The following is a 53,704-nucleotide window of genomic DNA, read 5'->3' on the forward strand; positions in this document are numbered from 1 at the left end:
GAAAAACGGTCAATGCCCCGATTCCGATACCCGTATAGATCATCTGTCTGCCGCCCAAAATTTTGAGCCCAATCAGAAAGAGGGGAACATTAAGAATCAAGGTTGTAAGTGAAGGTGAGATGCCGAAAGCGTAATTGATCAGCACCGTAACCCCGGTAAGGCCACCTTCCATAAGCTGGTTGGGGATAATGAAATAGAGAAGCCCAAAGGCATATAAGGCTGTACCCAGCACGATGGGAAGAACCAGTTTAAATTGAATCCAGGCTTTGGCAGTGCGCATAAGATCCCTCGCTGTAGATAAATTAGAATGAAGAAGCAATCATTCCCATCTAGTATACCTGTTTATTGATTCTTTAAAAATGATTTGTCGTTGATGATGGTGGAAGTGAATCTAAATAACTGATATTATTAGGAACAAATACGACATCATTTCAAAAGGAGAATCCGTTCTCATGGAGAAAAGCATCGCAGAAATGCAGCGTGAGGTTGATCAGTATATCTCCCAGTTCAAGGAGGGGTATTTCAGTCCTCTGGCCATGTTGGCCCGGATGTCTGAAGAGGTTGGGGAGCTCGCCAGGGAAGTGAATCATGAATTCGGCGAGAAGCCGAAGAAATCTTCCGAAGCAGCCAATTCCATTGAACTTGAGCTTGGAGATATTTTATTTATCACGATTTGTTTTGCGAACTCACTGGGAATTGATCTGGCTGAGGCGCACGATAAAGTCATGCATAAATTTAACACCCGCGATGCCAATCGGTGGACTCCCAAAAACACCGATTAGGCGTAGATTACATATGCTGTACCATCACCCGATCGGGGAGGGTCAGCTTAATGATGAAACCGGAAGAATATATGCAGCAGGCTTACCGCTGTATATTGCAAAATGATTTTGAGCAGGCGATTCGTTGGTTCGAGTCAGCCATTCACGCTCATCCAAAACATGCGGAGTTATATTATCGCTGTTCCATTACACACGCCCGCAGCAAACATCTGGTTCCAGCGCTTGAATATGCGCGCAAGTCGGTTGAATTGTCGCCAGGAACAGAAGAGTATATTTTACATCTGCAGACGTTGGAAGCAAAACAATTGACCTCCAGAGCGAAGTTGCTGTTGGAGCAGGCGGGTATTGCAACACAGGAGCGCTATGTGGAAGCGTCTACGCTTCTGCAAGAAGCGGTCAAACTTGATCCGCTCTCAGTGGAAGCTCATGTTATGCTTGCGCTGGCTTACAGTGATTTGAATGAATTTGACTATGCAATTCAGGCGCTGCGTGAGGCAATTTTGCTGGACCCACAGAATGGGCAACTGCATCAGATGTTACAGGAAATCAAGCAACGTATGAAATCCATTCAATAAGAATTCATTTTGCAAAGATTTCTTTCGAGTTGAAATGGATTCTACGATATGATCCAACATAGCGAGGAGATGCAGTCAATATGAGTGAAGTAATCAGAGTTGCCGTGATCGGAGCGGCTGGCCGTATGGGCCGTGAAGTTGTGAAATTGGTACTTCAGGACCCGGAATTGGAGCTTGCAGCGGCTGTCAACCGCTCCGGAGCAGGAACGGATGCAGGAACCCTTGTTGGTTTGCCAGAGTGTGGGGTGCTGGTGACTGATGATATCGAAATGGCTTTTGCCGAGACAAAACCTCAGGTTATGGTTGATTTTACAGTGCCTCAATATGCTTTTACACATACCGAGATCGCGATCCGTCATGGAGTCAGACCTGTCATGGGTGTTACCGGCTTTACGCCGGAGCAGATTGAACAGTTGGACAAGCAATGCCAGGACAAAGGAATTGGAGGGCTTATTGCCCCTAACTTCTCGATCGGTGCCATTTTGATGATGCGATTCGCAGCACAGGCTGCCAAACATATGCCAAATGTGGAGATTATCGAATATCACGGGGATCAGAAGCTGGATGCTCCTTCCGGAACAGCGATCAAAACTGCCGAACTGATTGCTGCCAATCGTGAAGAACTTCGTCAGGGTAACCCAAATGAGGAAGAAACCATTGAAGGATCTCGCGGCGGTTATTACAACGGCTTCCGAATTCACAGTGTACGATTGCCTGGCGTATTCGCGCAGCAGGAAGTTGTTTTCGGAGACTATGGACAGTCACTCAAAATTCGGCATGACTCCTACGAGCGCGCAGGTTATATGCCTGGTGTTAAGATTGGTGTGCAAAAGGTTATGGAATATACAGGAATGATCTACGGATTTGACCACTTTATCGACTAAAGGAGATTGTCATGTTGAAAATAGCATTTATCGCCCATGATCGTAAAAAAGAAGAGATGGTTAACTTCGTGACGGCATATGAGCCTGTTTTTACGGACCATCAATTATATTCTACAGGAACAACAGGCCTTCGTATTATGGAAGGCACGTCGCTGAAGATTCATCGATTCGAATCAGGCCCACTGGGCGGAGATCAGCAGATTGGAGCTTTGGTTGCGCAAAATGAGATGGATCTGATTATTTTCCTGCGTGATCCACTGATGGCACAACCTCACGAGCCGGATATTAATGCGTTGTTGCGTCTTTGTGATGTGCAGGGAATTCCACTTGCCACCAATATCGCAACCGCTGAGATTCTGGTTAAAGCTCTGGATCGTGGTGATTTTGCCTGGAGAGAGCTGGTACATAAATACAAGCCGGAGGCTGGATTGAATTCGGGTGATTCCGAATGAGTCTGGATATTCTCATCTTTGGAGCACATGCAGACGACGCGGAGATTGGTATGGGTGGAACGATTGCCAAACATACCGCTGCTGGCTTGAAAGTAGGCGTGTGTGATCTGACTCGTGCTGAGATGTCTTCCAACGGAACAGTAGAGAGCAGAACCGAGGAAGCGGAGCAAGCCTCCCGCGTCCTCGGTCTTTCGTGTCGAACGAATCTGGGGCTTCCTGATCGTGGCTTATATCTTACTCCTGAACATGTACAGGCGGTGACGGCTGAGATACGACGTCATGCCCCTCGGATGGTGTTTGCTCCGTATTGGGAAGATCGTCATCCGGATCATGTCAATTGCAGTAAGCTTGTGCAGGAGGCTGTATTTAACGCCAAGCTTCGCAACTACATGCCGGACATGCCTGCCGTGCAGGTGAAGGAACTTTATTTTTACTTTATTAATGACATCGGGCCTACGGATTTGATTGTCGATATTACGGAACACTATGAGCAAAAAGAAGCATCATTGCTCTCTTATCGTTCCCAATTCGAAGTGGGAGACGGAGCGGTCTCGACGCCATTGAATCAAGGGTATATTGAACGTGTAAGAGCCCGTGATTCCTTGCTCGGACAACGCAGTCTCATCCCGTTTGCAGAAGGTTTTGCTACAATTACACCTTACGTGGTTCATCAATTTGGCTCAGGTGCCCAATAAACGATTTCACATTTTACGTTTAATGAAACGAAGGGTTTCATTATTCCATTGCATTATATCAACCTGCATGAAGCGGGAGATCAAAGGAGCGTCCACAGGATGGATAAAAAGCTAAAAATCGGCATCACCTGTTATCCGTCCCTCGGCGGGTCTGGCGTTGTCGCAACGGAACTGGGCAAATTACTTGCCGAACAGGGGCATCAGGTTCATTTTATTGCCAACAGTATCCCGTTCAGACTGGGTACGTTCCAGAAGAATATTTTTTATCACGAAGTTGAAGTCAATGATTATTATGTTTTTCGTTACCCTCCGTATGACCTGTCACTGGCAACAAAGATGGCTCAGGTGGCTAAGTCACAGCAGCTCGATCTACTGCATGTTCACTATGCCGTGCCACACGCAGTATGTGCCTTTCTTGCGAAACAAATGGTAGGGGATGGCCTTAAAGTAGTTACCACGTTACATGGAACGGATATTACGGTTCTGGCTCAGGATGAATCTCTGAAGGATCTGATCCGTCTAGCCATTAATGAAAGTGACGCGGTTACTGCCGTATCACAAGATTTGATTCGAGAAACAGTCGAACTGCTGGATATTCAGCGCCCAATCGATCTAACCTATAATTTTATTGACAAACGAATATATTATCCGCGGGATGCTGCCAGTCTGCGAAGAGACTTTGCTGCGCCCGACGAAAAAATATTAATGCACATCTCCAATTTCCGACCGGTGAAGAGAACTCAGGATGTGGTAGAGGTCTTCCGTCAGGTACAGGAGCAGGTTCCTGCCAAACTGTTATTTGTTGGTGAAGGACCTGATTTGCCGAAGATGCAATGGAAAATTAATGATCTCGGGTTGAATGATAAAGTTCATTTCCTTGGCAAACAGGATGACATTGCTCAGGTCATTTCCATGGCAGACGTGTTGATGCTTCCATCGGAGAAGGAAAGTTTCGGACTTGTGGCGCTCGAAGCAATGGCTTGTGGCGTACCCACAATCGGTTCACAGGCCGGAGGAATTCCGGAACTGGTCTTACATGGTAAGACGGGTTATTTATCCGCGATCGGGGATACACAATCCATGGCCGAGAACACCATCCGTTTGTTGACGGACGAACGTTTGGCGGCTGAGTTCAGGGAAGCATGTCTTCAGCGCGCGCATCACGACTTTTGCAATGATGCTATTCGGCATGAATATGAACAGATATATTACCGGGTGTTGGGAAGGGAAGTTCCGAATCTGAAGCCGGTTTGCGGTTAATCATTTCTTTGACGAAATCATACTGTGCATACCACAACTGGCAAGAAAAGAGGTGATATGTGGTGGTTCAATGGACACAGGTAGATCGTGAAATGGCAATGCAAAGTGAGAATGTACTCACAACATTAAACAAACATGGCTACAAGGCATATTGGGTGGGTGGTTGCGTTCGTGACGAATTGCTGGAACGAGTTGTAGACGATATGGATATCACGACATCTGCTTCTCCTCAGCAAGTCATGGAACGGTTTGATGATTGTATTCCTACAGGTTTGCAACACGGTACGGTTACCGTTCGTTCAGGCGGTTATTACTTTGAAGTTACCACATTTCGAACAGAATCCGAATATCAGGATAACCGCAGACCTGCTGCGGTTCAATTTGTTCAGGATATCAAGGAAGACTTACAGCGGCGCGACTTCACGATGAACGCTCTTGCTATGGACGTCACTGGGACAATCGTTGACCCGTTCGGTGGACAGGCAGATATCAAGGAAGAGCGAGTCAGATGTGTGGGTTCTGCGATGGAACGATTTGGTGAAGATGCACTGCGGATGCTCCGCTGTGTCCGGTTTGCTTCCGTATTTGATTTCAAAATTGCCCATAACACGTGGAAGGGTCTTGTAAGGCAGAAAGACCTGCTTCAACATATAGCAATGGAACGGGTACGTACCGAGATGGTAAAAATGATGTCTGGACCGCATCCTTTAAGAGGGTTGGAGCTGTTATACAGAAGTGATTCCCTTGCGCATATCAAAGCGCCGGTAAGCTCGACCCGATTTAACAAGATGTTGTTATCCAATTTGGAACAATTGTCAGGTCAGCATGTGTTGCTTCGTTGGTCACTCATCCTGATTGCTGGCGGTTATAGCAAGGATGAAGCAGATGTATTATTACGTCAGTGGACATTCTCCAATGAACATCGTTCTCGTATAACAGGGGTCCTTCAGGTGGAACAGTTGATTCATACTTCCGTGCAGGAGCCGAAGGATACGGTCAGTCTCCGTTCCGATTGGATCGTTACTGTTCTGGCTTGTGGCGTTCAGGCGGCGGATGATTGGCTTCGAATACAGTCTACACTGCCAGCAGGATGGCGGAATCAGTCCGAACAGGCAGAAATACAGGTTGTTTTGGTTCAAGAGCTTGCAGGCGAATGGAGTCAATCGATCCCTGTGCATGACTTGAAAGAGTTGGATATTACAGGGGAACAAGTGTTACAAATGGTGCAGCGCAAAGGCGGGCCTTGGCTGGGGCAACTAATGAAACATTTGTTACGAGAAACGGCGATTGGAACGATAGCGAATCAGCATGAAGCACTAAGTGCAGAAGTGAAGCGGGTGGTTCAAGATGACCAAACATGAAGATCTGTTACATATGTTATTAAATGCAGAAGGACGATTCGTATCGGGTGAAGAGATCAGCCGTAATCTGTCCATCAGTCGGACCGCTGTGTGGAAACATGTGAACAAGTTGCGAGACATGGGTTATGAGTTTGAAGCGGTATCCCGCAAAGGATACCGTCTGGTAACGAAGCCGGATAGCATTGACGCTACTGGCCTCCAATTGGCCCTGGATACAACCGTATTTGGCCGTAAGGCTGTTTTGTTGGCTTCGACCCTGTCTACGCAAGGGGATGTTCTCAAGCTAGCTGAGCAAGGGCAGGCAGAAGGCGCTGTGGTCATTTCGGAAGAACAAACAGGAGGAAGAGGACGTTTCGGTCGACAGTGGTTCTCTCCTCCGGGTAAAGGAATCTGGATGAGTGTCCTGTTGCGCCCTGCCCTACCACTTCAGCATACGCCGCAGCTAACTTTATTAACAGGAGTGGCTGTATGTCGTGCCGTTCGAGCTTGTACAGGAGCTGATGCAGGCATCAAATGGCCAAATGATCTGTTGATTGATGGACGCAAGGTATGTGGCATATTGCTTGAATCTACCGTGGAAGATCATGAAGTCAGATACTGCATTGCAGGTATAGGTGTTGACGTGAACTTTGATCCCGAGGATTATCCGGAAGATCTGACCACAATCGCTACTTCGCTCAAGATGGAGACGGGGCAATCCGTTGATCGCACCAAACTAACGGCTGCCATTTTGACGGAGCTTGAACAGTTGTATTTTTTGTATCAAAAAGAAGGATTTGGCGTGATCTCAGCTCTATGGGAGGCCCTGTCCGTATCGATGAATCGAGAGATTACAGTGACGAATCCTCATGGTGTCATTGAAGGGAAGGCAATCGGTCTTGACCCTTCTGGAGCACTTATCGTGGAGAAGCACGATGGAGAACATACACTAATCATCTCTGGTGAGATTTCCTGGAAATCATAAACAATTTGTCGAATTTTCACTGGTAAAATGAACATAAGACGTGAAGTTTGAGCAGAACTTTGGTATACTGTGTTCGTGAGGCGATATCGGCTAATGCAGACCGAATTGCACTCCCGTAACAGTAGCCTTTGTTCTGCTTTGATGTGTTTTATACAAGCAGACCGCAGTGCAAGAATGAAATACGTTTAAGTGAGTTGTTGGATTCTGCTCTGAGCCGAAGAGGACCGAGACAGAAGGGACGATCGCAAGTGACTCTTTTTTGACTTTTCGGGACTTTTTAGTGGAAAACTAAAAGGTTTTTTTGTTGCGTTTATTTGAAAAGAAGAAAGGAGCCATGACAGAAAATGGCGAACAAACAACCGATGAATATTGTGAAAATGAAAAAATACAAGCAGGATGGCGTGCCGCTCAGTATGATTACGGCTTACGATTATCCAACAGCACTTCTTGCAGAGGAAGCAGGCATCGATCTGATCCTCGTTGGCGATTCACTTGGCAATGTAGTGCTCGGTTATAACTCGACGCTTCCGGTGACCATCGACGACATGGTGTACCACACACGTTCCGTAGTACGCGGGGCTGAGAAGACGTTTATTGTGGCTGACATGCCTTTTATGACGTATCATGGCAGCGTGGATGAGACGCTTAAGGGTGTACGTCGACTGATGCAAGAAGGGCATGCCCATGCGGTTAAAATGGAAGGCGGAGTCGAAGTAGCCGACACCGTCAGAGCAGTCGTACAAGCAGGCGTGCCTGTTCTTGGACATATCGGACTGACACCTCAATCGGTTAATCAGATTGGTGGTTACCGCATTCAGGGCAAGGATGCAGCAGATGCGAAACGTCTGATGGACGAAGCCAAAGCCTTGGAAGCTGCAGGCGCGTTTGGCATTGTGCTTGAACTGGTTACGGAAGAAGTTGCACGGGCGATCTCGGAGGAACTGTCCATCCCTACCATCGGAATTGGAGCAGGACGAGGCTGTGATGGTCAGGTACTGGTATTCCACGATGTGGTTCAATACGCCTCTCCGTATACGCCCAAACGATTTGTCAAAACCTATGGAGATGTGGGTACATTAATCAGAACGAGCATCGAAGCTTACGTGAAAGAAGTGAAAGATCGTTCGTTCCCGGCCGAAGAGCATGTATTCAATGCGGCGGATGGTGTTCTGGATCAACTGTACGGCGGACAACGCAAGGAAAAGGTGGGGAGTAACTCATGAAAGTATTACGGACAATCGCAGAGTTAAGACAGGAACTAAGTTTGAAGCGTCAAGCGATTAGGTCCAGTGCATCCGTTGTAGGTCTGGTACCGACAATGGGTTATCTTCATCAAGGTCATGCAAGCTTGATGCAGGCAGCCAGACAACAGAGCGATATCGTGGTATTAAGCATATTCGTTAATCCGATTCAATTTGGCCCTAATGAAGATTTTGACAGCTATCCGCGGGATGAAGCCAGAGATGTGGAAACAGCACGCTTACAAGGAGTGGATATCGTATTTATTCCCTCTGTGGAAGAGATGTATCCACAGGCAACGCAAACGACGGTATCTGTCTCAAAACTGACGGAGCGCTTATGTGGCGCTTCCCGTCCGGGGCATTTTGACGGGGTAACGACCGTAGTCTCCAAGCTCTTCAACATCGTACAGCCACAGTGTGCATTTTTTGGTATGAAAGACGCTCAGCAGGTTGCGGTCATTCAACAGATGGTGAATGATTTGAATATGCCTGTAGAAATTGTACCCTGTCCAATTGTTCGCGAAGAGGATGGCCTTGCCCTCAGTTCACGTAATGTCTATCTTAGCACAGAACAGCGTATACAGGCGTTGGTTCTGTCGAAGGCACTGCGCGCAGCTCAGCAAGTCGCAGATTCAGGTGTAGCTATAAACGCAGCAGATATCCGTCGTATTCTGCGCGAGCAGATTGCAACCTCACCGCTTGCCGTTATCGACTACGCCGAGATTCAGGCTTTTCCAAGTCTGGAGCCGCTCGCAGATCAGGAGGAAGTTCAAGGACGTGACGATCTGCTCATCGCACTTGCGGTAAAATTCGGAAAAACAAGATTGATTGACAATATAAGGTTGCAAAAATCGGAGGTACTGTCCCATGTTTAGAACACTGATGAAATCCAAAATTCACCGGGCCACGGTAACGGAAGCCAACTTGAACTATGTGGGTAGCATTACCATAGATGAAGACTTGATGGAAACATCGGACTTGATGGAAAACGAAAAAGTGCAAATTGTGAACAACAACAATGGTGCACGTCTGGAAACTTATGTGATTCCAGGACCACGCGGAAGTGGGGTCATATGTCTTAACGGCGCAGCTGCACGTCTGGTACAGCCTGGAGATAACGTCATTATCATTTCTTACGCCATGATGTCGCAAGAAGAGGCAAATACTCACAAACCAACCGTTGTATTTGTAGATGGACAGAATAAACCTGTACAAACGATGAAACAGGAAGTCCACGCCACAATTATGTAATCGACTGGTAAGGAGAATGAAATCGGCCCTTGAAGCAAAAAATGAGTACAGGTCACTGCACTAATCCATTTTTTCAAGGGTGGGGATGCATCGATGTTCCAGCATGTTTTCGCAGAAATGAACGACATGTTAGATGAAATTATCAAGAGCTATCCTTCCGCTGAAGGCCTGAACAAACAAGAATTGCTGCAAAAGTGGAACTTGCTTAAGCGGATGAGTGACGGAATGCTGGATGAATGGCTGATGTTTGAAGAAAAGATGAGCCAGGTGAGGGAGCGGGAGATGGATAAGCCTGCTTCCCTTGAACCGGAACAGGAAGCTGTTACCGCTCTGCCTGAACTCCATCTGGAATGTTTCAGTCGAGGTCAGGGATATTTCAAGTTACAGATGTATCCGCAGGCGATCATGCAGTTCTCCCGGGTTGTGACCGACCATCCGGAGAGTGCATTGACTCGTTTTTACCTGGCGCTCGCGTATCTGAATCTGGAACAAATGGCGGAAGCCGGGACACATTTGCAGCAGATCATGTACCTTCAGGGTTCACCTCGCTTAAAAGGGCTTGTGTGTAACGCCCTGGGCTGTATTCAAGCAAAGCTTGCGAATCCCGAAGCTGCATGTTCACTCTTTGCACAGGCCCTTCAGTATGACCCGACATTGACCGAACCACTGTACAACATGGAAGCTTGCAGGTTGAACAGGGGAAAATTGCAATATGCTAATCAGCTGACGACCCTTCATTAAGCGGGAATTCGGCGACAAAAAAACGGTGTTCCCTCCTTTGGCATAGCGGCGGGGACACCGCTTTTTTGTCAGTTAATTTTCAAATCCCCTTTTTTTTGCTATGCTGTAACATAGACTGGAATGGAAGGGACCGTACATTGCAATGAAATTTGCCGTATTGGATTTCGAAACAACCGGCACGCAGTCCGACGGTGAGATTATACAGGCCGGACTTGCCATCATAGATCATGACTACAGCATAACTCAAATATATAGTTCTTATGTGAACCCTGGTGTACCGATTCCCCCGTTTATTTCGGGGTTGACGGGTATTACCGATGAAGATGTGGCGGACGCTCCTTCACTCGAAGAGATGATGATGGAGATGGTTCCGCTGCTTAATGATGTGGTGCTTGTTGGACACAACGTCGCTTTTGATTTTCACTTTTTGCAGAATGCTCTTGACCGTTGCGGTTATTTGCCGTTCACTGGCCGCATTCTGGACACGATTGATTTTCTGAAGATTACATTCCCATCATTAGGTTCTTATCAACTCGGTTATGTGTCTTCTGAATTTGGATTTCAACATGATCGCCCTCACCAGGCAGACAGTGATGCACTGGCGACAGCCTATGTGCTGCTCAAGTGTCTGGACGAGTTAAAGGAATTACCGCTCATAACGATTCAGCGCCTCAGTGACCTGTTTGCACCAGAAGACAGTGACTTGGGTTGGTTTTTGGACGGAATGCGCGGTGAGAAGGAAGCAGAGCCGATTCAGGATCTGGACGGACATACCTATTATCGTCAGCTTGCTCTTAATGTAAGTGATTGGACCGATATAGGTGCACCACGCGATGAGCGGGAGGCTAACCCCCTCGATGGTGTAAGCTTCGAACAGTTTATGGACCAGGTTCGGGAGAACCTGAAGGATACGCTGGATCATTACGAAGAGCGTGAAGCGCAGACTCAGATGTTCAGCAGTGTAAGGCAAGCCCTGGATGAAGAGAAACATCTCTTGATTGAAGCAGGAACAGGCACTGGTAAATCTCTGGGTTATCTGTTGCCTGCTATTTACGAAAGTGTGAAGCAAGAACAGAAAGTTATGGTCAGCACGCATACGATCAACCTGCAGGAGCAATTGAGAGAGCGGGACATTCCGATGCTGACTCAAGTGGTTCCATTCCCGTTTAAGGCTGCTGTATTCAAAGGACGTGGACATTACCTGTGCCTGCGCAAATTTGAACACAAAATCAATAAACGTGAATTCGCCACACCAAAAGAGGATTATTTCACAGCCGCTCAGATGATCGTCTGGCTTACGCAGACCGAAACCGGAGATGATGAGGAACTTAACCTTAGCGGACGCGGAGGGGACTTCTGGGAGACGGTACAGAGCGAATCCGAGTCATGTTTGGGAAGATCCTGTCCATGGTTCCGTAAATGTTTCTACCATCGTGCCAAACATGAGGCCGGGTTGTCTGATATCGTAATCACCAATCACTCCAAATTATTTACGGATGTAAAAGCCGCGCATCAGCTGCTGCCAGCCTATGAGAGTCTTGTGATCGATGAGGCACATCATCTGGAGGATGTCGCTGGTAAACATCTTGGAATGCATATGAAATATTTCACCTTGGTTCACACACTGACCCGCCTGTTTAAAGACAGTCGTAATGGTCAGCTGCCTATGCTTCGTTCGCAGTTATCCGGGCATGAAAATTCGGTGCAATGGGGCTCCATGGTGGATCAGATGTTTCCGCTCGCTCTTGAAGTTAAGGAGCTGTGGGATCGTATGAGCGATGCCTTGTTCGGTCTGTTGCCTGAACGAAGTGATGCTTCACCCGGAGAGACGGGGCAATTTTCACTGCGTCTGAAAGCATCTCAGAAACCTGCAAAATGGCAGGAGTTGCAGGATCTGGAGAACCAGATCTATGTGACTCTGGGCGATTTAGTTCGCAAAGGGGACAAATTGCTGCTTGAGGTGAAAGAAGATCAGGATGATTATCAATCGGATAGTCTGATCACTGACATTACAGGACTGCTGAAAGATCTGACCACATTGAAGGAGAATCTACGTTTCTTCATGCGAATGGATGATGCCAAAACGGTGTACTGGATGGAAGCCAGCGGCCAGTTCCGCAGCAAATCTCTCCAGCTGTATGCCGTACCTGTAGATGTCAGTGCACAACTTAAGGATTTGTTTTTTGACAAAAAGAAAAGTGTTGTGCTTACATCGGCGACGCTTTCGGTAGATAAGTCATTCCAGTTCATGATTGAGCAGCTTGGCTTACAGGAAGCCTCTGAGAATAATAGGTTGTTAACATCAATGCTGCCATCACCTTTCAACTATCGCGATCAGGCACTTCTGGTGATTCCGCGTGATTTCCCGAGTGTGAAGGGAAGTGTGGGTGATGCACACTTTGTTAATATGCTGGTGCAATCACTCGCAGAGACGGCAATTGCCACGCGTGGACGCATGATGGTTCTGTTTACTTCATACAAGATGCTGCGACAGGTCTATGATCCACTGAAGGAGGCACTGTCTGGTAACGACATCTCGTTGCTTGGGCAAGGCGTTGACAGTGGAAGTCGTTCCAAATTGACTCGAAGGTTCCAAGATGCCAAAGCAACGGTACTTCTGGGCACAAGCAGCTTCTGGGAGGGTGTAGATATCCCGGGAGAGGCGCTAACCTGTCTCGCTATTGTGCGACTGCCTTTCCAGCCACCGAATCATCCGTTGGTAGAAGCCAAGAGTGAGTTGCTTCAGGAACAAAAGAAAAATCCGTTCATGAAACTGTCCGTGCCACAAGCGGTCATTCGTTTCAAGCAAGGATTTGGCCGATTGGTGCGTACAGCAAAGGACAGAGGAATTGTCATTGTTTATGATACACGGGTGATTGAAGCGTATTATGGTAAATTCTTTTTATATTCATTACCTGGTCCCAAAATGGAGCATATGCTCACGGAGCAGATGGTTCCACGAATTACCGAGTGGTTGGAAAAACCTGCTAATGAACAAAAATAATGGTTGTTTTGTTCGTTATATCATTGCATGACACTATCGTTTGGCGTTAAACTTTATTAGATATTTCCATATCCGATAAAAGCAGTTGCACGTAAGAACTTATAACCTAAATTACAAGGAGCATTCTGTATAAAATGTCACGTTTATCTTTGAGTTTATACAGAATGCTCATTTTTTCATCTATTATTTTATCGTGGCCTTGGTAAGGGGGAGCAAGAATGAAATCGGATAAAATTTCGGAAGCGGTGGTACGACGTCTGCCTGTATACTTGCGTTATTTGAACGAGTTGCATCAGCGTGAGGTGGCTACTGTTTCTTCTCAGGAGCTTGGACAGAGGCTGGATCTGAATCCGGCCCAAATTCGTAAAGACCTGGCATACTTTGGTGATTTTGGTCGTAAAGGGATCGGGTATGATGTATCCTATTTGATCGAAAAAATTCGTCACATTCTCAAAATCGATCAGCAAATTAATGTAGCTCTGGTAGGCGCGGGTAACCTCGGACAGGCCTTGTCCAACTACAACGCATATCTGAAAGACAACATGAAGATTGTAGCTGTATTTGATGCATATGGACCGAAGATTGGCAGTCAAATCAACAGTTTGACGGTAAAACCAATGGATGAATTGACGGGAGCGGTTAAAACGGAAAACATCCGCATCGGAATTATCACGGTTCCGGATACGGAAGCCCAAAATGTAGCGGATCAGCTTATTGAATCCGGAATCGAAGCGATCCTTAATTTTGCACCAACCATTCTAAAAACACCGCCGCATATCCGCATTCACCATGCTGACTTTACAACGGATCTGCTTAGTTTGGCCTATTATTTGGAGACTGGAAAGGACGACGAGGAAGATGACAACAAATAGATGGGTAATTCACAACGGCAAATTTGCCGTTAATGAAGGCGCAACATGGAACGTGGTCCAAGGATACATGGTTGTCGAGAATGACAAGATTGTGCATATTGGTGAGACATTGCCGGATGGAGACGAAAATTGTACCAAAGTGGATGGAAAAGGACTGTTCTTCCTGCCGGGTCTGATCAATACGCATGGTCATGCTGCGATGTCGTTACTCAGAGGGCACGGAGACGATCTTGCATTGCAAGTATGGTTGCAGGAAAAAATGTGGCCGATGGAAGCGAAAATGACTTCAGAAGACGTATATTGGGGAACTTCGCTATCGGTGCTTGAAATGTTGAAAGGCGGAACTACAGCGTTCCTGGACATGTATGATCACATGGATCAAGTTGCCAAAGTTGTGGAGCAATCCGGCGTTAGAGCAGCACTGGCACGTGGTGTAATCGGGCTGTGCTCGGAAGAAGAGCAATTGCGGAAGCTGGAGGAGTCGGCTGCGTTTGCGCGTGAGTGGAATGGACAGGCAGATGGTCGCATTACAACCGTAATCTCGCCACATGCACCATATACATGCCCTCCTGACTACATAGAGAAGCTTGTGCAGGTCGCCAACGACCTGAACCTTCCCCTTCATACACATATGTCGGAAACGCTTCGTGAAGTGGAGCAGAACGTGGCTGATTATGGACTGCGGCCTGTGGCACATCTGGAGAAACTGGGCTTTTTCTCCCGTCCATCCCTGGTTGCACATGCGGTACATCTGAATGACGAAGAGATTGAGATTCTGGCCCGTCATGATGTGGCTGTATCCCATAACCCGGGAAGTAACCTGAAACTCGCTTCCGGTGTTGCGCGGGTACCTGCGTTGCTGAAAGCAGGAGTTACCGTGTCGCTCGGAACAGACGGACCGGCAAGCAACAACAACCTGGATATGTTTGAGGAAATGAGACTGGCTGCATTGATCCACAAAGGTGTATCTGGTGACCCGACGGCAGTGCCAGCAGGCGAAGCGTTACTACTCGGAACGTCATATGGCGCCAAATCCATCTTCTTGAACAATACCGGAGCACTCCAGGTCGGCATGAAGGCTGATTTTATCGCCTTGGACATTGAACAGGCACATTTCTATCCACACACAGACCTGATCTCACATACGATCTACTCGGCTTCTGCGAAAGATGTAGAGCACGTATGGGTGGATGGAAAACAAGTGGTTAAAAATCGCGAATGTCTGACGCTGGATGAAGAGCGCATTTTGCGTGAGTCTCAATTGGCATTTGATGGTCTGCTTGCTCGTTAATTGCAAGATAGAGCATCATAGGGAAAGGAAGTTCGGCTTTTGAAGAAAAAAAAGAAGTGGATATGGATTTCGCTGCTTGCACTGGTTCTGATTCTGTTTGGACTTCAGCGTTATTACGTCTATGTCACACAGGACCAACGCAAGGAAGAAGCGCTCGCCATACAAGCAGCACAGGAGCAACTGGGCATTACATCTTATGATGAATTGCGTAAGTACATCTGGGGAGACAAAGAAGGCTCTGACAACATCTACTGGACCCTGATCGGCAAAAATAAGGATAACCAGGATGTTATGGTCTGGGTTAAGTTCGACGCAAACAATCAACCTGCTACGGGTGCAAACGCTGTACACAGTGAGCTGCTGCAGAATGGCATGTCCGAAGCACAGATACGCAATCGCTTCAGTTCTGAAGTTCCTGCCGGTGAGATTAAACGAATCATGCCCGGAGTTGTGAATGGAATATATGTGTGGCAAGTATATTATAAAGACGGTACGCATAACCACTATCGCTTTTACCGTTTTAGCAACGGAGAACAGGTGGACCTGGTCTACACACTTCCAAACAGTTAGAACAAATAGAGTGACATAACTAGAGAATTAAAGAAATGAAAGAACCGGCAGACGGATATCCGACTGAACCGGTTCTTTGTGTTGTCTGTAAACATTTTTGATTTAAATAGTTAAAATTAATAATTTATTCATATTTTCGCCTTCGAAATTGTATATACGATGTGATATACTCAGATATGTACTCAAAGTTACATTTAAAAACAAATAAACCTGTCGAAATTATCGCAGGAGTCAATGTGCACATATTCGTATATACCAATAAGCCAGTAGGTCGGGCCAAAATCTGGGAGGGGTAATTCACTTGAAGCTAAAAGTATTGCCTATTGCTTTAACTGCCGTCATTTCAGCCGTTGTGTTGTTTGGAGGTTGGTTTGTATATCGTCAGGTGGCCGTGCAAAATCCGATTGAAAAAATGGTTACCCAGTACGATGGAGTCAATGACGTTCAATTAACTATTAACCGCAATGACGTACAATTGAAACTGGATCTGCAACCTGATGTTGATTTGGGCAGACTGGTACAATATATTCACAAAGAAGGACAGACCCTGATTGGAACACGATCACTAAAGTTGGATGTTGTGGATCATTCCAGTGAAGCACTGGAGAGTTGGTGGGGGGATGCGATGTTTACCGTAGCTCAGGCGATGGAGAACAAGCAATATACCGAGATTACACCAACGTTGTCAAAGATGGCGACGAATGGAATTAAGGTAAATACAGCGATGGATGACAACAATGTATATGTCAGTCTCAGAGACGGAGATGCCAGCAAGTTTATTATTCTGCCGCGTGTGCCCGGTCAGATAGGAGTGTGGCCTAATGCCTAAGTGGACAAAAGAAGTTGCCATCGGATTTTTTCCCGTATTGATTATTTTCCTTGCTTTTACTGGTGTTAATATTGTTCCAATTCTGATTGCAGCGGTGTTTGTCGGAGCTTTGCTGTTCATGATGCAAATGCGTGGCGGGATTACAGTAGGCGCTGCACAGGAACGTAAACGGAAGAAAAAAGGACCTTCCAAGCTTACTTTTGAAGAAATTGGCGGACAGGACAGTGCTAAGCAGGAATTGCGTGAAGCGCTTGACTTTCTCATCAAACATGAAGAAATCCGGAAGTTTGGGATTCGCCCGTTAAAAGGGATTTTGCTGACGGGCCCTCCAGGGACAGGGAAAACGTTGATGGCCAAGGCTGCTGCCCATTACACCGATTCTATTTTTGTAGCAGCATCCGGTAGTGAGTTCGTTGAAATGTATGTTGGTGTGGGTGCCAGCAGAATTCGGGATTTGTTCAAGGACGCGAGAACCCGTGCCACCAAGGAAAATAAGGAAAACGCTATTATCTTTATCGATGAAATCGATGTCATCGGGGGAAAACGTGAGGGCGGTCAACAGCGTGAATATGATCAAACCCTGAATCAGCTCCTGACGGAAATGGATGGAATCTATTCTTCTGATACGCCAAGAATCCTTGTTATCGCTGCAACAAACCGCAAAGAGATGCTGGATAGTGCCCTGACGCGACCAGGACGTTTTGACCGCCACATTCAAGTGGACTTGCCTGACAAAAAGGGCAGAAAGCATATTCTGGAACTGCATGCGGTGAACAAACCTCTGATGAAGGAAGTTAATCTGGAGAAAATAGCGGAAGAATCATATGGTTTCTCCGGTGCACAGCTCGAAAGCGTGATGAACGAAGCAGCAATATACGCCATGAGAGACGGGCTGTTAAACATTGAACAGCGGCATCTGTCCCTGGCTATTGATAAGGTCATGATGGGTGAGAAGACAGACCGTGAGTCCAGTGTGGAAGAGAAGAAAAGGGTCGCCATTCATGAATTGGGACATGCCATTATGGCAGAACTCGTTCGTCCAGGCAGTGTTAGTCAGGTGGCACTTAGTCCGCGTGGTCAGGCGCTGGGATATGTACGTCATAACCCGCAACAGGAACAGTTCCTCTATACGAAGCGCTTTCTGGAAGAGCAGATCATGATTGCACTCGGAGGAGCAGCTGCGGAGGAGATGTACTACGGTGGTCGTTCCACAGGTTCACGCAATGACTTCGATCAGGCAACCAATGTTGTGCAGACGATGATGGCTTCGGGGTTGACTTCACTTGGCATTGTGAACATAGATATGGTAACAACCGAGGAACTGATGCGAGAGAATAAATTAATTCTGCAAGAACTGATGGAACAGACGAAAGTGTTGCTTGAAGAACAACGGACAATTTTCGACAATTCACTCGACATCTTGATTCGTGAGGAAGTTTTGTCTGGCGAACAATTTCGTTGTCAATTTCGTGACAGTGCCCTTCTACCAGCATAATTTATTTATGCTGGTTATTTTTTTTTACATTTCACTCGTGCTAAGATATTATTATATGTTGGGTCGAAATTTGTAATTTTCGGCGAACAGGGTACAATAGAGAAATAGAGAACCGAAAGGATGGAGCAGAACCATGTTTTTCAAAAAAATAGGAGTTGTCGGCGGCGGTACGATGGGACAAGGTATTTCTCAGATGCTCGCAGCCAAAGGACTTGATGTGCTTCTCGTGGAGCACACAACACAAAAGCTGGATCATGCATATGACATGATCGAAACCAATCTGGATAAACAACTGGAGAAATGGGCGATTACAAAAGCGGAGAAGAAATTGATTCTTTCCCGTATTACCAAGGTAGCTCATTTAGCTGAACTTGGAACTTGCGACATGGTCATTGAGACAATTTCAGAGGATCTGGATGCGAAAAAAGCAGTATTCAGCCAACTGGACCAAGTTTGCCCAAGCAATGTCATTCTGGCAAGTAATACATCCACGCTGAGTTTGACCGAGCTTGCAAGCTCGACCAAATACCCGGAGCGTGTTATTGGTATGCACTTTATTCACCCGGTATCCCGGGTTGATCTTGTAGAGATTATTCGTGGACTGAAAACTTCAGATACAACATTCGAAGAGACTAGACGTTTTGTTGAAGAAGTAGCGGACAAAAAAGGAGTCATGATCTATGAATCACCTGGATTCGTAACTTCCCGCTTGATCTGCCTGCTGATTAACGAAGCGTTGCATGTGTTGCAAGAAGGTGTTGCATCTGCTGAAGATATCGATGATGCAATGCGTATCGGATACAACTTCCAACATGGACCACTCGAAATGGCTGACCGTTTCGGATTGGATTCTGTTGAAGCTGCACTCGAAAGAATGTTCCGTGAATTCGGAGAATTGAAATATCGTCCTTCTACAGTCCTGAAGAAAATGGTGCGTGCAGGACACCTGGGTGCCAAAACAGGCGAAGGATTCTTCAAGTACGACAAGGATGGTGACCGACTGTGAAAGTACTCGTAATTAATGCGGGGAGTTCCTCGCTCAAATATCAACTGTATAATATGACTGACGAATCTGTACTGGCTAAAGGTTTGGTAGAACGGATCGGAATGGATTCCTCCATTCTGACACACAAACCGACAGGCCGTGAGGATGTTACAGAAGTTAGTGAAATTTTGGAACACACAACAGCGATCCGTAAAGTCATTGATATTTTGACTCACAAAGAAAATGGTGTACTGGATTCTGTAAGTGAAATTCAAGCGGTTGGACATCGTGTTGTTCACGGTGGTGAAGCATTTAAAGAATCTGCATTGGTAGATGATGCTGCCAAAGCTGAAATTCGTCGTTTGTTCGACTTGGCTCCACTTCATAACCCGGCAGCAATGATGGGTATTCGTGCGGCTGAATTAAATATGCCAGGTGTGCCTCAGGTTATGGTCTTCGATACAGCTTTCCATCAAACGATGCCTGAAAAAGCTTACCTGTATGCCATTCCGCGTGTGCTTTACAAAAAATATAAAGTACGTCGCTACGGCGCACATGGTACTTCCCATGATTTCGTAAGCAAGGCTGCTGCTGAGTATTTGGATCGTCCAGTGGAAGATATGAAAATCATCACTTGTCACGTGGGTAACGGCGGCAGTGTAACAGCAGTTAAAGGTGGCGTATCCGTGGATACTTCTATGGGTATGACTCCGCTTGAAGGACTGATGATGGGAACGCGTTCTGGTGACCTTGACCCAGCTATCGTACCTTATGTGATGAACAAGGAAGAACTGAGCGTAAGCGAAGTGAACTCCATGTTGAACAAACACAGTGGATTGCTTGCAATCTCCGGAATCAGCAGTGACATGCGTGAGATTACGGAAGGTATGGAGAATGGCGATGCCAACTCCACGCTTGCTTTTGAAATGTACGAATACCGTCTGCGTAAATACATCGGCTCATATGCAGCTGCAATGAACGGTGTAGACGTGATCGTCTTTACGGCTGGTGTAGGTGAGAATTCCGTTGTTCTTCGCCAAAAAGTATGTGAGCAGCTCACTTATCTGGGTGTTGAACTGGATGAAGCGCTGAATGCCATTCGTTCTGGCGAACCGCGCCGGATCACAACAGCGAATTCCAAAGTGGAAGTTCTCGTTGTGCCAACAAACGAAGAATTGGTAATTGCACGCGATACACATCGAATCGTATTGAATTCTCAGTAATCTAACTGTAAAGTAAATATAGAATGACAAGGAAGTGCAGAGGACAGGTATAAGCCTGCCCGCTGCATTTTCAAATTCAGGAACCAAGGGGAGATATGGGCATGAATACGAATTGTGTAATTCGTAATGTGAACGAGCATGTGGGCGAAACCGTAACAATCGGTGCCTGGATTAACAACAAACGTTCCAGCGGTAAAATTCAGTTTTTGCAGCTGCGTGATGGAACCGGATATATCCAAGGGGTTGTTGTAAAAAGTGAAGTTAGTGAAGAGATCTGGAACAATGCCAAGAGCCTGACACAAGAAAGCTCTTTGTATGTTACAGGTATTATTCGTGAAGAACCTCGCAGTGCGTCTGGTTACGAGATGACTGTTACAGGGGTTGAGATCATCCACCTGACTGAAAACTATCCAATTACGCCTAAAGAGCACGGTGTTGATTTCTTGATGGACCATCGTCATCTGTGGCTTCGTTCTACGAAGCAACGTGCTGTTATGGTGATTCGTGCAGAGATTATTCGCGCTGTTCAGCAGTTCTTTGATGGTAACGGATTCACACAAGTTGATCCTCCGATTTTGACACCATCGTCTGCGGAAGGAACAACGAACCTGTTCCACATCAAATACTTTGATGAAGATGCTTATCTGACACAAAGTGGTCAATTGTATATGGAAGCCGCAGCGATGGCGCTGGGCAAAGTATATTCCTTTGGTCCAACATTCCGAGCTGAGAAGTCCAAAACACGTCGTCACTTGATTGAGTTCTGGATGATTGAGCCGGAAATGGCATTTGTAGATCACGAGGAAAGTCTGCGTGTACAAGAGAAATTTATCGCTCATGTCGTTCAGTCCGTAGTGAAAAACTGCCGTGCAGAACTGGAATCTATCGGTCGTGACGTATCCAAACTCGAAGGCATCGTAGCGCCATTCCCACGAATTACGTATGATGAAGCAATTGAATTCCTGCATGGACAAGGCTTTGATATTCCTTGGGGAGAAGACTTTGGTGCACCGCACGAAACAGCAATTGCTGAGAAGTACAATACACCCGTCTTTATCACGCATTACCCTGCAGGAATCAAGGCATTCTATATGAAACCAGATCCGAATCGTCCTGAAGTTGTTCTCTGTGCTGATATGATTGCACCAGAAGGCTACGGAGAGATTATTGGCGGTTCGCAGCGTATCGATGATCCGGAATTGATGCAACAACGTTTTGAGGAGCACAATCTCTCGGATGAAGCTTACCAATGGTATCTGGATTTGCGTAAATACGGATCGGTTCCTCACTCCGGTTTCGGTCTGGGATTGGAGCGGACGGTAGCATGGATCTGTGGATTGGATCATGTACGTGAAACAATCGCATTCCCACGTATGCTCTATCGTCTGTACCCTTAATGCTTAACCGAGGAGCGTCTATGGAAGACACCACATCCAAAGCTTGGTTGGATGGAGCAGCTTATGGCATGACTTCGGGTACAGCCCATCTGCCGTATGCCTTGTTACGTTTTTATCACCAGCTTGGTCTATCAGATGCAGAAGTGCTTCTTCTGATTCAATTGCTAGGGTTCCGTCAGGCAGAGTTCAATGAGTTTCCCACGCTTGAAGAGCTTGCGGTGCGCATGGGACTTGCACCTGAAGGCATTGCCAGAATGTTGCAACGTCTGATGAGGGATGGGTATATTTCTATTGACGAGCACCGTGACGAAGAACGGGACATCCAGTACGAGCGATATGATTTACATGGATTATATGCCAAGCTTGCAGTGTGCACTGCCGAAGAAGTAGCCGCATTCCGTGCGGAGCAGCTGAGCAGCAATACAGCACGTCAAGATTCGAACAGTGTTCAAAAAGAAGAGGAAGAACGGAACATGTTCTCCATCTTTGAAAAAGAATTCGGACGTCCGCTCTCTCCAATGGAGTGCGAGACGATATCCAGCTGGTTGGATCAGGACCGTTATCAAGAGGAACTGATTCTAATGGCTCTGAAGGAAGCAGTTTTTGCAGGCAAAGTACATTTCCGGTATATCGATCGAATACTGCTTGAGTGGAGTCGCAATCGTGTCAAGACCGTTCAAGACGCAAAGGCGTACACGCAGCGGTTTCGTAATGGTGGACGTTAATCCCAGCGTAGGCAGGGACAAGAAACAGGCCAGAAGTCATTCTGTGCCTGTTTTTTTTGGATTAAAGATTGGATGAGTGATCAGCAACATCAACCATTCAGGCAATGATTTCATTTTGTTTTACAAAAATTTGATAGATCACGCAGGGGTTAACGCACAAGCTGTCGTCTATTGTATTGGAGAGGAGGGGAGAGTTATTGATGAAGCGCGCGTAATCGAACAAATCCGTCAAGGAGATACATCCCAGATGCGTACTCTGATTGATAAGTATAGCCAGCATGTATACCATGTGGCCTATTCCGTACTCAGGAACGATCAGGAAGCACAGGATGCAGCTCAGGAGGCGTTCATACAGATGTATAAGTCTCTCCCCGACTACCGTTCTGAAGGTTTCAAAACGTGGTTAACCCGAATTGCCTTTCACAAAGCGATTGATGCCAAACGCAAGCTGGGCAGACGAACTGCTGAGGATCTGGGTGGAGAAGAAAAAATAATCAATATGCCCGGACGGGATGAAGACGTTCTTACCCGTCTCGTTCGTGAAGAACGTCAGGATAAACTTCGCGAACGAATTAATCAGTTGCCTGCTCAGCATCGTGACATTATCACTGCGTATTATCTAAGCGAAAAAAATTATGAGCAGATTGCCAGTGATGCACAGGTGGCTGTGAAGACTGTGGAATCCCGCTTGTATCGTGCCCGGCAGTGGATTCGAAAACATTGGAAGGAGGATGAATGGCGTGAGTAAACAGGAGAAGTATACCGCTGCGCAATGGACTGATTATATTGAAGGCCATATGAATGAAATTCAAGCGAACCAAATGGAACAGCTTCTGATGGAAGATCCGGATGCGATGGACATCTATCTGGAAGCGCTTGGTATCCATGGAGAACTGCCTCCGCTACATGACCCAACAGGGTTTGCGGATTCAGTCATGCATCGGATTGAGGGCATTCAATCATCCAAGGCACAACGCAAATCCCGCGCTGGACGAAACCGGCGCTGGCTTGAACATAAAGTGTTCCATTACGCGGTAGCAGCCTGTTTGACATTGATCTTCCTCTCGTCTGGACTTTTTGACAAGGTAGCACCATATCACAAGTTCCAGGATGGCGACCACAGAGGGTCTTTTACCGAAAAATGGACGGAGGCAGCCACTTCATGGCTGGATAACTTCAAGCCTAAACCATAAATAGTTTCGCATTGCCTGAAAAGAAAGGATGACGACTGTGCACTCAGATCGTAACAAATTACTCGCATTTCTATTAAACCTGATACCCGGTCTTGGTTTTATGTATTGGGGTCGAGCCGCAAGAGCCGTGATCTATCCATTGCTTTTCTTTGGAACAGGCATTGGCTTCATCATGTTGGCGTTGTTGACTGATGAAAAGGAATTGATGATTGTCGGGTTCCTGGGAGCCATATTCTTCTGGTGTATCAGCATGCTGGATATGATTATCGTTCTACTCCGTGCCCCTTCATTGCACGAAGTTCATTACCAAGGTTATGGGACACATTACGGTGGTCTCCATCAAGGCGCCGCTTACCAGAAAGCATACGCTGGTCAGGAAGGCCATCTGGGACAGATGGAGATGGACCAGGAGGAAATACATCAACGACAGGGCGACGAGTATGGCGCGCCTGCGGGTCCTTATGGTCAACCCATGTATCGAAAAGGCAGTGAGGGTGAACGTTTCTTCACCATTTTGCTCTCATTTGTTCCGGGATTGGGACATCTTCATTTGGGATTGTTACATCGCGGATTGTCGTTTCTGATGGCGTTCTTTGGTTCATTTGCCATGATGGTCTTCGTGGCTTCGATCACCAATGAATCCGTATTTCTAATGTTCTTACTCATTCTGCCTGTAATATGGGTATACTGCATGTTTGATGCGGTGCAGCACGTCCACCGTAAGCAGGCTGGTGAGATATTACAGGATCGGACATTATTCGAAGAATTGGAGATGGGCAGAGTAGCCGGACGACGTAGCAAAGTGCTTGCAACGCTTTTATCCGCGTTTCCAGGTGCGGGTCATCTCTATCTCGGATTGCAAAAAAGAGGCATGCAATTAATGTTCCTGTTCCTTGCAAGCATCTATGTTCTGGACCTGCTTCATTTATCGGTGTTTCTGTTCATGATTCCGTTGATCTGGTTCTACAGCTTCTTTGACGGGCTACAGTGCTCCAGTCGCTATGGACGCGAGCCTTTGGTTGATCAACCGATCTTCAAGGACTGGGCCCGCCATCAGCGTCTGATTGGATTCGGGATTGCCGCGCTGGGTCTATATTACTTGACGATCCGTCTTGTCATTCCACAGCTGAATGAGCTCTTCCCTAATGTATTTATGACGTATGAGATCCGTTCCTATTTGAACACCGTCATTGTATCCTTGCTGCTCATTTTTGGCGGCTTGAAACTGCTGTTTGGCAAGCAGAGGGGGACGGGTATCCATAGTGCTGCTCAACGAAATGATGAGGGAGCAGACAGCCTCTTTTTATTCAAGGATCGGGATGATCGACTGTAATTTACGATCCAAGTTGAATTAAAGATTATTTACACTGACACTACGATGACAGAGCAACCTTCCAATCGCTGTTATCCCACAACAAATATCCCACAAACAAAAAAACACGCCAAGGGCTATGTATATCAGCCTCTGGCGTGTTTTTGGTTGTGCAGCTTTGATTTCGAATAAATGATTGCTATTTTTTAGCGCCATTCAACAGAAGTTGACGGTACATCACTTCGAACAAGAACTCGAATGCTTCCAGATGACGTTTCGCTGCAAAAGCATCCTTGCCCCACGCATATATACCGTGGTTACGTAGCAAGATCCCTGGTACGTTGGCATCAAGTACACCTGGTACCAATTCAGCGATAGATGGAATATCTGCAAAGTTAGGTAGGACGGGTACACGAATCTCCGCATTTTCTTCCCAAATGTTGAAAGCCTTGATCAATTCGATTCCTTGAATCGGTACGTGTCCATCTGCTCCAAAGAATTCACTGATCAGGTTGTTAAACACGGTATGCACGTGGAATACAGCGCCACATCCCGTCAAACGATAGATTTCGCAGTGAATCAACGTTTCGGCACTTGGTTTCAACGTTGTTGTTTCAATTGCTTTGCCATGCTTGTCTACAAAAAGGAAGTCTTCCGGTGTGCGAAGAGATTTGTCTTTGCCTGAGGCAGTAACCGCAAAATAAAATTGCTCCGGATCAAAATCTCCTACACGCATCGACAGATTGCCGCTTGTTCCAGGGAACCAGTTACGACTGGCGAACAACGCTTTAATATCAGCCAGTTCTTCAAGGACCTGACGTTTGTGTTCCAATGTAATCTTTTCAAAGCCCATCGTTTACAGCACTCCTTGTGTTTGCTTCTGTTTCATATCTTCGATGATATCGTAAAAGGTAGCGAATGGCACATGGTCCACACCCAGTTCAATACATTTGTCCGTTAAAATGGAGCGGGAGTAGACGAGATCGGCAATCTTTGCACCCTCAAAATCTGTCAGACTATCTCCAATGAGGATTCGGTTATATTGTTCTTCCGGGAAGGTACGAATGACTGTTGTTTTGCACATGCCGCAGCCGTTCTCACAAGGAGGCTGGCAGGGATTCGGCCATTCAATCTTAATGGTTTCACCCGAGAAGTCAGCTCCGTTGCAATAGACATGATCCTGCGGGATATGAAATGGTGCGAGTAACGGTTCGATAAAAAAGTCCATACCGCCGCTGGTCACATTAAATTCGATCCCTTCGCTGCGAACGTAGTCAAGAAACTCGCTGAATCCTTCACGGATCCCCGCTTGTCCAAGCACGAATTCCACAATTTCATCTTTCTGCGATGCAGGCAGAAGAGCGAACATGGCTCCAACACCTTCACGCAGCGAGATTTTTTGCTCAATCGTATCTTTCATAATCGCTTCAATGCCTTCAGGCTTGAAATGTTTCATGATCGCTACGATGTTGTCCGAGAGAGTAATCGTACCGTCAAAGTCACAGAAAATGACTGTTTTCTTATCACTTCTCATCGTTCGCCACCCCACAGGTCCAATGCGCTTTTCAGCTCCGGATGCTCGGTTGCATATTGCGCGAGTGGAATGGAACGCTGTGCTGCCTCAATGGCTTGAAGGAATGCACGTCCGCCTGCCTCAGTGCCCATCGGATGTCCATGAATACCGCCACCAGCATTAACGATGACATCTGTACCAAAGTCGCGCAAAATAAGTGGTACAAGGCCTGGATGGATACCGGCTGAAGGCACTGGCATACTGGTTCGTACTGGCAGATCAGCTGTCAGTAATTGCTCCGTGATCGCCATATTTTCTTCCATCGGCATCGTTACTGATCCATAAGGAGAAGGGAAGAGCACCAGATCGGCACCCGCAAGACGCATCAACTGACCAAGTACAACCGAAGCCGACATGCCGTAATGTGGTGAAGGATACAGTGCTCCTGCAAGAGCAGGATGAGCCATAATTGGCACATTGATGTCAGGATCACTGCTGAGTTCATGCAGGACATCATATCCGTAGGACAATACGTTGAACAACAAGGCATTTGCTCCAGCGCCAATGGCACGTTCAGCTTGCTCTTTCAGACGTGATGTAGGTCCTGTGAGATTGGTTGCATACAGAAGTTTCTTGCCTGTCTCCTGGCGTGCCTGTTCGGCAGCTTTCATGCAGACCTCGACTCTTTTTTCAATAGGTGTCAATTTATTCTCGAACAGAATTTCATCGTCCTTGATCAGATCAACGCCACCAAGAGCCTGACGAATAAATTGTTCACGCAGTTCATCTGCATCCAGTCCGATAACCGATTTGAAGATACTCATTAACAGTGGACGATCATGCACACCAAGCAGATCACGAACACCATTCAGTCCAAACTTGGGTCCCGGGAATGCACTGAGGAAGCCATCCGAGAAACCAAGCTTTGTTAATTTGATCCGGCCATCCATTGAGATTTTGCCAAAGACCGTCACAAGCAGGGCTGGGATATCACGGCTGAAGTTAATATCGGGATATCCGATGGTAATATCGGCGTAACGCTCACCCGCAGCCATGCCATCAGCTTCATGTACTTCTACGCTGATTACTTCACCCAGATGTTTCTGCATCGCTTCACGCTGGGCTTGCGGCAACTCCGTCCAGCTACCCACGGTCATGCCAATCGCAATGGACTGAGCTTTCTTGCGAAAGTCTGCATGATCATCATGCAGACGATATGTGGCTGTGCACATGTTATTCATTTTAAATCCCCTTCCAAAGCAGCTCCCATCTCCCGTGAGCGCTCTGCACAGCGGTTGACGGCTGCGATTACATTTTCAAAGAAATCTCCTTCGTCCAACGTTTTCAGTGCTGCCTGGGTTGCCCCTCCCGGGGATGTCACATCACTACGAAGCTTCATCGGTTCCAAACCGGTTTGTTGTACCATTCGTGATGCGCCAAGCACCGTCTGAACAGTGAGATCACGAGATTGCTGGCTGGATAAGCCACCACGAATACCTGCGGCAATCATGGCCTCCATTAAATAGTATACATAAGCAGGGCCGCTTCCGGAAATCCCAGTGAGGACTTCGAGTTTATCTTCAGGCACTATGGTCACGATACCAACCGCTTCAAACATGGTCATCACCGTACTGCGCTGTTCATCCGTAATCTCTGGAGAGAAGGCAAGCCCTGTAGCACCAAGTCCAATGGTACTGGATGTATTCGGCATGGTTCTGGCAATTGGCTGTTTACGACCAAGCAAGGATTGCATTGTGCGGATTGATAATCCGGCGATGACAGACACGATCAGTTGATCAGGTGATAGCAACGGACCAAGCTCGCGCAGCGCTGCGGAAGCATCTTTGGGTTTCATACAGAGTACAATGACCGGAGTGGAGGCAAGATGATCCAGAGATTGTGAAGCCGTTCCGGTATGTACTGCATAACGGGTACTGAGCTCCTCCTGACGTTTCTGGTTGCTGCGGTTCAGCATCGTAATATCCTGAGGACGAACGACTAGGCGGGAGATCAGTCCGCGCACGATGGCTTCAGCCATCGCGCCTGCTCCGTGGAAAGTAATCTTCTGTTGTAGTAACGTCTGTTGCTCTTGACTCATATTTATCGTTCCTCCTATATAACTGGTGCTGGGATATTATTGACGAATCTGTCCATTGCCTGTAATCCGATATTTGGTTGATGTCAGTGCTGGTAGTCCCATCGGTCCACGAGCATGCAGTTTCTGAGTACTGATTCCGATTTCGGCTCCATAGCCAAATTCAAATCCGTCGGTGAAACGTGTGGACGCATTGTGATAGACGGCTGCTGCATCCACATCATGCATGAAGCGCTCTGCATGGGCTGTATCCCGGGTTACGATACACTCGGAATGTTTGGTTCCGTAATGTGCGATGTGCTGCATCGCTTCATCCAGGTTCTCGACCACCCGGATATTTAAAATATAGTCGTTGTACTCGGTCGCATAGTCTTCCTCGGTTGCCTCAAGGGCAGAAGGAACAAGGCGGCGCACCGTGTCGCAACCTTTTAAGACCACATTGGCCTCACGGAATTGCTCGGCAAGAGCAGGCAGATGCTCTTCCGCATATGCGGCATGCAGCAGCAACGTTTCCATGGAATTACATACGGATGGACGTTGCGCCTTGGCGTTGATGGCGATTTCGGCTGCCATGACCGGATCTGCTGACTCATCCACATAGGTATGACAGATGCCTGCCCCGGTTTCAATAACAGGTACGGTTGCATTGGCAACCACATTACGAATGAGGGAGGCCCCGCCGCGTGGAATGATGACGTCCAGCAGGCCGTTCAACTTGAGCATTTCATCCACGGAAGCACGATCTGCATCTTCAACCAGTTGCAAAGCATCAGCAGGCATGTCTGTCGTTGTGAGTGCCTGATGCAGCACCTCCACAATTTTACGATTGGAGGACAGGGCAGAGGAGCCGCCGCGCAGAAGCACTGCATTACCTGTTTTGAGACATAGTCCGGCTGCGTCTACAGTTACATTAGGACGAGCTTCGTAGATGATGCCAATCAGGCCAATCGGCACTCTTAATTTTTCAACATGCAATCCGTTTGGACGGGTAAATGTCTCTAACACTTCGCCGACTGGATCAGGCAGATCTGCAATCTGACGTAACCCTTCAGCAATGCCAGCAATGCGCTCCTTATTAAGTGCGAGCCGATCCAGCATGGATTCTGGCGTACCTTGTTCTCTGCCGCGTTCCAGATCTTCGGCGTTTGCCGTAATGATGGAATCCGTCTCCTTAATCAAAGCATCTGCCATGACACGCAGGGCCGTATTTTTCTGTTCTGTATTCAATCGGTTCAGCTGTGGAACCGTGGCTTGGGCTTTGCTGGCTTTTTCTCTGACTTCACTCATCGTAATTCCTCCTCATATATATAGTTGAGTATTCCAACCACTATATAGCTTCATATTTATTTTAACGTAATCCATTCGTCTCTATGAATAACCTCAAGTCTGTGGATGCTAGCGAGTTGTTTCATCACTTCGCCACTGGGAAGTCCGGCAATGAGTCGAAGCTGGTCATCATCATAATTGACAATACCGCGACCGAGCAAGGTTTCATCTATTCCGATGACCTCTACGACGTCTCCGGCGTGGAACGTTCCCAGTACCCGCTTGACGCCTACAGGCAGAAGGCTGTGCCCCCCATGGACAAGTGCCTCTTGAGCACCATCATCCACAACAACTGTACCCAGTGGAGTAGACATGAAGCCGAGCCACTGTTTTTTACGGGATAGCGAAGCGAGTCGTGTCTCAAAGTAAGTTCCTTTGCCTGTGCCATCAACCGCCTGCTGCATATCTCCAGGTTCTTTCACGCTTCCCACGAATACAGGTACGCCTCCACGTGTAGCAACCTTGGCTGCATCGACTTTGGATCGCATTCCGCCTGTACCAACCGATGATCCTGATCCACCGGCAAAAGCATAGATCTCAGCCGTGATTTCGGGGATACGGTCGTAACGTACGGCAGAAGGATCTTTACGCGGATCTGCGGTGTACAGCCCGTTGGTATCGGTAAGAATGATCAGATGCTGTGCCTTCACCAGATTCGCAACCAGTGCGGACAACAGATCGTTATCACCAAACTTCAATTCGTCCACCGACACTGTATCATTCTCATTAAAAATCGGAATCACTCGCTGTTTGAGCAGCTCTTCTACAGTCATGCCTGCATTCCCCATGCGTTTACGACTGTGAAAGTCTGTACGAGTTAACAGAATTTGCGCCGTAGTAACGCGGTGCGCTGCAAAAGCCTGTTGATATGCCTGCATCAATAAAGCCTGCCCAACAGCGGCTGCAGCTTGTTTCTCATGCAACTGTTTGGGACGCTGAGGGTAACCGATCTCCCGGAATCCGGCAGCTACCGCTCCAGAGGTGACCAGAAGTACTTCATGACCCTGATCAGCCAATGCTGCAATTTCTCCGGCAAAAAAAGTGATCGAACTGCGATCCAGACCGCCTTCTTCCGTTGTAAGCGAGCTGCTTCCAATCTTAACTACAATACGTGAAGTCATGGTTTCACTTCCTTAAACATGATTAATAAGTGCTTCTGGAGCAGGCTTTTGCGGGTACAAAAAAAACTCCCGCCCTTTAGTTAAAAAGGACGAAAGTTCGTTACTTCCGCGGTACCACCTTTATTGATGATTAGATCATCCGGCTTCATGCCCTGTAACAGAAGGCACTGTCCTGCACGTAACAGGCCGCTCAGGGGTAGGTTTCAGAGAAGAGCCGCGGTAAATTCTTTCAGCAGGGTGGAATTTACTCTCTGGGCGCGACTGATATTCTCTTACTGGTCCCGTCATCACGTTTCGTTCAATATTTCTTATAACATACCATGGAAACTTGGCATATGCAAAGGGGTTATCGTCCTGTAAATTACTTGAATAAATTCAGCTTACCAATCCGCTCCGCAGCTTCGCGTAATCGGTTTTCATCACTTAGCAGTCCCGCGCGCACATAGCCTTCGCCATGCGAACCAAAACCAATACCTGGGGCTACGGCCACCTTGGCTTCCCGCAGTAACAAGTCTGCAAATGAAGCTGAGGTATAACCTGCAGGTACAGGCAACCAGCTGAAGAATGAACCTGCGGGTTTCGAAGCTTGCCAGCCAATGGAGGATAGAGCGTCATAAAACGTATTGCGACGCGATTCGTAACGTGAAACCAGCGAGGTCACACATTCCTGGGAGCCAGTCAGTGCTTCCGTTGCCGCAGCTTGAATTCCACCGAAAAGACTGACATAGATATGATCCTGAAGCAGATTGATTTTAGAGACAATCTCTGCATTACCTAGAGCAAATCCAACACGCCATCCAGCCATATTGTATGTTTTGGATAACGTATAGAACTCAATGCCCACTTCTTTGGCACCAGGGGCTTGCAGGAAACTTACGGGACGATGTCCATCGAATCCAATCGCACCGTAAGCAAAATCACTGGCAATGACGATTCGATTTTGAATGGCGAATTCAACCGTATCTTCGTAGAACGAAAGTGGAGCCGTTGCCGACGTTGGATTGTTGGGATAGTTGAGGAACATCAGCTTGGCCTTCTCCCGATCTTCGGCTGTAACAGCTTCGTAATCCGGCAGGAATGCGTTGGACTCCAGCAAAGGCATAAATGACATGTTTGCTTTGGCGAGTGCAATACCAGACCAGTAATCCGGGTAGCCCGGATCTGGAACGAGTACGGTGTCGCCGGGGTTAAGCAGGACCTGAGGTAACTGAACCAACCCGGTTTTGCCTCCGAACAGAATGGCTACTTCAGTCTCGGGGTCCAGATCAACATTGTAATCTTCCTTATAACGTTTGACGACAGCTTCCTTCAGGAAAGAGTACCCTCTAAAAGGGGAGTATTTGTGGTAGAGGGGATTCTCAGCCGACTCTTGCAGTGTTTTCACAATATGAGGGGGTGTAGGTGTATCCGGGTTCCCCTGACCCAGATTGATCACGTCATGTCCACTTGCGATTTCACGATTTACATTTTGAACAAGGGTAGCAAAAAATTGCGTTGGCAGCTGTTTCATCACATCAGAGGTCGGTATCGTAAAGGCTGAACGAGCAGTTGTATGGTCTGAATAGGTCATTAGATTCATCACTCCGGTTTATTAAAAATGGCAAATAGTTCTCATTAATTTATCACGCCAATCCCGAGCTGTATAGAGGGAAATACACTTGAATATACAGTACATAGGAGCAAAGAGCGGAGTATTGTACAAAACGGAAAGTGCTCATTTAGTTTTGTCCATTGAGATGAGAGATACCTTGTTTTATGATAATATCCGATAATGATAATCAATATCATTAACTTATTGCACAACGCACATGATATAGGGGGAGAAATAGAAATGAAAAAGGGCATTCGAAATACGGCAGTATTATTTACGGTTACGTGGTTATCCATTCTGCTGCTGGCTTGTGGAAATCAGGCTGCAAAACCTGCTGCTGGCGCAGATGATTCCAAAGCAGCCACAGAAACGACAGAGACCACGACTGCAATGGAAGAAACGAATGAAGGCGAGACCCGGATATTCAAAGATTGGACCGGTCATGAGGTTGAGGTCCCTGTAAATCCGAAGCGAGTCATCTATCATGGAGAAGTTACCGGGGATCTGCTTGCCCTTGGTGTTGTTCCTGTAGGTATACTGCGTCAAGAGGGAACCGTATACGATGATCAGGTTGCTCAGGCAGAGGATATAGGGTTTCCGATCAGTGTGGAAAAGGCGCTAGCCTTGAATCCCGATCTGATCATTTTCTCGAACAGTGATGAGGCACAATACGATCAGATCGCGAAGGTTGCACCCACGGTTACATTTGATTCGTTCGGTTTAATAGAAGATCGCATGCGTATCCTTGGCGATTTGTTGAATAAGAAGCAAGAAGCGGAGGACTGGATTACGGCTCATCAAAAAGCGACTGAAGAGATGTGGACGCAACTTCATGAGAACGGATTGAAAGAAGGGGAGACCGCTTCGGTATTCACCATGTATCCCGGGAATCGTCTGTTTGTCATGGCGGGTGCAGGATTGCCACAGTTGTTATACGGAAAAGACGGGCTGAAGCCAACCGCGGAAATCCAGAAAGTATTGGATGAAGACATGGGATTTGTAGAGATTTCGACTGAAAAATTATCTGAATTTGCCGGTGATCGAATATTTATTCTGGATCCTGTGACTGACGATGCGAAGCAATCCACCAAGGAATTGCTGGATAGTACAATCTGGAAGAACCTGCCTGCGGTGAAAGAAGGAAAAGTATATCGTTTTAATATCGTAAAAGCTTCTAGTGATGCTCTTTCCAGGGAGTGGCTGTTACAAGAGCTGCCAAAACAGATGATTCAATAATGGTGACGAGCTAGTGAGGCAGCAGTAACACCTTTGAGTAATGCAGATTTAAAAAGTAAAAGGAGCCTTCAACCTTTCGTTGAGCGCTCTTTTTTGCTGATTAAAGTCATATCTGGATTATTGACAATCCCTCGCTTATAATCAGACCATAAAGAATGATTGATAATTATTCTCATTTTAGAAAAACGAGGTGAACCGACATGCAGGCTTTGGATGCCGATGGGGGAGCGTTGTTCTTTTCAGCATTCATGTTTCGGCTGGATCATCTGGTACGACGAATTGAACCACCTGAACAGGTGATGCTGGAAGTTGCTTGCGAGAAACATGCCTTCCTGATCTGCGAAGAAGGAGATGGGCGTTTATATATTGGACATGAACAGTTTCCGTTTACTACGGGATGTGTCTATCCGCTTTCTCCGGGAGAGGGGTACCAGATTGAACATCGTAATAACTCGGAATTGAAATATATCGTAATGGCTTTTGATGTTATTCATGTGCTGACGGGTGATCCTGAGCTCTTTACCCGCCCTGTATTTGAGCACAGAAACCAATTGAATGGTTTTCCCTATGCTCCGTTAAGTGGGCTACTTGAGCAAATGTATGTCATTCGGAATTATAAAACAGATGCCGAGTACAGTCATTTGAATGCACAGTTCCAAAAATGGATGGAGATGATCATTACCCGGTACACTTCTCCCAAGACGGAACAGAGTATGGAAGCAAGACTACACAGTACGATTCAGTATGTTGACGACCATTATGCTGAAGAAATCACTGTACAGAAACTGGCACGCCTTGCGGAGATCAGACCTGTGCAGTTTACGACCCTGTTCAGACAACTCACGGGACATAAGCCGCTTGATTATGTGAATCATGTACGCATTAAACATGCCAAGGAATGGCTTCGCAAATCGGATGAACCGCTTCGGGATATAGCGAGCCGCGTGGGATTTAAGGATGAGTATTATTTCAGCAGGCGTTTTCGCCAAATGACCGGATTATCTCCTCGTCAATATGACAGATCTATTCAACAGCAGACGTTGGTACAAGATTGGTTGGGTCATGATGTGAATATTCCAGTTAACCCGGAGCGAATTATGTATTACGGAGATTCCGCTGGGGATCTGCTGATGCTGGGCATTCAGTTGCTGGGAGATCAGACATATGACGCGGTTGCTCCGGTTAATGTGGAAGCAGCTGTTAACATGAAGCCGGATTTGATTATTTTTGATAGCAGCAATGAACAGCAGTATGAACAACTTTACCGCATTGCACCTACGCTTGCTTACAATTCACATGCCACGTTGGAAGAACGAATGTGCAGATTGGGCAGCTGGTTTGGCAGACAACCTCAGGCTGAACAATGGTTAACCTCCTATGCGGAGCGTACTGAGCAGATGTGGGCGAAGATCCATACTGTGATTGAGAAGGGGGAAACTGCTTCCGTATTTACATACCATCGTGGTGCACGATTATTTGTTATGGGCAATATCGGTTTGGCGCCATTGTTATATCATCCGATGGGATTCAGGCCAGTTACTAAAGTGAAGGAAGCACTTGCGGCAGGCAGAGCCTATAAGGAAATTTCGGCTGAAGCGGTACGTCAGTATGCGGGAGATCATGTATTTGTTATGCTGCCTGAGGAAGTTGTGGCAAGACAGGCTACAGATATGCTGATGAAGAGTCCCAGTTGGCAGGCCCTTCCGGCTGTACAGAATGGGCGGGTATACCCTGTGGAGGAGTCAACTTGGAATGCGGGGGATGCGGTCACGAGTGATCGATTGCTGACCCTGCTCCCTGAGTTGTTGTGTGCAAGTTCATAACAAAAACAGGCTTGCAGTCCTCAAGAGGATCAAGCTATGATAGCAGGTATTACGGTTCAGAGGAGTGCTTGTCATGACAGAAAAACAACAGGGAGAAATGCGTGTAGCCCTGATTCAGGGCGATATTCAGCTCGGAGACCCTGAGGCCAATCATAAACATATGCAGACATTGCTTGAGCGTGCGGTAGAACAATATCCGGATCTGGGGCTGGCTGTGTTACCTGAGATGTGGAATACCGGATACGCTTTAGCTCAAATTCATGAACTCGCTGACCCGGAAGGCCAGAAATCTCGGGAATGGCTGTCTGCTTTTGCTCAAAAACATCAAATATCCATCGTTGGCGGTTCAATTGCTGAGAAACGGGATGGTCAAATATACAATACAATGTACGCTTATGATCGTGAAGGAAAACAGGTAACACGATACGATAAATTACATTTGTTCCGTCTGATGGACGAGGAGAAATATTTACAGCCTGGTGCGGAGCCTGAAATCTTTGAATTACAGAATGGTCTTACAGCAGGTGCTTCGATCTGTTACGACATCCGGTTTCCGGAACTTGCCCGCACCCTTGCTTTAAATGGTGCCAAGGCATTGATTGTACCGGCCGAATGGCCGAACCCTCGTCTGCACCACTGGCGTACGTTACTTACGGCACGAGCCATTGAGAATCAGATGTATGTGATCGCCTGTAACCGTGTAGGTAAAGGGGGAGAGACCGAATTTTTCGGACATTCTCTCATCATTGATCCTTGGGGTGAGATTGTGGCTGAAGGTGGCGAAGGGGAAGAGATCGTGACCGGAATTATTCGTCCATCTCTGGTAGATGAGGTTCGCGGACGTATTCCCGTATTTGAGGACCGTCGACCTGGCGTTTATTTTGGCGAAAAATAAAAATTGAAATAAAATTCTTCAGAAAAAGTGTTTATTCTTCCAGGACGCGGGTAATGATAACTATCCCGTCACCAAGGAGGATGATCAATCAATGGACAACCATGTGAAAGATACGCTCAGGAGACTGGAACAGGATAACACAAGGGAAGATCACTTAAGGGCATTCTTAGAGAATGGAGCAGGAGGGCTATCACCCCCTGATTCAACTGTTCAGGACGAAGGCCGTGTAATGAATCAGCAAAACAGGCTGACAAGCGATCGTAATTTGCGTAAATAAACCGCCAAACATGAAGTTTTCTTATGTACGTTTCTACGTTAACATTATAAATTAGCATTGTAGCTAACAACTTAACAAGCAACATTGTACTGGAACCAGTTACTATGATTGCAATGTAAGAACTCTATCCTGCGGATGCGGGAAACGAGTATATGACAAAGGCTTGGCCCATAAGGGTCAAGCTTTTGTTTTGGTTCAGTATGAAATGTCCCCATACCCATAGGAGAAATTTATTAGTCTCCCTTTGACAGTTCGGCCACGGTTTGTTGAAACGTATGGATGAATGCCTCGGCTGCTTTCGACAGTACTCTTCCTTGACGATAAGCCACAACTAGTGTTCTGCTGGGAGTAGGCTCAGCAAGTGGCACATACACAGGCACGAACTCACTGCGCGGCGCACGGGCGATAAAGCGTGGAACCAGTGTAATGCCCATACCAGTGGCGACCAGTGACTGAACAGTTTCAATATTGGTGCTTTCAAACACAACTTGGGGATCAAAACCAGCCTGCTCACAGAGATCAAATGTAAGTTTGCGGAAGCCCTGTCCTTTTTTCAATACAACAAAGGGTTCATCCCGAAGCTCTTCAATTCGCACAGGAAGCGGATGCTCCGGATCTGCCCTGCTTGCCAAAGGGTGATTCGGGGGAACTGCCAGATCAATCTTTTCCTCTCCAATGGCAACGTAGGCGAGACTTGGCTCTTGTAAAGGAAGAGATAACAGACTGAGATCTGCTTTGCCGCTTGCTGTCAATTTCTCAAGCGTAAGCCCGGAGTCTTCCAACAAGGTAACCTCAATCTCGGGATAAGCTTGTTGGAACGCTGGAAGCACGTGTGGGAGCAAGTGTGAGCCAGTGATCGGCATGCTGCCCACAACGACTTTACCTTTGCGCAGCTGGGAGATGTCTGACATTTCCTGACGCAATAGCTCTACGGCATCTACGATCTTTTGGGCTTGCTCGACAAACGTAACACCGGCATGGGTTAACTCCACGGTACTTGTATTACGCTGAAAAAGGAGTACACCCAATTCTTTTTCCAATTTGGATAATTGCTGGCTTAATGAAGGCTGGGCAATATGCAGCTTCTCGGCTGCCCGGGAGAAATTGCGTTCGGCCGCAATTTGCAGCGTATATTGAAGTTGTCTGAATTCCATCGTCATTGGTCATTCCTTTCTTTATGCCACCATTATATCATTACAGATGAAGAAATCATTAATTTCGCTTAACCGCTTGCACTCCATCAGAAGAGTTGATATACTGATTTTGAAAACGCTTAATAAGAACCACTTACCCGGGTAAAACAAAATCAACGTTTTCATATTGTGACAGCTTCAAGCTTTAGTAAGAATACATTTCAAATGTTCATATTCTTTTTCGTTCACATAATTGAATAACATTCATCCAACGATGGCGTGTTACTGTTCGGCAGGCAAGACCTAGATTGGGTGGGAAGAGTTTCTTTTTCCTACCCTTTTTAGGTCTTTTTTTGTTCCCATCAAGAAGAAATGGCGGAGGTGTCGTTATGAATTCCAAAAAGTTGGCTCAGGAAATTTTGGAGCATGTAGGTGGAAATAATAACATCAATCAAGTAATTCATTGTTCAACAAGATTACGTTTTACACTTAAGAATTCAAAGCTTGCCAATACAGAAGAGATCAAACGGTTGGATGGAGTTATAGGAGCCGTGGATAGTGGCGGGCAATATCAGGTCATCATTGGTAATGATGTAAGTTATGTATATAACGAACTGGCTCCGTTAATAAGCACGGAAACGGCCAGTGATGAGGTTAAGCCTCAGCGGGATTACAGTCCCAAGGCTCTGTTTAATGCCTTTGCCAATATCGTCGCAGGCATCTTCCAACCGATTATTCCGGCTATCGCAGCTTCTGGGATGCTCAAAGCTCTGCTGTTGCTGGCTACCGTTTTCGGGATTATGGCAAAGGAAGATCAGGCTTACGTATTTTTGAACGCGATCGCGGATGCAGGCTTTTATTTCCTGCCTATGCTGCTTGCCTTCTCAAGTGCAAACAAGTTCAAGGCCAATCCATATATAGCCGTATTACTGGGAGGCGTTTTGCTTCATCCAAACATGATTGGTCTTCTGGGTGGAGAGGAACCGGTGTATTTCCTTGGTATGAATGTACCAAATGTGGCTTATGCCACTTCCGTTATCCCAATTATTTTGACCGTTTGGTTTATGTCGTATATTGAACGCTTCGCTGATAAAGTATCACCCGGTCCTGTGAAAATATTTTTGAAGCCGCTCATTGTTATCCTGATCGTTGCCCCCATTTCATTGATTGCACTTGGTCCATTAGGCACATATATCGGAACAGGAATGTCGGAGGCTGTCTTCTGGATACAGGATAAAGTCGGCTGGGTAACTGTCGTTATTATGTCGATGTTGATGCCATTTATCGTGATGTTTGGGATGCACAAAGTGTTTTATCCTGTGATCTTTGGTGCAATTGCTTCACCAGGTTACGAGACGCTGTTCCTCGTTTCAATGCTTGCTGCCAATATGGCACAAGGGGGAGGGTCACTCGCTGTAGCTTTCAAATCGAAAGACCCAAAAATGAAACAGATCGCTCTTTCTGCCGGAATTTCCGGTATGTTCGGGATTACTGAACCAGCAATCTACGGGGTGCATCTCCGTTTGAAAAAGACATTTTTGGCATGCCTCATTGGCGCAGGTGCGGCGGGCATGTTCGCGGGAATCGTCAATCTGAAGGCGTATACAGCAGTTGGCCCTGGTCTTGCCACATTGCCGATCTTTGTCAGTGATGATCCCAACAATATTTTATATGCCCTGATTACGGTTGCGATTTCTTCCGTTATTGCCTTTGTAGGCGTGTTCCTTATCGGGTTTCAAGATACAGCAGCAAGTGCGGAGTCTGGTAAAGCGGGTAAGCCATCTGCTGAGCCCGTTTCTCCAGTCCGTATGGATTCTCAGTCGCAAACTTCGGCTTCCGGCATGAAGTCCAAAAAAGTGGTGTTTGCTCCATTGGAAGGTAAAGTTCTGCCTCTAAGAGAGGTGAAGGATGAGGCCTTCTCGCAAGAAGCCATGGGACAAGGTATGGCCATTCAGCCAAGTGTTGGGAAGGTGTTTGCTCCGTTTGATGGTACCGTTGAGACGGTGTTCCGTACCAAACATTCCATCGGTCTGAGATCGGTAGAGGGGGTAGAACTTCTGATTCATGTCGGATTGGATACGGTGAAACTGAAAGGCCAGCATTTTGATGTAAAAGTGAACGAAGGAGAACAGATCTCTCATGGTCAGCTCCTGATCGAATTTGATCTTGAAGCGATACAAGCCGCAGGTTATGACACTACGACCCCTGTAATTGTGACCAATTCATCGGATTATCTGGAGATACTGGGCAATGAAACTGCGGCGACAACAGGACCGGGGAAACCATTAATTACGGTGTTATAACTAGCTGAAATATGAATGAAAGGCAGGCAGCCTGATATGGAAGTCATAAAAATACTGAATTCGAGCATTGTTCTTGCCAGACGTAGTGAGGATGATAAGGAAATTATTGTGATGGGAAAGGGCATCGGCTACAGGAGCAAACCGGGAGATGCCGTGGGGGAGGATGAGATCGAGAAGATCTATGTCCTTGAAAATGAAACGATCTCTTCGGATCTCACCGCCCTGATGAAGGAAACGCCAAAAGAATATCTGATTCTGGCTGATGAAATCATCTCTCACGCCAAACATACATTGTCCCGCCATCTGAGTGATCATCTCTATGTTGCATTAACGGATCACCTGTATATGGCCATGAAGCGATTCAAGGACAATATGACGATCCAGAACCGAATGCTGTGGGAAGTTAAAAAGTTCTACCCGCAGGAGTTCAGCATCGGGTTGCATGGCCTGTCTCTCATTCAAAAACAGCTTGGTCTTTCCCTGCCCGAAGAGGAAGCGGCGAATATCGCCTTTCATCTCGTTAATGCGCAGCAGAATGATGACAATATGAATCAGGTCATGATGATGACCAATACAGTCAAGGATGTACTCAATATTATTAAAATTCACTATCAAGTGGAGCTGGATACACACAGCATTAACTATTCACGCTTTTTGACCCATCTGCAGTTCTTCATTCAACGGCTTTTTGAGCATAAAACCTTAAACACACAGGATCATGAGCTCTTTGAGCAGATCGCAAGCAAATATCCACAGGAAGAAGCCTGCGTACTGCTAATCAAGGATTATATTGAAGCCCGGTTTGAACATACGATCTCCAATGAAGAGATGATGTATTTGATTATTCATATCAATCGGGTCATGAGTCGCAATTGAGCAAGAATGAAAGAGTCACAGAGATAATCCAAGGAGGAATACACAATGACCAATACAACAAGAACGTTTCCAGAAGATTTTCTATGGGGAGGGGCAATAGCTGCCAATCAGGCAGAAGGAGCGTGGAATGTGGGTGGCAAAGGTCTATCTACAGCCGACATTGCTATCTATCGAAAAGGTGTAGCCAAGAGTGAGTATAAGAAACATAATGCCATTAATGAAGAACAGATCAAGGCTGCGATGACGTCTACCTCGGATAGAGAATATCCGAAACGCAGAGGCATTGATTTCTACCATCGTTACGAGGAGGATCTCGCCCTGTTTGGAGAGATGGGACTCAAAACGTTGCGACTATCCATTGCATGGACCCGAATTTTCCCTAATGGCAACGAAACAGAGCCGAATGAAGCCGGTTTACAGTTCTATGACCGTGTTATTGATGGCATGCTGAAACAAGGGATCGAACCATTGATTACGTTATCGCATTATGAAATGCCGATGTATCTGGTGAATCACCATGGTGGATGGACGGATCGGAAAGTCGTCGAGTATTTTGTTCACTTTTGCAAAACCGTGTTCACCCGTTATAAGGACAAAGTGAAGTATTGGATTACATTTAATGAAATTGACAGCATTGTTCGTCATCCGTTTACGAGTGGTGGTATTGTTCCGGAGCGTTTCGAAAATGTGGAGAAGGCTGTATATCAGGGGTTGCACCATCAATTTGTAGCGAGTGCGCTCGCAGTGAAATACTGTCATGAGATCATTCCTGACTCTCAGATTGGATGTATGCTTACCAAACTGACGACATACGCTCATACATGTAATCCCGAAGACGTACTCGTTGCTTCCCGGGATAATCAATTCAATCTTATGTTTACGGACGTACAGGTACGGGGAGCGTATCCATACTTTACGAAGAGATTTTTTGCCGAAAAAGGGATTAACCTCGATATGCTTGCGGGGGATGAGGAGATTCTGAAAGTACACACTGTGGACTTTATCTCATTCAGTTATTATATGTCCCTGGTATCCAGTGTGGATGGCGACCGATTGGAGCAGGTGAGTGGCAATACAACTGGAGGGGTGAAGAACCCGTATCTCCAAACGAATGATTGGGGCTGGCAGATTGACCCGGTAGGTCTGCGCATCTCACTGAATGAACTGTATAGCCGTTATGAGGTGCCCTTGTTTATCGTTGAAAATGGGATTGGAGCGGTAGACACGATTGAAGCTGATGGTAGCATTCAGGATGATTATCGTATTGATTATTTCCGCTCTCACATTGAACAGATGCATGAAGCGATTCTGGACGGTGTTGAACTGCTGGGCTATACCAGTTGGGGAGTGATTGATCTGATTAGTTATTCTTCTTCAGAGATGGAGAAACGATATGGCTTTATTTATGTAGATCAGGATAATGACGGCAATGGAACACTGGAGAGAAAACGCAAGAAGAGTTTCTATTGGTACAAAGATGTGATTGCGAATAACGGTTTGTAATACAGTAGTCGGACAAGTACTCTCTATAGAAGTCGTCGATATGATAATTTTCATTTTATAACAGAAACTAGCAAAGCAGCTCTGGATTCAGGGCTGTTTTTTTATGTTATAGATAAAAAGCATTGACAGCGAAGCAGCGGAAACGTAGTATAAGACTTATCTGATAATGATAATTGTTATCAATTGAAACCTCTGTGATAAGCAGTGGTTTATTTGTCTTTCTCTCATCATAGGTTAAACCTATTACATCTATAGATATTATATCTTGGAACAATGAAGGACAGGGTGATATATTTATGTCATTCAAGAGCTTCACTTTTTAAAGAAAACAGAGGCTCTTCCAAGGACCGAACTTATAATGAGGTGAAAATGATGAGTAAAAAAACGATGTTTGAGAAAATTTGGGAAAATCACGTAATTCATCAAGAAGAAGGCAAACCAAGCATTCTGTATATCGATCTGCATCTGGTGCACGAAGTAACTTCTCCACAGGCATTTGAAGGTCTTCGTCTGAGCGGACGTAAAGTTCGTCGCCCTGAACTGACATTTGCGACAATGGACCACAACGTTCCAACGAAAGACCGTTTCAACATTACAGATCCTATCTCCAAACAACAAATTGATACACTTTCGCAAAACTGCCGTGATTTCGGCGTGAAATTGTATGATCTGGACACGATTGATCAAGGCGTTGTACACGTTATGGGACCTGAACTGGGTCTGACTCACCCGGGTAAAACGATTGTATGTGGTGACAGTCATACGTCCACACACGGTGCGTTTGGCGCACTGGCATTCGGAATCGGAACAAGTGAAGTTGAGCACGTTATGGCAACTCAATGTTTGCAACAAGCAAAAGCCAAAACGATGGAAGTTCGTTTTGTTGGCAAACGTAACCGGGGTGTAACCGCTAAAGATATGATCCTCGCTGTCATCGCCAAATACGGTACAGACTTTGCAACAGGTTATGTTATTGAGTACACAGGCGAATCCATCCGTGAGTTGAGCATGGAAGAGCGTATGACGGTCTGCAACATGTCCATCGAAGGTGGAGCAAGAGCAGGATTGATCGCTCCGGATGAAACAACATTCGAATATCTGCGTGGACGTGAGTACGTACCAGCGGATGCGAAGTTTGATGAAGCTGTAGAGGGTTGGAAACAACTTGTAACAGATGAAGGTGCCGAGTTCGACCATGTGGTTGAAATTGATGTGGAGACATTGATTCCGCAAGTAACTTGGGGAACAAGCCCAGGTATGGGAACCGACATTTCTTCGAAAGTTCCTGTTCCGGCTGAATTGCCTACAGAAAACGAACGCAAAGCGGCTGAAAAAGCGCTTGAATATATGGGACTTGAACCGGGAACACCAATCGCCGAGATTCCAATTGATTATGTATTTATCGGTTCTTGCACCAATGGACGGATCGAAGATCTGCGTGCAGCAGCACAAGTGGCTAAAGGTCACACCGTATCCAGTCAGGTTACAGCAATTGTTGTACCAGGCTCAGGACGTGTTAAAATTCAGGCTGAACAAGAAGGTTTGGATAAAATCTTTACGGAAGCCGGATTTGAATGGCGTGATGCGGGATGCAGTATGTGTCTGGCGATGAACCCGGATGTATTGAAGCCAGGACAACGTTGTGCTTCGACGTCCAACCGTAACTTTGAAGGACGCCAAGGACGCGGAGGACGTACGCACCTGGTATCTCCGGCAATGGCAGCAGCAGCAGCGGTTAAGGGTCACTTTGTAGACGTACGGGATTGGAATTTCAAAACAGAAGCAGCGATCTAATCTATGACAGACAGAAGGGAGAACGTTTAATATGGAAGAATTCAAAACATTACAAGGCATCGTTGCACCGGTAGACCGGGTCAATGTAGATACAGACGCAATCATTCCGAAACAGTTTCTGAAACGGATTGAACGTACCGGATTTGGACAATTTTTGTTCTATGAATGGCGTTTTGATGAAGAGGGCAACAATATTGCTTCCTTCGAAATGAACAAACCTCGTTATGAAGGGGCATCCATCCTGATCTCACGTGCCAACTTTGGCTGTGGATCTTCCCGTGAGCATGCGCCATGGGCGATTCTGGACTATGGATTCCGTTGTGTCATCGCTCCATCTTATGCAGACATCTTCTATAATAACTGCTTTAAGAACGGAATCTTGCCAATCAAGCTGTCAGAAGAGCAAGTTGAAGACTTGTTCCAACGTACAGCGACTCATGAAGGCTATGAGATGAATGTAAGTCTGGAAAATAAAACGATTACTGATGCATACGGACTGCATATCGATTTTGATCTGGATGAGCATCGTCGTCAATTCCTGTTGCAAGGACTGGACGATATCGGTCTGACTCTTCAACATGATGATGAAATCGCTGCTTACGAACAACGCCACGCGGCAAAACTGTTCGGTTAATCGTTAAAGTATTGCATAGCAGAAAGCTTCTGCCTCGCCAAAGGGACCTTGTTCCCATCGGTGAGACAGAAGCTTTTTTTTAATATCAGAAGCTAAATTAACTTAATGAGTCATCTATACATAGAGCTCCTGATTCTTCTTGGCTGAATACTTCAATAATCCCTGTCATCTTCAGTTCTCTGGATCATTTTTTTTGCAATACTTCCTGTTCCGATATATGTATATTTTGAAGTTGCATTAATAGATGGAATATCGTCAATTTATGACATCATGGATACGGAATCCATATACATTCATGTAAAAGAGATTATGTTCTTGAATGTGATCTGCTTTTTAATCTTATTTCCGACTGAATATGACAACGTTGTAACCGGATGAAGGGACAATATCTGATAAACTGATTAGTAGATTATGGAAGGTTACATAGCGTCTTTGATGTTACGCTGCAGAGAATCAGGTCGGATGTTCAAAAGACAAAAAGAATGGTGGATGAGGTATGAAAAAATGGTCGGCAGCAGTCGTTTTTCTTCTGTTCCTGTGTTTATTCCCAGTCATGGCCCATGCAGACACCACTCCCTCGATTGTACTCGACGGTGTAACCATTAACCAGCAGACGGGTGCACCTGCAGAGAATATCGGGAAAACGGTCATGGTTCCAATTCGAATTGTATCCGAGAACCTGGGTTATAAGGTGAAGTGGGAGAAGGAAACTCAGTCAGTCCAGGTTCAAAAAGGAAACAGCATGATCCAAATGACGGCTGGTAAAGATGCAGCTACAGTGAATGGAAACGTGGTGAATCTGGATTCGCCCCCACTCATCAAACAGGGAACGACGCTTGTTCCGTTACGCTTTGTCGGGGAAGGCATGGGTCTGCGTGTTGGTTGGGACAATGGAACCAAGACAGTAAGCCTATTTAGTATTCCTCCAGTAGTTGGAACGGAAGGTGACAGTGACCCCGTCGAGACGCCTGTCCCGGACGGTCTGACAGAACTTCAAGGCATCAGCTTCAGCGGAGATCGCTTGATTGTAGTGACAAACGGTAATATTAGCCCCAAAGTATCCAGAATTAGTGGGCCAGACCGTATTATTGTTGATCTGCCTGCAGCGACATTCTCTCAGGAATTCATTCAGGGACAAGCATCTAATCCGGATGGCAGTGGACAGATTCTCGTTACGGATTCATCGATAGTTTCCAAAGTCCGGTATGCCATGTTCAGTAAATCGCCTTCTACCGTGCGTGTCGTTCTGGATCTGAATCAGACGGCTACAGCCAAATGGTCTGTTGGAGATAACAATGTCTTGCTCGTTGACCTGACAGCCACGAGTGGAGAACCGACAAGCCAACCGGCAGCACCTACCAATGATGGTAAAACGATTGTGGTCATTGATCCGGGACATGGTGGTCGTCAATCGGGTGCAGTGAGTTTGTCAGGAGCTTATGAGAAGGATTTCAATCTGGCTGTAGGGCTTAAGGTACAGGCAGTCCTTCAACAATACCCAAATATTCAAACGGTCATTACACGCCAGGATGATACAGAACTTTCGCTCAAACAGCGTGTGGATATTGCTGAATTGAATCAGGCAGATGTTTTTGTATCCATTCATGGAAACAAATTCACTACACCGGTACCAAACGGCATTGAAACGCTCTACAGTCGTAAAGAAAGCAAGACATTGGCTGATACTCTTCACAAATATGTGTTGCCGGTAACAGGACTCAAGGATCGGGGAGTCAAAACGGCAAGTCTGCATGTGACCCGGGAAACAACTATGCCTGCAGTCCTCCTTGAACTAGGATTTCTTAGTAATCCTACGGATGAAGCGCTGATGCTTACTGAGGATTATCAGAATAAATGTGCACAGGCGATTGTGGACGGAATCGTTGAATTTTTGGGACTGTAAATTGAATTGTGCGCAAATATGAAGGTTAGGATAGTACGTTGTTTAGAGATGTATATTTGATAAATAAGGAAAAAAGAAGGCATTAAAATGTAAAAAAAGCTTGATCTGACAACGTTTTTTTTCTGTTATGTTGGAATATATTCGCAACTTTTGAGAGCGAGGGGCGTCTAATAGGTGTCTGGTAATGCCCAAGCGGTCAGTCGGAGTTGGAAAATGACAACATGCGGCAAAAAAATATGAGAATGGTAGGGGTGAAGGATGAAGAAGTTCGGTTTTTTGGTACTGTTATTTGTCTTTGGGCTCGTATTCCCGGGCTATAGTCACGCAGCAACAGACACGAAAATTATCCTAGACGGAAAAGAAATCGTACAGCCATCGGATACAAAAGCGGAAATTATCAACAGCAAGGTGATGGTTCCGATCCGGGTTGTGTCCGAAAATCTTGGATATAGCGTGGAGTGGAAGCAGCAAACGCAAACGGTGACTATCAGCAAAGACAACACTGCCATGCAGATGATTGTTGGACAGAAGACGGCAACGGTGAACGGCAGTAACGTAAACCTGGATGCCCCGCCACTCGTTAAAAACGGTACTACACTCGTGCCTCTCCGATTTATTGGTGAGGAAATGGGTCTTAAGGTGGGTTGGAACAACACCACGAAGACGGTAACATTAGTTACCCAGAATTCAGGTTCCGGAAACGGGACAACCACTCCTCCGAACTCTGGCAATAATGGCGGGGGATCGGATCAGGAAGGTCTTGTACTGGTGAACGGCATCAGCTTCAGCGACAACCGCCTCATGATCGCAACAAGCGGAAGTACGAAGCCGAACGTCTTCACGATGACAGGACCAGATCGAATCGTTATAGACTTGCCGAATACCGCATTTGCTGATTCATTCAGTGAAGGACAGGCTCTAGACAGCAACCAGAATGGACAACTCGTCGTTAGCGGCTATCCGGATGTGTCTAAGATTCGTTACTCGTTATACAGCAACAGTCCATCTACAATTCGTTTTGTGATCGATCTGTCCAGTTCAAAAGGGTACAGTGTGCAAAATGATTCCGGACTGGTCATGATTAACCTCGACAATCAAAGTGGTACACCTGCTCCTCCAGTTGGTAATAATGGCAACAAAGTTGTCGTTATCGATGCAGGTCACGGAGATCAGGATCCTGGGGCAATCGGTGTAACTGGTAAACGCGAAAAAGACTTCAATCTGGCAATGGCTCTGAAAGTGGAAGCCTTGTTGAAAAAAGAATCCAAAATTGACGTTGTGTTAACGCGCAGCGATGATACATTTTTGGCATTGAAAGAACGTGTGAAGATTGCACAAGACATAAAAGCGGATATTTTCATCTCCATTCATGCTAACAGTGGCCCTACTGCTGCGAACGGTGTAGAGACATTCTATACACGCTCCAACAGCAAAGCACTTGCTACAGTGATGCACAAGTATCTTTTGCAGTCTTCCGGACTGAAAGATCGTGGAGTGAAAACGGCAAGTCTCCATGTGACCCGTGAAACGACAATGCCAGCAGTTCTGCTGGAAGGTGGATTCCTTAGCAATAAGAGCGACGAAGCAGCCCTGTTCACTGAGAGTTTCCAGAACAGTGTTGCCAAAGGCATTGTTGCAGGAATCAAGGAGTATCTGGGAATTAAATAAGGGACAAGCCCTTATGTTGAGGAGGCGGAGTTAGAATGAACAAGAAAATATGGATTGCAGCCTTGCTGGTAACGGTTATGGCAGTTGCTGCTGGATGTGGAAGCAAGCCAACAGCTGCTCCGAATCAGACGCAAGGCGCAGGAACTGAAAACAATGTGACCGAGGTTGAAGGCGAAACAATTACCGAACCGGTAACTGCTGATCCTGAAGAGAACACAACACCTACAGAATCGACGGAAGGCAGTTCGGAGGAAACGACTACAACTACTCCGCCAAGCGAAACGTCTACGGAGAAGCCGGCAACTTCCGAAAGTAATGAAAAGAAAACGATCACTGTATTCTATACGGATGAAGAAGAACTGGAGTTGCACAAAGCTTCGGCAGAGATTTCATACGCATCGGATGATGCCAAATATAAAGCTGCCTTTGAATCACTGCAACAGAGCAAAGATGCTAAACTTGTTCCGCTGTGGTCTAAAGAAATTGAATTGAAGTCTGTTCAGTTCAAGGATGGAGCTCTTACGCTGGATATTCATATGCCAGATACGGCACGTCTTGGAGCAGGTGGAGAATCTTATGCGCTGGATGCTCTAAAACAAACGTTCTTCCAGTTTGATGAAGTGAAATCACTTGATTTACTGGTGGATGGTCAGCAGATTGAGAGTCTGATGGGCCATGTGGATCTTGAACATCCAATGACAAGATCCGAATAGGCTGTACAGCATGCTCTTGTACCGTGAATCCACGGAATATGGGTCGTTTTACATGAGAGAGGGGAATCATAGGTGACTTTTAAATATAACCATACATCACACTCTAAAAAAGTAGTATCAGCCGTGCTTGCAGGCATGATGGCCCTTAGCGCCGGCGGAGCTGCCATGGCAGCAGAATCAACAGAAACGGGGCAGGATCAGACTGCTGCAATAACAAATACGGCTGCACCAACTGGTTTGTTCAGTGACATCAAGGTCGGATACTGGGCTGAAAAACATGTGTACAAACTGGCATATCAAGGTATTCTTCTCGGTAACAACGGCCTGTTCCGTCCAGGAGACGCGGTAACACAGCAAGAAGCTGTAACGATGGCAATCCGTTTTATGAATCAAGAGGGCCAGTTGAAAACCGACACGGCTGCGGCATTACCGACAAACATGGAAGTGGGAAATTATTTCAAGCCATATGTCGCGCTGGCACTTCAACTGGGACTGATTGACAAAACGGAAGAATCAACGGTGGATGTATCCAAGACCTCCTGGGGTCAAAAGCCGGCTTCACGGGAATGGATTACGAAATTGTTAATCCGTTCATTGGACAAGGAAGCTGAAGCGAAGGCACAAAATAATCAATCTACCGGATTTGCTGATAATGCAAGTATTTCCGAAAGCGGTAAAGGTTATGTCAATCTGGCTGTTAGCCTGGATCTGGCCAAAGGTGTGGAAGGCAACAAATTCAATCCAACCGGTTCCGTAACCCGTGCTCAACTGGCTACCTTCTTCAGTCGTGGTGAATCGTTAACGGATACAACGTACCCGAACACATCCACGGGTTATGTGACAGGATTGAAAGATGGGCAGATCACGCTGGTTGTGGACGGCAAAGCCGTTAACTTCGCAGTGAACAGCAGTACGCCTTACTTTACGAAAGACAGTGAGACTCGTGCTTCCGCCACAGATGTGAAACTATATACGAAAGTTATGGTTGTAGGTTCGGCAGGTGGGGCTTCCTATGTGGAAGTCGTTGATGCTACACCGCAGGTGGAAAGTGTTGAAGGTACATTTGCACGTTCATTGTCTGGTAATAAAATTGGTATCTTTGTGGGCGAGAATTACGAAACGTACAGTTATGATGAGGCAACTGCATTCATCGATCAGAATGGTAATGCAATCAAGCTGTCCGATATTACGGCAGATAGCATCATTGAAGTACAGCGTGAGACGTTCTCGGCTGACAAAAAAACAGTCGCTATTCGTGTGAAATCCGGCATTGTTAACAAGAGTGACAATGGCGTAATTGCTGAAGTATCCACTTCTGGAAAAACGATCAAACTTGTCAATGCAGCGGGTGCTACAGAGCAGTTTGCATACAATGACAATCTGCTTATCACATATCAAAACCGCATCATGTCAGTGGCTGATCTCAAAGCCGGCAGTGCCGTGAAATACACCGTAAAGGACAGTGTTTTGCAAACTATCACATTGTCTCAAGGTGTGGAGCAATCTGTGCGCGGAACATTGGTTGAGATCGGTGGCAACCAGTCCACGTTAACGTTCAAACGTGAAGGGGGTTCCCTTGAGGCGAAACTGCTGACTGAAAAGCCGGAAGTTATTATTAATGGTATTCAGGATGCGACGCTCAATGATCTCATCACAGATGCAACGAACGGTGATCAGGTGGAGTTGTCATTGAACTCTGACGATCAGGTAACACGTATTCAGGTGATTGGACGTCAAATGGAACCTATGAGCGGAGTAACGGTTGTATCTTACAACAGCAAAACAAAGGTACTTACCGTACTGGACAACAACAAAAAACCGTTTGTATTTACATTGGACGAAAAAACCAAACTGGACTACAATACGACCAAACCTACACTCGCTGGTCTGGAGTCGATTTTAAATGATGGTCGCAAATTGGATCTGACCTATGTGGGAACACGTGCGTTGTCCGTTAAAGTGATTTACAAGTACGAAGGTACGATCAGCAATATTGACACATCGGGCAGAAAAATCAGTTTGTTGTCTGGTAATCAGACGATTACAGTGCCTTACACTACCTTACCTACGGTTGAGATCTATAACAAATCGGGCGCAAGTCTGGGAGATTTGAAGATTGGTGACAAAGTGACCCTAACGCTTGGAGCAAATCAGGATGTAGTGCAGAAGGTTGCACTGAACACTGTGGCTCAATTCGAAGTGGTTGCCTTGGAAGCAAATAGTCGTATTCGAGTAAAATCCGATCTGTTGACAAGTCAGTTCTACGTGGATCAAGCGGTACTGACAGGAGAGAGTGGTCAGACGATCACACCTTCACAACTGACAGCAGGCAACCTGATTAATGTAACGTTTGAAGGGGCTACGCCAAAAGCGGTTCAAGTCGTGAAGCGTACGCTGGCTGAAGTTACAGCGGTGGATGCTTCATCCGTGACGCTCAAGCAGTTTAACGGCCAGACTGAAACCGTGCCTGTTAGCGGTTCTGTTAAAGTCGTAAAATCTGGCTCCACATTAACTTCACTGACGAGTCTTACGGTCGGGGATCGTGTGGAAATGACAAAAGATACGGATAATTCCACACGCTTCAGAGTACTAACTGTCATGAGCAAACAATTCTGGTCTTATGATGGCGTTGGTAACCAGATTTTGGTTAAACGTGAAACGACAGCAGACACCAACTATCGTTTTGCACTCGGATCAAGTGTATTTGTTCACCAGGGTGACAATACTTTAAGCGTGCAATCTCTCAGAGATAATGATAATATTGTATTGTATCTCCTGAACAATGTTATTCTGGAGATTCAAAAACAGTAATCGTTTCTTTTCGAGGATCAAAAGAATGACCGTCTTGATACGGGATCTTTCCCGCATCAAGACGTTTTTTTTGCAAGCTTTTTGAGGTCCCCGCAAAGTACTCGGATGAAGCTTCGAAGTAAGGCTCCGTAGAGTGGAGTCATTTTGTGGGAGGTAGCTCTTCATGAATGCAGCGACGGTTAGACATATACTCGAAACTATGGAAGCAATGTTTCCTGATGCACATTGCGAATTAAATCACAGCAATGCATTTGAATTGACGGTAGCTGTCCTTTTGTCTGCCCAGTGCACCGATGAAACGGTTAACAAGGTAACCGCAGATTTGTTCCAGAAGTACAGAAGCCCAGCAGATTATCTGGAGGTTCCTCTCGAAGAGTTGGAACAGGATATTCGGCGAATCGGTTTGTATCGGAACAAGGCCAAGCATATTCAGAACATGTGCCGAATTTTAATAGAGCAGTATGGCGGTGATGTACCGCAGGAACATGATCAGCTTGTGACGCTACCAGGTGTCGGGCGGAAAACCGCGAATGTAGTTGTTTCCAATGCGTTTGGAGTACCAGCAATTGCGGTAGATACTCATGTTGAACGTGTATCCAAGCGGCTGGCGCTTGCAGGTTGGGATGACTCCGTACTTGAAGTCGAAAAGAAACTAATGAAGCGCGTACCCCGGGACGAGTGGACTTTAACTCACCACCGGTTTATATTTTTTGGACGCTACCATTGCAAGGCACAGAACCCTGCGTGTCATATCTGTCCATTGCTGGACATATGCAGGGAAGGAAAAAAACGTATGAAAACGTCCCAAATCAGGAAAGATAAGGAACGTGTCACCACCCGAAAACGAAAAATAAATTAATGAGCAGAAAAGGATGAATAATCATGAAATGCATTTCCGTGTACACTGACAATTTTGAGGCCTTCTCCGATATCTTTGAACAAATCGTTGAACAGGAAATGGCTGAAAATGAAGAAAAAGAAGTAGAAGGCATCACAGTAAGCCACTCTGGCGACGTGCCTGAACATTATCTGGAGCGTATGTCCGTTAAACCAGAAGTTGTTGTTATGAGAGACAAAGGCAGAGACATTACAATTCTGCAACATGGACAAGTATTTGAAATCTTGCTGCCTTCTATGGAGAACGCAGTTTCATAAGAAGTGATTACACTATTGGTTCTGTTGTATTAATGTCATGAGGATCGTTGTGGTAAAAGTGATCGCATCGCATTCATGCAACAGACACTTGGCGTAAGCATTTTGTTAAATACCGAGTATAGAACGTACTTAGAGATAAAACCGACTTGTTCGGTTTTATTTTTTTTATGGCTTTAGCCAGTTGAGTGCGTGAAACGCGCGAAACAAAAAACCACCCGCTATGCGGGTGGAG

The 53,704-nt window shown here is 46.3% G+C and carries 49 protein-coding genes and 1 other annotated feature (1 of these 50 running past the window's edge); of the genes, 40 read left to right on the plus strand and 9 right to left on the minus strand.

Going from position 1 to position 53,704, the window contains the following annotated elements:
* Nucleotides 1-280: the start of a YitT family protein gene (locus D829_RS0104905; RefSeq protein ID WP_017687731.1), read on the minus strand. 590 nt of this gene lie to the left of the window's left edge; only the first 280 of its 870 coding nucleotides appear in the window; the start codon lies at nucleotides 278-280; its stop codon lies beyond the left edge, outside the window.
* Between the two features lie 172 nt (nucleotides 281-452).
* On the opposite strand from D829_RS0104905, the gene D829_RS0104910 reads away from it, so the two are divergent.
* From D829_RS0104910 to D829_RS0105030, 25 genes are all read left to right on the plus strand, one after another.
* Nucleotides 453-782 carry a nucleotide pyrophosphohydrolase gene (locus D829_RS0104910; RefSeq protein ID WP_017687732.1) on the plus strand — a complete coding sequence of 110 codons (330 nt, stop codon included), beginning with the start codon at nucleotides 453-455 and terminating at the stop codon, nucleotides 780-782.
* A gap of 50 nt (nucleotides 783-832) precedes the next feature.
* On the plus strand, nucleotides 833-1,357 hold the full coding sequence (locus D829_RS0104915; RefSeq protein ID WP_017687733.1) for a tetratricopeptide repeat protein: 525 nt from the start codon (nucleotides 833-835) through the stop codon (nucleotides 1,355-1,357).
* Between the two features lie 80 nt (nucleotides 1,358-1,437).
* Nucleotides 1,438-2,241 carry a 4-hydroxy-tetrahydrodipicolinate reductase gene (dapB, locus tag D829_RS0104920; protein WP_017687734.1) on the plus strand — a complete coding sequence of 268 codons (804 nt, stop codon included), beginning with the start codon at nucleotides 1,438-1,440 and terminating at the stop codon, nucleotides 2,239-2,241.
* Between the two features lie 11 nt (nucleotides 2,242-2,252).
* Nucleotides 2,253-2,693 carry a methylglyoxal synthase gene (gene mgsA / locus D829_RS0104925; RefSeq protein ID WP_017687735.1) on the plus strand — a complete coding sequence of 147 codons (441 nt, stop codon included), beginning with the start codon at nucleotides 2,253-2,255 and terminating at the stop codon, nucleotides 2,691-2,693.
* Nucleotides 2,690-3,388 (plus strand): bacillithiol biosynthesis deacetylase BshB1, encoded by a 699-nt coding sequence (gene bshB1, locus D829_RS0104930; protein ID WP_017687736.1) that lies wholly within the window; start codon nucleotides 2,690-2,692, stop codon nucleotides 3,386-3,388. Before mgsA ends, bshB1 begins: the two co-directional genes overlap by 4 nt.
* 99 nt (nucleotides 3,389-3,487) lie before the next feature.
* Nucleotides 3,488-4,648 carry an N-acetyl-alpha-D-glucosaminyl L-malate synthase BshA gene (bshA, locus tag D829_RS0104935; protein ID WP_017687737.1) on the plus strand — a complete coding sequence of 387 codons (1,161 nt, stop codon included), beginning with the start codon at nucleotides 3,488-3,490 and terminating at the stop codon, nucleotides 4,646-4,648.
* Nucleotides 4,649-4,710: 62 nt separating this feature from the next.
* Nucleotides 4,711-6,009 carry a CCA tRNA nucleotidyltransferase gene (locus tag D829_RS0104940; RefSeq protein WP_026081005.1) on the plus strand — a complete coding sequence of 433 codons (1,299 nt, stop codon included), beginning with the start codon at nucleotides 4,711-4,713 and terminating at the stop codon, nucleotides 6,007-6,009.
* Nucleotides 5,996-6,973 (plus strand): biotin--[acetyl-CoA-carboxylase] ligase, encoded by a 978-nt coding sequence (locus tag D829_RS0104945; protein ID WP_017687739.1) that lies wholly within the window; start codon nucleotides 5,996-5,998, stop codon nucleotides 6,971-6,973. Before D829_RS0104940 ends, D829_RS0104945 begins: the two co-directional genes overlap by 14 nt.
* A gap of 344 nt (nucleotides 6,974-7,317) precedes the next feature.
* Nucleotides 7,318-8,196: a 3-methyl-2-oxobutanoate hydroxymethyltransferase gene (gene panB / locus D829_RS0104950; protein WP_017687740.1), complete on the plus strand. Its 879-nt coding sequence runs from the start codon at nucleotides 7,318-7,320 to the stop codon at nucleotides 8,194-8,196.
* Nucleotides 8,193-9,089, plus strand: a complete 897-nt coding sequence (gene panC, locus D829_RS0104955; protein WP_017687741.1) for a pantoate--beta-alanine ligase — start codon at nucleotides 8,193-8,195, stop codon at nucleotides 9,087-9,089. The genes panB and panC overlap by 4 nt, the downstream gene beginning before the upstream one ends.
* Entirely contained in the window at nucleotides 9,082-9,465 is a 384-nt protein-coding gene (gene panD, locus D829_RS0104960; RefSeq protein WP_017687742.1) for an aspartate 1-decarboxylase, read from the plus strand. The genes panC and panD overlap by 8 nt, the downstream gene beginning before the upstream one ends.
* A gap of 93 nt (nucleotides 9,466-9,558) precedes the next feature.
* Nucleotides 9,559-10,206: a tetratricopeptide repeat protein gene (locus D829_RS0104965; RefSeq protein WP_017687743.1), complete on the plus strand. Its 648-nt coding sequence runs from the start codon at nucleotides 9,559-9,561 to the stop codon at nucleotides 10,204-10,206.
* A gap of 142 nt (nucleotides 10,207-10,348) precedes the next feature.
* Nucleotides 10,349-13,210 (plus strand): ATP-dependent DNA helicase DinG, encoded by a 2,862-nt coding sequence (dinG, locus tag D829_RS0104970; protein ID WP_017687744.1) that lies wholly within the window; start codon nucleotides 10,349-10,351, stop codon nucleotides 13,208-13,210.
* 218 nt (nucleotides 13,211-13,428) lie between these two features.
* Complete coding sequence (locus tag D829_RS0104975) at nucleotides 13,429-14,082, plus strand: redox-sensing transcriptional repressor Rex (RefSeq protein WP_017687745.1); 654 nt, start codon at nucleotides 13,429-13,431, stop codon at nucleotides 14,080-14,082.
* Entirely contained in the window at nucleotides 14,069-15,373 is a 1,305-nt protein-coding gene (locus tag D829_RS0104980) for an amidohydrolase (RefSeq protein ID WP_017687746.1), read from the plus strand. Before D829_RS0104975 ends, D829_RS0104980 begins: the two co-directional genes overlap by 14 nt.
* A gap of 39 nt (nucleotides 15,374-15,412) precedes the next feature.
* Nucleotides 15,413-15,943 carry a DUF5590 domain-containing protein gene (locus tag D829_RS0104985; RefSeq protein WP_017687747.1) on the plus strand — a complete coding sequence of 177 codons (531 nt, stop codon included), beginning with the start codon at nucleotides 15,413-15,415 and terminating at the stop codon, nucleotides 15,941-15,943.
* Between the two features lie 301 nt (nucleotides 15,944-16,244).
* On the plus strand, nucleotides 16,245-16,772 hold the full coding sequence (locus D829_RS0104990; RefSeq protein WP_017687748.1) for a hypothetical protein: 528 nt from the start codon (nucleotides 16,245-16,247) through the stop codon (nucleotides 16,770-16,772).
* Nucleotides 16,765-18,267: an AAA family ATPase gene (locus D829_RS0104995; RefSeq protein WP_017687749.1), complete on the plus strand. Its 1,503-nt coding sequence runs from the start codon at nucleotides 16,765-16,767 to the stop codon at nucleotides 18,265-18,267. The genes D829_RS0104990 and D829_RS0104995 overlap by 8 nt, the downstream gene beginning before the upstream one ends.
* A 133-nt stretch (nucleotides 18,268-18,400) precedes the next feature.
* Nucleotides 18,401-19,273: a 3-hydroxyacyl-CoA dehydrogenase NAD-binding domain-containing protein gene (locus tag D829_RS0105000; RefSeq protein ID WP_017687750.1), complete on the plus strand. Its 873-nt coding sequence runs from the start codon at nucleotides 18,401-18,403 to the stop codon at nucleotides 19,271-19,273.
* Complete coding sequence (locus D829_RS0105005; protein WP_017687751.1) at nucleotides 19,270-20,475, plus strand: acetate kinase; 1,206 nt, start codon at nucleotides 19,270-19,272, stop codon at nucleotides 20,473-20,475. Before D829_RS0105000 ends, D829_RS0105005 begins: the two co-directional genes overlap by 4 nt.
* A gap of 101 nt (nucleotides 20,476-20,576) precedes the next feature.
* Nucleotides 20,577-21,872, plus strand: coding sequence for an asparagine--tRNA ligase (asnS, locus tag D829_RS0105010; RefSeq protein ID WP_017687752.1), 1,296 nt, complete (start codon nucleotides 20,577-20,579; stop codon nucleotides 21,870-21,872).
* A gap of 20 nt (nucleotides 21,873-21,892) precedes the next feature.
* Entirely contained in the window at nucleotides 21,893-22,597 is a 705-nt protein-coding gene (locus D829_RS0105015; RefSeq protein WP_017687753.1) for a DnaD domain-containing protein, read from the plus strand.
* Nucleotides 22,598-22,844: 247 nt separating this feature from the next.
* Nucleotides 22,845-23,345: a sigma-70 family RNA polymerase sigma factor gene (locus tag D829_RS0105020; RefSeq protein ID WP_152416945.1), complete on the plus strand. Its 501-nt coding sequence runs from the start codon at nucleotides 22,845-22,847 to the stop codon at nucleotides 23,343-23,345.
* Nucleotides 23,338-23,790 carry a hypothetical protein gene (locus D829_RS0105025; RefSeq protein WP_017687755.1) on the plus strand — a complete coding sequence of 151 codons (453 nt, stop codon included), beginning with the start codon at nucleotides 23,338-23,340 and terminating at the stop codon, nucleotides 23,788-23,790. Before D829_RS0105020 ends, D829_RS0105025 begins: the two co-directional genes overlap by 8 nt.
* 28 nt (nucleotides 23,791-23,818) lie before the next feature.
* Nucleotides 23,819-25,123 (plus strand): hypothetical protein, encoded by a 1,305-nt coding sequence (locus D829_RS0105030; RefSeq protein ID WP_036660275.1) that lies wholly within the window; start codon nucleotides 23,819-23,821, stop codon nucleotides 25,121-25,123.
* Between the two features lie 178 nt (nucleotides 25,124-25,301).
* Here D829_RS0105030 and mtnB read toward each other — a convergent pair whose 3' ends face one another.
* From mtnB to D829_RS0105065, 7 genes are all read right to left on the minus strand, one after another.
* Complete coding sequence (gene mtnB / locus D829_RS0105035; protein ID WP_017687757.1) at nucleotides 25,302-25,955, minus strand: methylthioribulose 1-phosphate dehydratase; 654 nt, start codon at nucleotides 25,953-25,955, stop codon at nucleotides 25,302-25,304.
* A gap of 3 nt (nucleotides 25,956-25,958) precedes the next feature.
* The gene (locus D829_RS0105040; protein WP_017687758.1) at nucleotides 25,959-26,636 is read right to left on the minus strand and encodes a 2-hydroxy-3-keto-5-methylthiopentenyl-1-phosphate phosphatase; all 678 of its coding nucleotides are present in this window, start codon (nucleotides 26,634-26,636) and stop codon (nucleotides 25,959-25,961) included.
* Entirely contained in the window at nucleotides 26,633-27,856 is a 1,224-nt protein-coding gene (locus D829_RS0105045) for a 2,3-diketo-5-methylthiopentyl-1-phosphate enolase (RefSeq protein WP_017687759.1), read from the minus strand. The genes D829_RS0105040 and D829_RS0105045 overlap by 4 nt, the downstream gene beginning before the upstream one ends.
* Complete coding sequence (gene proC, locus D829_RS0105050; protein WP_017687760.1) at nucleotides 27,853-28,713, minus strand: pyrroline-5-carboxylate reductase; 861 nt, start codon at nucleotides 28,711-28,713, stop codon at nucleotides 27,853-27,855. Before proC ends, D829_RS0105045 begins: the two co-directional genes overlap by 4 nt.
* Nucleotides 28,714-28,749: 36 nt before the next feature.
* Nucleotides 28,750-29,997 carry a glutamate-5-semialdehyde dehydrogenase gene (locus D829_RS0105055; RefSeq protein WP_017687761.1) on the minus strand — a complete coding sequence of 416 codons (1,248 nt, stop codon included), beginning with the start codon at nucleotides 29,995-29,997 and terminating at the stop codon, nucleotides 28,750-28,752.
* A gap of 56 nt (nucleotides 29,998-30,053) precedes the next feature.
* Nucleotides 30,054-31,157 carry a glutamate 5-kinase gene (gene proB / locus D829_RS0105060; RefSeq protein ID WP_017687762.1) on the minus strand — a complete coding sequence of 368 codons (1,104 nt, stop codon included), beginning with the start codon at nucleotides 31,155-31,157 and terminating at the stop codon, nucleotides 30,054-30,056.
* 82 nt (nucleotides 31,158-31,239) lie between these two features.
* Nucleotides 31,240-31,454 (minus strand) — a binding site (T-box leader).
* Nucleotides 31,455-31,518: 64 nt separating this feature from the next.
* On the minus strand, nucleotides 31,519-32,727 hold the full coding sequence (locus D829_RS0105065; protein WP_017687763.1) for a pyridoxal phosphate-dependent aminotransferase: 1,209 nt from the start codon (nucleotides 32,725-32,727) through the stop codon (nucleotides 31,519-31,521).
* A 261-nt stretch (nucleotides 32,728-32,988) separates the two neighbouring features.
* Between D829_RS0105065 and D829_RS0105070 the strand changes: the two genes are divergently transcribed.
* The 4 genes from D829_RS0105070 (at nucleotide 32,989) to D829_RS0105085 (ending at nucleotide 36,979) form a co-directional block, all read left to right on the plus strand.
* Nucleotides 32,989-33,984 carry an ABC transporter substrate-binding protein gene (locus tag D829_RS0105070; RefSeq protein WP_017687764.1) on the plus strand — a complete coding sequence of 332 codons (996 nt, stop codon included), beginning with the start codon at nucleotides 32,989-32,991 and terminating at the stop codon, nucleotides 33,982-33,984.
* A gap of 200 nt (nucleotides 33,985-34,184) precedes the next feature.
* The gene (locus D829_RS30420; RefSeq protein ID WP_017687765.1) at nucleotides 34,185-35,807 is read left to right on the plus strand and encodes an AraC family transcriptional regulator; all 1,623 of its coding nucleotides are present in this window, start codon (nucleotides 34,185-34,187) and stop codon (nucleotides 35,805-35,807) included.
* A gap of 73 nt (nucleotides 35,808-35,880) precedes the next feature.
* The gene (locus tag D829_RS0105080; RefSeq protein ID WP_017687766.1) at nucleotides 35,881-36,702 is read left to right on the plus strand and encodes a carbon-nitrogen family hydrolase; all 822 of its coding nucleotides are present in this window, start codon (nucleotides 35,881-35,883) and stop codon (nucleotides 36,700-36,702) included.
* A 91-nt stretch (nucleotides 36,703-36,793) separates the two neighbouring features.
* Nucleotides 36,794-36,979, plus strand: coding sequence for a hypothetical protein (locus tag D829_RS0105085; RefSeq protein WP_017687767.1), 186 nt, complete (start codon nucleotides 36,794-36,796; stop codon nucleotides 36,977-36,979).
* Nucleotides 36,980-37,212: 233 nt separating this feature from the next.
* Here the strand turns inward: D829_RS0105085 and D829_RS0105090 are convergent, their stop codons facing one another.
* Nucleotides 37,213-38,133, minus strand: a complete 921-nt coding sequence (locus D829_RS0105090; protein WP_026081007.1) for a LysR family transcriptional regulator — start codon at nucleotides 38,131-38,133, stop codon at nucleotides 37,213-37,215.
* A gap of 368 nt (nucleotides 38,134-38,501) precedes the next feature.
* Here D829_RS0105090 and D829_RS0105095 point away from each other — a divergent pair, with 368 nt between their 5' ends.
* The 11 genes from D829_RS0105095 to D829_RS0105145 all read left to right on the plus strand — a co-directional run bounded on the left by D829_RS0105095 (nucleotide 38,502) and on the right by D829_RS0105145 (nucleotide 53,472).
* Complete coding sequence (locus D829_RS0105095) at nucleotides 38,502-40,415, plus strand: beta-glucoside-specific PTS transporter subunit IIABC (RefSeq protein WP_017687769.1); 1,914 nt, start codon at nucleotides 38,502-38,504, stop codon at nucleotides 40,413-40,415.
* 36 nt (nucleotides 40,416-40,451) lie between these two features.
* On the plus strand, nucleotides 40,452-41,291 hold the full coding sequence (locus tag D829_RS0105100; protein ID WP_017687770.1) for a PRD domain-containing protein: 840 nt from the start codon (nucleotides 40,452-40,454) through the stop codon (nucleotides 41,289-41,291).
* A gap of 45 nt (nucleotides 41,292-41,336) precedes the next feature.
* Complete coding sequence (locus tag D829_RS0105105) at nucleotides 41,337-42,794, plus strand: glycoside hydrolase family 1 protein (RefSeq protein ID WP_017687771.1); 1,458 nt, start codon at nucleotides 41,337-41,339, stop codon at nucleotides 42,792-42,794.
* A 372-nt stretch (nucleotides 42,795-43,166) separates the two neighbouring features.
* Nucleotides 43,167-44,588: a 3-isopropylmalate dehydratase large subunit gene (leuC, locus tag D829_RS0105110; RefSeq protein ID WP_017687772.1), complete on the plus strand. Its 1,422-nt coding sequence runs from the start codon at nucleotides 43,167-43,169 to the stop codon at nucleotides 44,586-44,588.
* A 31-nt stretch (nucleotides 44,589-44,619) separates the two neighbouring features.
* On the plus strand, nucleotides 44,620-45,222 hold the full coding sequence (gene leuD / locus D829_RS0105115; protein WP_017687773.1) for a 3-isopropylmalate dehydratase small subunit: 603 nt from the start codon (nucleotides 44,620-44,622) through the stop codon (nucleotides 45,220-45,222).
* A gap of 496 nt (nucleotides 45,223-45,718) precedes the next feature.
* The gene (locus D829_RS0105120; protein WP_017687774.1) at nucleotides 45,719-47,125 is read left to right on the plus strand and encodes an N-acetylmuramoyl-L-alanine amidase family protein; all 1,407 of its coding nucleotides are present in this window, start codon (nucleotides 45,719-45,721) and stop codon (nucleotides 47,123-47,125) included.
* 258 nt (nucleotides 47,126-47,383) lie between these two features.
* Complete coding sequence (locus D829_RS0105125; protein ID WP_017687775.1) at nucleotides 47,384-48,793, plus strand: N-acetylmuramoyl-L-alanine amidase family protein; 1,410 nt, start codon at nucleotides 47,384-47,386, stop codon at nucleotides 48,791-48,793.
* 35 nt (nucleotides 48,794-48,828) lie between these two features.
* Nucleotides 48,829-49,506, plus strand: a complete 678-nt coding sequence (locus tag D829_RS0105130; protein WP_017687776.1) for a GerMN domain-containing protein — start codon at nucleotides 48,829-48,831, stop codon at nucleotides 49,504-49,506.
* Between the two features lie 72 nt (nucleotides 49,507-49,578).
* A complete protein-coding gene (locus D829_RS0105135) occupies nucleotides 49,579-52,317 on the plus strand; it encodes an S-layer homology domain-containing protein (protein ID WP_017687777.1) in 2,739 nt (912 codons plus the stop codon).
* Nucleotides 52,318-52,480: 163 nt separating this feature from the next.
* Nucleotides 52,481-53,176, plus strand: coding sequence for an endonuclease III (nth, locus tag D829_RS0105140; protein WP_017687778.1), 696 nt, complete (start codon nucleotides 52,481-52,483; stop codon nucleotides 53,174-53,176).
* A gap of 23 nt (nucleotides 53,177-53,199) precedes the next feature.
* Nucleotides 53,200-53,472, plus strand: coding sequence for a hypothetical protein (locus D829_RS0105145; protein WP_017687779.1), 273 nt, complete (start codon nucleotides 53,200-53,202; stop codon nucleotides 53,470-53,472).
* Nucleotides 53,473-53,704 lie beyond the last annotated feature (232 nt).

The organism is Paenibacillus sp. PAMC 26794 (assembly GCF_000316035.1).
In the GTDB taxonomy this organism is placed as follows: domain Bacteria; phylum Bacillota; class Bacilli; order Paenibacillales; family Paenibacillaceae; genus Paenibacillus.

Excerpts from the sequence above, each read along its gene's own strand:
- D829_RS0104910 (WP_017687732.1), top strand. The coding sequence starts at position 453 with ATGGAGAAAAGCATCGCAGAAATGCAGCGTGAGGTTGATCAGTATATC.
- D829_RS0104915 (WP_017687733.1), top strand. The coding sequence starts at position 833 with ATGATGAAACCGGAAGAATATATGCAGCAGGCTTACCGCTGTATATTG.
- dapB (WP_017687734.1), top strand. The coding sequence starts at position 1,438 with ATGAGTGAAGTAATCAGAGTTGCCGTGATCGGAGCGGCTGGCCGTATG.
- mgsA (WP_017687735.1), top strand. The coding sequence starts at position 2,253 with ATGTTGAAAATAGCATTTATCGCCCATGATCGTAAAAAAGAAGAGATG.
- bshB1 (WP_017687736.1), top strand. The coding sequence starts at position 2,690 with ATGAGTCTGGATATTCTCATCTTTGGAGCACATGCAGACGACGCGGAG.
- bshA (WP_017687737.1), top strand. The coding sequence starts at position 3,488 with ATGGATAAAAAGCTAAAAATCGGCATCACCTGTTATCCGTCCCTCGGC.
- D829_RS0104945 (WP_017687739.1), top strand. The coding sequence starts at position 5,996 with ATGACCAAACATGAAGATCTGTTACATATGTTATTAAATGCAGAAGGA.
- panB (WP_017687740.1), top strand. The coding sequence starts at position 7,318 with ATGGCGAACAAACAACCGATGAATATTGTGAAAATGAAAAAATACAAG.
- panC (WP_017687741.1), top strand. The coding sequence starts at position 8,193 with ATGAAAGTATTACGGACAATCGCAGAGTTAAGACAGGAACTAAGTTTG.
- panD (WP_017687742.1), top strand. The coding sequence starts at position 9,082 with ATGTTTAGAACACTGATGAAATCCAAAATTCACCGGGCCACGGTAACG.
- D829_RS0104965 (WP_017687743.1), top strand. The coding sequence starts at position 9,559 with ATGTTCCAGCATGTTTTCGCAGAAATGAACGACATGTTAGATGAAATT.
- dinG (WP_017687744.1), top strand. The coding sequence starts at position 10,349 with ATGAAATTTGCCGTATTGGATTTCGAAACAACCGGCACGCAGTCCGAC.
- D829_RS0104975 (WP_017687745.1), top strand. The coding sequence starts at position 13,429 with ATGAAATCGGATAAAATTTCGGAAGCGGTGGTACGACGTCTGCCTGTA.
- D829_RS0104980 (WP_017687746.1), top strand. The coding sequence starts at position 14,069 with ATGACAACAAATAGATGGGTAATTCACAACGGCAAATTTGCCGTTAAT.
- D829_RS0104995 (WP_017687749.1), top strand. The coding sequence starts at position 16,765 with ATGCCTAAGTGGACAAAAGAAGTTGCCATCGGATTTTTTCCCGTATTG.
- D829_RS0105000 (WP_017687750.1), top strand. The coding sequence starts at position 18,401 with ATGTTTTTCAAAAAAATAGGAGTTGTCGGCGGCGGTACGATGGGACAA.
- asnS (WP_017687752.1), top strand. The coding sequence starts at position 20,577 with ATGAATACGAATTGTGTAATTCGTAATGTGAACGAGCATGTGGGCGAA.
- D829_RS0105015 (WP_017687753.1), top strand. The coding sequence starts at position 21,893 with ATGGAAGACACCACATCCAAAGCTTGGTTGGATGGAGCAGCTTATGGC.
- D829_RS0105020 (WP_152416945.1), top strand. The coding sequence starts at position 22,845 with ATGCGTACTCTGATTGATAAGTATAGCCAGCATGTATACCATGTGGCC.
- D829_RS0105030 (WP_036660275.1), top strand. The coding sequence starts at position 23,819 with ATGACGACTGTGCACTCAGATCGTAACAAATTACTCGCATTTCTATTA.
- mtnB (WP_017687757.1), bottom strand. The coding sequence starts at position 25,955 with ATGGGCTTTGAAAAGATTACATTGGAACACAAACGTCAGGTCCTTGAA.
- D829_RS0105040 (WP_017687758.1), bottom strand. The coding sequence starts at position 26,636 with ATGAGAAGTGATAAGAAAACAGTCATTTTCTGTGACTTTGACGGTACG.
- D829_RS0105045 (WP_017687759.1), bottom strand. The coding sequence starts at position 27,856 with ATGAATAACATGTGCACAGCCACATATCGTCTGCATGATGATCATGCA.
- proC (WP_017687760.1), bottom strand. The coding sequence starts at position 28,713 with ATGAGTCAAGAGCAACAGACGTTACTACAACAGAAGATTACTTTCCAC.
- D829_RS0105055 (WP_017687761.1), bottom strand. The coding sequence starts at position 29,997 with ATGAGTGAAGTCAGAGAAAAAGCCAGCAAAGCCCAAGCCACGGTTCCA.
- proB (WP_017687762.1), bottom strand. The coding sequence starts at position 31,157 with ATGACTTCACGTATTGTAGTTAAGATTGGAAGCAGCTCGCTTACAACG.
- D829_RS0105065 (WP_017687763.1), bottom strand. The coding sequence starts at position 32,727 with ATGACCTATTCAGACCATACAACTGCTCGTTCAGCCTTTACGATACCG.
- D829_RS0105070 (WP_017687764.1), top strand. The coding sequence starts at position 32,989 with ATGAAAAAGGGCATTCGAAATACGGCAGTATTATTTACGGTTACGTGG.
- D829_RS30420 (WP_017687765.1), top strand. The coding sequence starts at position 34,185 with ATGCAGGCTTTGGATGCCGATGGGGGAGCGTTGTTCTTTTCAGCATTC.
- D829_RS0105080 (WP_017687766.1), top strand. The coding sequence starts at position 35,881 with ATGACAGAAAAACAACAGGGAGAAATGCGTGTAGCCCTGATTCAGGGC.
- D829_RS0105085 (WP_017687767.1), top strand. The coding sequence starts at position 36,794 with ATGGACAACCATGTGAAAGATACGCTCAGGAGACTGGAACAGGATAAC.
- D829_RS0105090 (WP_026081007.1), bottom strand. The coding sequence starts at position 38,133 with ATGGAATTCAGACAACTTCAATATACGCTGCAAATTGCGGCCGAACGC.
- D829_RS0105095 (WP_017687769.1), top strand. The coding sequence starts at position 38,502 with ATGAATTCCAAAAAGTTGGCTCAGGAAATTTTGGAGCATGTAGGTGGA.
- D829_RS0105100 (WP_017687770.1), top strand. The coding sequence starts at position 40,452 with ATGGAAGTCATAAAAATACTGAATTCGAGCATTGTTCTTGCCAGACGT.
- D829_RS0105105 (WP_017687771.1), top strand. The coding sequence starts at position 41,337 with ATGACCAATACAACAAGAACGTTTCCAGAAGATTTTCTATGGGGAGGG.
- leuC (WP_017687772.1), top strand. The coding sequence starts at position 43,167 with ATGAGTAAAAAAACGATGTTTGAGAAAATTTGGGAAAATCACGTAATT.
- leuD (WP_017687773.1), top strand. The coding sequence starts at position 44,620 with ATGGAAGAATTCAAAACATTACAAGGCATCGTTGCACCGGTAGACCGG.
- D829_RS0105120 (WP_017687774.1), top strand. The coding sequence starts at position 45,719 with ATGAAAAAATGGTCGGCAGCAGTCGTTTTTCTTCTGTTCCTGTGTTTA.
- D829_RS0105125 (WP_017687775.1), top strand. The coding sequence starts at position 47,384 with ATGAAGAAGTTCGGTTTTTTGGTACTGTTATTTGTCTTTGGGCTCGTA.
- D829_RS0105130 (WP_017687776.1), top strand. The coding sequence starts at position 48,829 with ATGAACAAGAAAATATGGATTGCAGCCTTGCTGGTAACGGTTATGGCA.
- nth (WP_017687778.1), top strand. The coding sequence starts at position 52,481 with ATGAATGCAGCGACGGTTAGACATATACTCGAAACTATGGAAGCAATG.
- D829_RS0105145 (WP_017687779.1), top strand. The coding sequence starts at position 53,200 with ATGAAATGCATTTCCGTGTACACTGACAATTTTGAGGCCTTCTCCGAT.